The following is a 57671-nucleotide window of genomic DNA, read 5'->3' as shown; positions in this document are numbered from 1 at the left end:
CGGAGGTCACTCGCACGTGGCCCTCGCCGTCAGGTTCCGTCCCGAGCCGTCGCCCCCCGCTCGGTGACAGCCGGAGCACCGACTCGCCGATCCTCAGCAGTGCCCCGGGAGGGAATCGGACCGGGCGGGTGCCCACGCGGGTGCCGTCCAGGGTCGTGCCGTTCGTGGAGTCGAGGTCGGACACCGACACGCGGCCGTCGGCGGCGACCGTGACCGCGCAGTGCAGGCGGGAGACGTCGGGGTCGTCCAAGGGGACGTCGGCGTCGGCGGAGCGGCCGATGTGGATCTGGCCGCCGTGCAGCAGATGGACGCCGCCGGCGTCGGGGCCGGCGACCACGTGGAGCTGGGTGGGGGCGTCGTCGAGCTCGGGGTGGGGCTCTGGGGCCGCCGGGGCGCCCAGGGACAGCACGGCGCCGTCGATCAGCGGTGGCTCACCCAGGGTGGCACGCTGGGTGTCGAGCCGCTCCCCGTCCGCGTACAGCACGACCGGGCCGCCCCCGCGCTCGGCTTCGCCCGCGCGGGAGGTGCCCCCGTCCGCCGGGACCGCCGAGGCGAGTGCCGTCGCCACCGCGGCCAGCGCTGTGCCGACGGGAGCCGTGACCAGCACGTCGCAGCTCGCGGCGCGGCCCCGGGCGCGGTCGGGCGGGCCCAGCGGGTCTACGACGGTCAGCCGGATCTGCATCGCCGTCAGCGGTCCCTTCTGCGCGGACGAGTTCGCGGACAAGCACGCGCCCAAGTTCGTCGGCCTTGACGGTAGGCATCCTCGCACCTGCCACTGACAACACGCCCGCCGCCCGAGGGCAAGTGATCTTGATTGGTCAGCTCTGCCCCCAAAAGTGCCTGACCAGTGCAGCGCCGACGATCACTTGAGATCGGTCACGTCCACGTCCCGCAACCAGCGGACCCGGCCGGAGCGTCTTTCCTTCGAACGCGCTCGGGAACGCTTACGTAGTGCCTTGGGGAGCGGCACTACAGTGGGTCGGAACGACAGCAAGCAGCAGGGAGTGCATGACGTGCGGCCGGTAGGCAGCAAGTACTTCCTCGAGGAGCCGCTCGGACGCGGTGCCACGGGGACCGTGTGGCGAGCCCGCCAGCGGGAGACCGCGGGCGCCGAGGCCGCCGTACCGGGACAGCCCGGCGAGACCGTCGCGATCAAGGTCCTCAAGGAGGAGCTCGCGAGCGATCCGGACATCGTGATGCGGTTTCTGCGCGAGCGCTCCGTCCTGCTGCGGCTGACCCACCCGAACATCGTGCGGGTGCGCGACCTGGTCGTCGAAGGCGATCTGCTCGCCCTGGTCATGGACCTCGTCGAGGGCCCCGACCTGCACCGCTATCTGCGCGAGAACGGCCCGTTCAGTCCCGTCGGCGCCGCCCTGATCACCGCCCAGATCGCCGACGCCCTCGCCGCCAGCCACGCCGACGGGGTGGTCCACCGCGACCTCAAGCCCGCCAACGTGCTGCTGCGGCAGTACGGCGGCCAGATGCACCCCCTCCTGACCGACTTCGGCATCGCGCGTCTCGCGGACTCCCCGGGCCTGACCCGGACGCAGGAATTCGTCGGCACGCCCGCGTACGTCGCTCCCGAGTCCGCCGAGGGCCGCCCGCAGACCTCCGCGGTCGACATCTACGGCGCCGGCATCCTGCTGTACGAGCTGGTCACGGGCCATCCGCCGTTTTCCGGCGGCTCCGCCCTGGAAGTCCTGCACCAGCACCTGAGCGCCGAACCGCGCCGCCCCTCCACGGTCCCCGACCCGTTGTGGACGGTCATAGAGCGCTGCCTGAGCAAGAACCCGGACCGGCGTCCCAGCGCCGAGAACCTCGCGCACGGCCTGCGGGTCGTCGCCGAGGGCATCGGCGTGCACGCGAACTCCGCGCAGATCGCCGCCGCGGACAACGTCGGCGCGCTGCTGCTGCCCGACCCGGCCCCGGCGGCCGTCCCGGACGCGCCCGGCGCCGCCGACCCGACGCAGGTGCTGCCGCGCGGCGCGGGCACCCAGGGCGCCTATGACCCCAATGCAGCGACCAGCTTCCTGCCGCACACCGGCCCCGGGAACCCCGTCGGCGCCGCCGACCCCACCGCCGTACTCCCCAGCCGTGGCGCGGCCGATCCGACCGCCGTCATGCCGCCGGTACCGCCCGGCCGGCCGGGACAGGGGCAGTACGGGCAGCAAGGACCGCAGGGGCAGCAGCCCGGCGGACCCGAGGAGCCGCACCCCTGGCAGAACCAGCTGCGCGCGGCCCGGGACCGCAACGAACAGACGCAGGTCCAGTACCTCGACCCCAGCGAGGACCCGCTGCGCCGCCGTCCGCAGCGGCAGGTCGCCAGGCCGGAGCAACAGCAGCCGCAGCGACAGCAGCGGCCCCCGCAGCGGCCCCCGCAGCGGCCGCCGCAGGACGGCGGTCACGGCCGCCGGCAGCAGCCCCAGCCCCAGCAGTACGCCCCGCAGCAGCAGCCGCAGCGGTACGCGCCCCCGCCGCAGCCCGAGCGCCCCGCGCGCGAACCCCGGCAGCCGCGGCAGCGCAGCGCCAACCCGATGAAGATCCCGGGTCTGGGCTGCCTCAAGGGCTGTCTGTTCACGATCGTCATCCTGTTCGTCGCGAGCTGGCTGATCTGGGAGCTGAGCCCGCTCCAGGACTGGATCGGCACCGGCAAGAGCTACTGGCAGCAGCTCGGCGACATGATCGACACGGTGAGCGGGTGGATCAGCGATCTGGGCGGTAAGTCCTCAGGTCAGTAGCGACTCAGGGGATTTGTCGACACCCAGCGGGTGATTTCCGTCTCCGCGGTGAAGGTTGGCTCTTCCGGCGCGTAGTTTTGGCGACAACACGCGTCTGTAGGAGCAGCCTTGGCACGGAAGATCGGCAGCCGGTACACCGCCAACCAGATCCTGGGGCGGGGCAGCGCCGGCACGGTGTGGCTGGGCGAGGGACCCGAGGGGCCCGTCGCCGTCAAGCTGCTGCGCGAGGATCTCGCCTCCGACCAGGAGCTCGTGGGCCGCTTCGTCCAGGAGCGCACGGCCCTGCTCGGCCTGGAGCACCCTCACGTGGTCTCCGTACGCGACCTCGTGGTCGACGGCAACGACCTCGCGCTCGTCATGGACCTGGTCCGGGGCACGGATCTGCGCACCCGGCTCGACCGGGAGAAGCGGCTCGCGCCCGAGGCGGCGGTGGCGATCGTGGCGGACGTCGCCGACGGGCTGGCCGCGGCGCACGCCAAGGGGGTCGTGCACCGGGACGTGAAGCCGGAGAACATCCTGCTGGACATGCAGGGGCCGCTCGGCCCCGGGGGCTCGCATCCCGCTCTGCTGACCGATTTCGGTGTGGCGAAGCTGATCGACTCGCCGCGGCGGACCCGGGCCACGAAGATCATCGGGACGCCCGACTATCTGGCGCCGGAGATCGTCGAGGGGCTGCCGCCGCGGGCGTCCGTGGACATCTATGCGCTCGCGACCGTCCTGTACGAGCTGCTGGCCGGGTTCACGCCGTTCGGCGGCGGCCATCCCGGGGCGGTGCTGCGGCGGCATGTCACGGAGACGGTGGTTCCGCTTCCGGGTATCCCCGACGAGCTGTGGCAGCTGATCGTGCAGTGCCTGGCCAAGGCGCCGGCCTCTCGGCTGCGGGCGTCCGAACTGGGGGTGCGGCTGCGGGAGCTGTTGCCGTTGCTGGCCGGGATGCCCCCGCTGGACGTGGACGAGCCGGACGCGGAGGAAGAGGCGGAGCCGGACGGGGAGGCCCCGACGGCGCCTTCCGAGGGGGACGCGACGTCCTCCGGGCGGCCGGTGCGGCGGGGAGCCGTGCCCTTGGTCCCGGGCGCGAAGCCCGCCGACTCCAACCGGGACACGCACACGTCGATGAGGGTGCCGGCACCCGACGAGCTGGCCGGGGGCGCGCGGGGGACCGCCCGGGTGCCTCGGGCCGCGGGTGCGCCCCGTCCGGGTTCGGCCCGGCATCGGGCGACCACGCGGCGGCGTCGGCTGGCCGTGGGGGCCGCGGCGATAGTGCTCGTGGCCGCGGCGGGCGTCGGGGTGTGGGCGGCCACGTCGGGCGACGACGCGGGGGCGTCACCGCAGGACACGAAGAACTCGGCGCCCGCCTCCCCGTGAGGGAGCGGGGGCGGCGGCCCCAGCAGCACGGTGGTGCCCTGGGCGACGACCGCGCGCACGATGTCCCGGACCTGGTTGCGGCGGCGCGGATCGAGGCCGGTGGTCGGCTCGTCGAGGAAGGGCAGTTCGGGTGTGCTGAGGATGGACGCGGCGAGGTCGGTTGCCACAGCCGTTAGGCTGGAGGGCGTGGCAGTCGTCGATGTATCCGAAGAGCTCAAGTCCCTCTCCTCGACCATGGAGTCGATCGAGGCCGTTCTGGACCTCGACAAGCTGAGGGCAGACATCGCCGTGCTCGAGGAGCAGGCGGCCGCGCCGTCCCTGTGGGACAACCCGGACGAGGCGCAGAAGATCACCAGCAAGTTGTCCCACCTCCAGGCCGAGGTCAGGAAGGCCGACGCGCTGCGCAGCCGGATCGACGATCTCTCCGTGCTGTTCGAGATGGCCGAGGAGGAAGACGACCCGGACACCCTCGCCGAGGCCGAGGCGGAGCTCACCTCCGTCAAGAAGGCACTCGACGAGATGGAGGTCCGTACGCTGCTCAGCGGTGAGTACGACTCCCGCGAGGCGCTCGTCAACATCCGCGCCGAGGCCGGTGGCGTCGACGCCGCCGACTTCGCCGAGAAGCTCCAGCGGATGTACCTGCGGTGGGCGGAGCAGCACGGCTACAAGACCGAGATCTACGAGACGTCGTACGCGGAAGAGGCCGGCATCAAGTCGACCACCTTCGCCGTGCAGATCCCGTACGCCTACGGCACCCTCTCCGTCGAGCAGGGCACCCACCGCCTCGTGCGCATCTCGCCCTTCGACAACCAGGGGCGCCGCCAGACCTCCTTCGCGGGCGTCGAGATCCTCCCCGTGGTCGAGCAGACCGACCACATCGAGATCGACGAGTCCGAGCTGCGGGTGGACGTCTACCGCTCCTCCGGGCCCGGCGGCCAGGGCGTGAACACCACCGACTCCGCGGTACGCCTCACCCACCTGCCCACCGGCATCGTCGTCTCCTGCCAGAACGAACGCTCGCAGATCCAGAACAAGGCGAGCGCGATGAACGTCCTCCAGGCCAAGCTGCTCGAGCGGCGCCGGCAGGAGGAGCAGGCCGCGATGGACGCCCTCAAGGGCGACGGTGGCAACTCCTGGGGCAACCAGATGCGTTCGTACGTCCTGCACCCGTACCAGATGGTCAAGGACCTGCGCACCGACTTCGAGGTCGGCAACCCCGAGGCGGTGTTCAACGGCGAGATCGACGGCTTCCTGGAGGCCGGGATTCGCTGGCGCAAGCAGCAGGAGAAGTAACTTTGTCGACTTGGTAATCCTTCCGCAACTGCCGCCCACTGGGCGGCAGTTTGCTTTATGTCTGGGTTTTACATCACACTCACAGACCGCTTTCCCCGGCATAGCGCGCTTACCAGGACATCGCGCACTCAACGGCCTTGACGTTGCTTTGAAAAATGGGAAGGGTAAAGCGTGGCATGCGTATCTCTGGGGCGCATGTGAACCGGGGGATTCAAGTACAGCTACCTTCTCCCGTCGATCACGGCCCCGAGCGCCGCCTCATTGACGATGAGCTACTGGGGGTAGCAACCACATGACGAAGAAGACGCGCATCCGGATCGCGCGCATAGCCGCTGGTGCCGTGATCGCGGCCGGCGCCTCGCTGACCGCCGCAGGCGCCGCTTCCGCGCTGGAGATCGGTGTGAGCGTGGACGAGAGCGGAGTCGGCGTGAACGTCGACACCGGCCTCGGCGACGGCGAGCCGGGCGACCCGACCGACCCGGGCATCCCGACCGAGCCCAACGACCCGACCGACCCGGGTACTCCGACCGACCCCGGCATCCCGACCGACCCGGAGACTCCGCCGGTCACCCAGGAGCCGACGGACCCGGAGGAGCCCACTCAGGAGCCGACCGAGCCCACCGAGGACCCGACCGACCCGGGCAACGGGAACGGCAACGGGAACGGGAATGGCAACGGCAACGGCAACGGCAACGGGAATGCCGGGGGTGGCAACAGCAACACCAACCCCGACGGCGGCTCCAACACCTCCGTCCAGGAAGAGGGCTCCTCGGCCCTCACCGACACCGGCGCGGACACCACGTCCAACACGTCGGCCCAGGGCAACGGGCAGGAACTCGCCGAGACCGGTGCCGGGCAGACCGCCTTCCTGCTGATCGGTGCCGCCACGATGATCGCCGGTGGCATCGGCTTCCGCATCCTGCCGCGCCTCGCGAGCGGCCGCGGTGGCGCTGTCGCCTGAAGGTGACTTCCGGTAGTCGCGCATCTGCTTAACGTGCGCATGCCGTACGGCGAAGGGCCCGGAGCGTATTCGCTCCGGGCCCTTCCTGTGTCCTCGGGGTGCCCGCCTACGCGGTCTGGTGTGCCAGCAGAGCCACCGCTGCGATCAGCACCGCGAGCAGGGCGATCAGGGCCATCGGGTTCAGGCCCGCGAAGAGGTTCTCCTGCTGCAGCCGCTCGCGGTTGGCGCGGCACACGGGGCACCGGCCCTCGCTCACGGGCGCCGCGCAGTTTGCGCACACCAGGCGGTCGTACGTCATGCGCGTCACCCTTCTTGCTGTCGGTTCCATACAGGACAACGCCCGCGGGTAGCAGAACGTTCCCTTCCCTACTGTGCCAGGTTCCACCGAGGGTCGCCTGGGCGCTGCCGAAGCGAGGGTTTCCAGGTCGGCACAAAACCGCCCATCCCGTACGCGACCCGAACCGGCGCCTGCGCTCCCGCACCCGGTTCGCGTATGGTCACGCTCATCTACCCCCGGCCTACCGTGGTGCATCCGTGATCCGATTCGACAACGTATCCAAGGTCTACCCCAAGCAGACCCGCCCCGCACTCAGGGATGTCTCCCTGGAAGTGGAGAAGGGCGAGTTCGTGTTCCTCGTCGGGTCCTCCGGCTCCGGAAAGTCCACCTTCCTGCGGCTGGTGCTCCGCGAGGAGCGGACCAGCCAGGGCCAGGTGCACGTCCTGGGCAAGGACCTCGCGCGCCTCTCCAACTGGAAGGTGCCGCAGATGCGCCGCCAGCTGGGGACGGTCTTCCAGGACTTCCGGCTGCTGCCCAACAAGACGGTGGCGGAGAACGTCGCCTTCGCGCAGGAGGTCATCGGCAAGTCGAAGGGCGAGATCCGCAAGTCCGTGCCCCAGGTGCTCGACCTCGTCGGTCTGGGCGGCAAGGAGGACCGGATGCCCGGCGAGCTCTCCGGTGGTGAGCAGCAGCGCGTGGCCATCGCGCGGGCCTTCGTCAACCGGCCCAAGCTGCTGATCGCCGACGAGCCCACCGGCAACCTCGACCCGCAGACCTCCGTCGGCATCATGAAGCTGCTCGACCGGATCAACCGGACGGGCACGACGGTGCTGATGGCGACCCACGACCAGAACATCGTGGACCAGATGCGCAAGCGCGTCATCGAGCTGGAGAAGGGCCGTCTCGTCCGCGACCAGGCACGCGGCGTCTACGGCTACCAGCACTGACCGCCGTTCGAAGAGTCCCCGGAAAGGCCTGAAGAAGACGCCATGCGCGCCCAGTTCGTACTCTCCGAGATCGGTGTCGGTCTCCGTCGCAACCTGACGATGACGTTCGCCGTCATCGTCTCCGTCGCCCTGTCACTCGCCCTGTTCGGCGGTTCGCTCCTGATGAGCGATCAGGTCGGCGCCATGAAGGGCTACTGGTACGACAAGGTCAACGTCTCGATCTTCCTCTGCAACAAGAGCGACGCCGAGTCGGACCCCAACTGCGCCAAGGGCGCGGTGACCGACGACCAGAAGAAGGACATCCTCTCCGACCTGAAGAAGATGTCGGTCGTCGAGACGGTCGCCCACGAGTCCCAGGACGAGGCGTACAAGCACTACAAGGAGCAGTTCGGCGACTCCCCGCTGGCCGCCTCCCTCACGCCGGACCAGATGCAGGAGTCGTACCGGATCAAGCTGAAGGATCCGGAGAAGTACCAGGTCATCGCGACCGCGTTCAACGGGCGCGACGGCGTGCAGTCCGTGCAGGACCAGAAGGGCATCCTGGACAACCTCTTCACGATGCTCAACCTGATGAACCGGGCCGCGCTGGGCGTCATGGCGCTCATGCTGATCGTCGCCCTGCTGCTGATCGTCAACACGGTGCGCGTCTCGGCGTTCAGCCGTCGGCGGGAGACCGGGATCATGCGGCTCGTGGGCGCCTCTGGCTTCTACATCCAGGCGCCGTTCATCATGGAGGCCGCCGTCGCCGGCGCGATCGGCGGTGGGCTCGCCTGTGTCTTCCTGGTCGTCGGCCGGTACTTCACCATCGATCACGGCATGGCGCTGTCCTCGAAGCTCAACCTGATCAACTTCGTGGGCTGGGACGCCGTACTGACGAAGCTGCCGCTGATCCTCGCGGCGAGCGTGCTGATGCCCGCGTTGGCCGCGTTCTTCGCGCTGCGCAAGTACCTGAAGGTGTGACGCATGCCAATCGGGCCGTACGGTCAACCGGCCGTGCGGCCCTCTTGCGTTGTCCTAGACTCACCGGCATGTCAGGCCGAGACCTGTTCTGTCAGCCCCGCCGCATCCGCCGCGGGGCGGCCCTGACATTGGTGTTCGCGAGCGTGCTGGTGGCCGGCGCGGCGACCGGTTCCTTTCCCGAGGCCGACCGCGGCGACGGGAAGTCCTCGTCGGACGCGGCCCGTTCGGCCGCTCCCGCGGGGCATCACCAGGACGTGGCGGAGGCGGCCGAGGAGGCCAAGGCCGACGGCGCGTCCCCCATGGAGGCCGCCGAGCGTGCCGTCAGCCGCAGCGGGGACCGCTGGGGTGCCGTCTACTCCCGGGGTGAGTACGAGGAGTTCGAGGAAGCCCTCGACGGCCAGTACACCGGCGTCGGGCTGTGGGCGCGGCGCGAGCGGGACGGCCGTATCGAAGTGACCAGGGTGAGCTCGGACTCGCCCGCGGCGTTCGCCGGGATCCGCAAGGGCGACCAGCTGCGCAGCGTCGACGGGGAGAAGGTCGACGGGCATCCGGTCACCGAGGTGGTCTCGCTGCTGCGCGGCGACGCCACGGACGCGGCCGCCGGTACGACGGTCCGGCTGGGCCTCGAGCGCGGCACGCGCGCGTGGACGATGACCGTACGGCGTGCCCTTCTGTCCACGGACTCGGTCACCGTTCGAGAGCTCGCCGGCGGGATCACCGTCATCAAGATCGACTCGTTCACGAAGGGCGTCGGGGGCCAGGTCCGGGACGCCGTGCGGGAGGCCCCGGCCGACGGGGGGATCGTTCTCGACCTGCGCGGGAACTCCGGTGGGCTGGTCACCGAGGCCGTGACCACGGCGTCCGTCTTTCTCGACGGGGGGCTGGTCGCGACGTACGACGTCGACGGGTCGCAGCAGGCGCTGCACGCGGAGCCCGGAGGGGATACGACCCGGGCGCTCGTCGCTCTCGTCGACGGCGGGACGATGAGTGCGGCGGAGCTTCTCACCGGGGCGCTGCAGGACCGGGGGCGGGCGGTGGTCGTGGGGTCCCGTACCTTCGGCAAGGGGTCGGTGCAGATGCCCAGCCGGCTGCCGGACGGGGCGGTGGCCGAGCTGACCGTCGGGCACTACCGGACTCCGTCGGGGCGGGGAGTCGACGGGCGGGGGATCACGCCTGACCTCGAGGCCGACGAAGGGGCTCTTCGGCAGGCGGAGACGGTGCTGGGAGGGCTGGGCGACTAGAGATTGCCCACCCGCCGATAAGCACTGGTCTCCATGCCCCCTAGTAGTGCGAAAATGGGCAGCACTATGAGCAAGGGAATGTACGTACCGAAGGAGTCCCAGCCGAAGCAGGGTGGCGGGGGCGGCAAGGCCCAGGACGGGGAGAAGGGCGGCAAGCGCAAGATCGTCGCCCAGAACAAGAAGGCCCGGCACGACTACGCGATCATCGACACGTTCGAGGCCGGGCTGGTCCTCATGGGCACCGAGGTCAAGTCGTTGCGCGAGGGCCGCACCTCGCTGACCGACGGCTTCGTCCAGATCGACGGGGGCGAGGCGTGGCTGCATAACGCCCACATCCCGGAGTATCACCAGGGCAGCTGGACCAACCACTCCGCGCGCCGCAAGCGCAAACTGCTGCTGCACCGCGAGGAGATCGACAAGCTGGAGTCGAAGGCCCAGGAGACGGGTCACACGATCGTGCCCCTCGCCCTGTACTTCAGGGACGGCCGGGCCAAGGCCGAGATCGCGCTCGCGCGAGGCAAGAAGGAGTACGACAAGCGGCAGACCCTGCGCGAGAAGCAGGACCGGCGGGAGTCGGACCGGGCGATCGCGGCGGCGAAGCGGAAGCAGCGGGCCCAGGCCCAGTAGGAATAGGCTGGCACCGTCGTGCGTTGGTCACGTACGATGGGTCCTGCACCTCACCGAGGGTGCGCGCTCCTCTTCGGAGCATTGAAAAAACAACATGGGGATGATCGGTTTCGACAGCGGCTGTTGAAGCAGGGGAAGCGTGTCGAGGAAGCGGCAATGATCTCGTTAACCATATGTCGCAACCAATAATCGCCAATTCCAAGAGCGATTCCCGCGCCTTCGCCCTCGCTGCCTAATAAGCAGTGAGTGAAGGCCCTAACGGGTGTCAGCCCGGGGGTGTTCCCGACCCGGACCCTGGCATAATCTAGGGGACTAAACCATCGAGCCCGGTCACGGGGTTCGATGGGAAATCAAACAGTGACTGGGCCCGTCGGCGACTTGTTCGCGTGATCGCCGGGGCCGAGAAAATCGCAGCGAACTGCACACGGAGAAGCCCTGATTCTGCACCGTTGGACGCGGGTTCGATTCCCGCCATCTCCACTCGCCTCTTCCGGGAGGCAACCCCATGTTTGTCATTGAACACAGTGGCAAAGGCCCCGTCGCTTCGAGCGGCGGGGCCTTCGTCATGTCCTGTCCCGGACTGTCCGGACCGTCCCGAGCTTCACATGTTTCCCACATGTAACACGGAACACTCTTGTCCTGCACCCGACATGTATGTCTAAGGTAAGCGCCGCGCCGGACGGAGCCGACCACTCCGCCGCAGGGCGCGTACACCGGCGACCGGGGGAACACCGTCGCCACGGGGAGGACAACCACCATGCCGAGATATCGGCTCTTCACGCGTGCCCGCACGCGATCCAGGCTCCTGACACCGCTGCTGACGTCCGCGGTCGCCGTGGGCCTGATCGGCTCAGTTGCCGTACAACCCGATCTGATCAGCCGGTACGCGGCCGACGACATGGCTTCCGTGGCCGACGTCGGCGACAGCTACGACGGCTTCGACGCCGAGGCCGCCGAACAGCTCCGGGAGGACCAGTGCCGGATGGGCGAGGTGCTGCGGATGGGCGGCCCGGCCATGTTCGGCGTCGCCCAGGACGGACTGAACCAGACGCCGGACAAACTGCACACCGCGGCGAACCGGGAGTACTGGACCACCACCCCGCTGTCGACGGCGTTCGAGCAGGACAGGGACGCCGCCGACAAAGAGGGCTCGGCGCTCTTCGACCACATCCGTGATTTCGAGATCTCCGGTCTGCCCACACCCGGCGGCTTCAAGTCGGTCGTCGACTTCGAGTGGCCGCCTGGGACGAGCAATGACGGCCGCCCCAACTTCTTCCAGCAGACCGGCATCTCCAAGTGGATCTGGGAGCAGTTCTGGAAGGACGAGGGCGACTTCTACCGCGACCTGACCCCGAAGGCCGACGAGGCCACCGTCAAGGCGGTCAAGGACCTGGGCGACCCGCTGTACGGCGGCGACCCCGACCCGAACGCGCCCGACTGGAATCAGGAGTACGAGGAGCACCGGGCCTACGACCACCTGCTGAACTGGTCCATGGAGCCGATGGCCGCCGACAACGCCCGGCTCTTCCTGTCGTACGGCGGCTTCGCGCGCACCGCGCCCGAGCCGGGCAGCGTCGAGTACCGCATCGCCGTCGAGGACCTGAAGAGCCGGTTCGCCTCCTGCGCCTGGCGCACCCCCGTCGACCCGAACAAGGTGCTCGGCAAGGAGGTCGCCGCCGCGTCCGCCGAGTGGCAGCAGGAGATCGCCGCACAGGCCACCCCGCGCAACCAGCTCCTGACCGCCAACAAGACCGCCACCAAGGCCCTCGCCACCGGCTCCAAGGCGCTCGGTGAACTGCTCGGGCTCTCCTGGCGCGCCGACCACCTGGTCCGCTGGCAGGACTACTGGTCGGCCGGCGGCCCCGGTTGGATCGGCACCAGTCCCTTCGTCGTGCACGCCCACGGGGCCACCGACAAGTGCCTGGACGTGGCGGGCGGCAAGAAGGACAACGGCACGCCCGTGCAGATCTACACCTGCAACGCCGGCGCCGGACAGAAGTGGCAGATCGACGGCGACCGTCTGGTCAACCCCAACTCGGGCAAGTGCCTGACCGTCAAGGGCGGCGCGAGCACCAACGGCACGCCGGTGCAGATCTCCACCTGTGGCACCGGGGCCTCGCAGAAGTGGCAGTACGGCACCCACGGCACCTCGCGGCTGTACAACCCGGGCACCGGCAACTGCCTCGACCTCGCGGACTACACCAACAGCCGCGACGGCCGGATGTGGGACTGCACCGGCAAGGCGTCGCAGCAGTTCGACGTCGTCCCGTCCGGGCACCAGGGCGCCGACGACGACCTCGACTACCCGACCAAGGCCCAGTTCGACAAGGCGAAGAAGGGCGTCACGGACGCCCAGACCGCGGCGAAGGCGCAGCTCGACCTGCTCAAGGCCCAGGCCACGACGGCGAAGACGGCCGCCACCACGTCGGACACCGCGCTGACGGCGGCGTACGGCATCGCCGACAAGGCGGGTGCGCCGCGTGGCCGGGGTCTGCTCGTCGGGCAGCAGAAGGCCCAGGTCACCAAGGCCTCGGCCGCCGCGCTGGACGCCCTGGCCAAGGCCGGTGACACCGCCTACGCGGCCACCCGTGCCGCCGCCGGGGACAGCGCCACCGTCGCCGCGCGAGCCCTGACGCAGGCCGCGCAGTCGAAGGCCGCCTTCCGTACCGCGGCAGCGAACGAGGCCAGGGCCCAGGCGAAGGCCGCCGCCGACGCGGCCGCCGTGCAGGCGCAGACGGCCAAGGCCGCCCGCGACCTCGCGAAGGCCAAGCTCGCCGAGACGCGGAAGGCCGAGGCCGACGCGAAGGCCGCGGCCGCCGACGCGCACGCCAAGCGGCTCGCGGCGGAGGCCGAGGCGGCGACGGCGAAGGCGGAGAAGGAGACCGCCGCGCAGAAGCAGGCCGAGGCCGCGCAGCACAAGCAGAACGCGCAGGGGTACGCGCAGACCGCCCAGGAAGCCAAGGGCCGGGCGGAGAACGCCGAGGGCACGGCCCGCGCCAAGCGCCAGGACGCCGAGGCCGCCCGGGACCGCGCCAAGGGCAAGCGGGACGACGCGTGGGACGCCGAGAGCCAGGCCAACGCCGCCCGCGCCAAGGCCAACGCCAAGGACGCCTACGCCGAGGCCCATGAGTCGGACGCCGACGCCAAGGACTCCCGGGCCGCCGCCGACGAGGCGGACAAGGCCGCCGGTGACGCCGAGTCGGCCGCGAGCTCGGCCCGCTCCGAGGCGGACGCGGCAACCCAGGCCGCGGCCGACGCGGACGCCGCCGCCACGCGCGCGGAGGCCGCCGCCCAGCGGGCCCGTTCCGACGCGGACGCGGCCCAGGCAGCCAAGCTCCGGGCGGACGCGGCAGTGCGTACGGCGACCAGCGCCGCTGCCGACGCCATCAAGGCGTCCGAGGCCTCGGCCTCCGCCGCCCGTACCGCGGTCAAACTGGCCGACGAGGCGGAGAAGCACGCCGTCGACGCCATGAAGCAGGCCGACGCGGCGAAGGCCGAGGCCGCCAAGGCGGTCGCGGGCGCGGCGGACGCGGCCGGGCACGCCTACACCACCGCGCAGGCGGCGGAGGACGCCGGCAACGCGGCCCAGCAGGTGGCGGCTCCGGCGAACGACGCGATCCAGCTGGGCGCGCCGTACGTCACCACCGACTCGGCGGCCGGCCTGGCCGTGCTGTCGGGCCAGTCGTCGAAGACGATCGCCGAGCAGCAGCAGGCGGTTGCCGAGGCACACGCGGCCAACGCGCAGAAGAACGCGGCCCAGGCGGCGAGCCTCGCGGCAGCGGCGACCGGTGACGCCAAGGCGGCGTACACGCTGGCCGCGGAGGCCGCCGGGTTCGCGGCGGACGCCCGCAAGTCGGCGAAGGAGGCGCTGGGTTACGCCGCCGAGGCGGCCCAGTACGCGGCGGACGCGCAGGCCTCACTGGCCCGCGCGAAGGAGTACGACCGCCAGGCCACCGAGGACGCGGCCGCCGCCGACCAGGCGGCCGACCGCGCCGAGACCTACGCGGCCGACGCCCGCTCCTCCGCCGACCAGGCGGCCCTGGACGCGGAGGCCGCCCGCACGGCCGCCGCGGAGGCCGAACAGGCCGCCAAGGACGCCCGCGCGGCGGCCGACCGGGCCGACGCGGAGGCGACGGCGGCGGAGCAGGCGGCGAAGGACGCGCAGAAGTACGCGGAGTCGGCGCAGCAGGCGGCCGACCAGGCCGGACGCAAGGATGCCAACAGCCAGGTGCAGACGGGCGCCGGCACCGGGATCGGCGGGGTGTTCTCCGTCATCGACGACATCAAGCAGCGGGGCGACCCGCAGCGGCTGCCGGACGACTGCTCGCGACTTCCCTGCGACCTGGTGTTCGAGGTGCACTTCGATGCGACCGTCAGCTACTACTTCTGTGACAACCCGGACGTTCCGGCCACCGAGTCGGGCTGCCCGGCCGAGGACACGTTCTTCCTCACCACCAAGCCGTTCAAGGACCTGAAGAAGAAGGTCACCATCTCCTCGTGGGAGGCGACCAAGGATCTGTGGAAGGGCATCTTCGACTCGATCATCGGCGACTTCACCGGCTGCTACCACAAGATGACCAGCGCCGACGACGGCGGCAGCTACGGCGACTGCGCCTGGGCCGCGACCTGGCTGCCGCTCGGCGGGCCGATCGCGAGGGTCACCGAGGCGATCCGCGCGGTGGACGCGGCGATGCGCACCGGTGTCGGGGTCGCCGACGCCCTGAAGGCGCTGCGGACCCTGGACGTGGACGCCCGTACGCTCAACGAGATCGAGCGCAGCGCCCGGGTGTACGAGGATCTGCGCACGGCGTGCCCGGTCAACAGCTTCCCCGGTGGCACCGAAGTGGTTCTCGCGGACGGCGGACGCAAGGCGATCCGTGACGTACGGGACGGCGACCTCCTCCTGGCCACCGACCCGGCCACCGGGTGGACCATGGGCGAGCCGGTCACCCGCACGTTCTCGCACCCCACGCAGGACCTGCTGGACATCACCCTGGCGGGCGGCGGAAGCCTGACAAGCACGCCCGGTCACCGCTTCCACGTCGTCGGCCGCGGTTGGACCCTCGCGTCCGACCTGCGCGCCGGTGACCGTCTGCGCACCACCGACGGGACCTCCCACACGGTGGCCTCGGTGGCCGACCGGGACATGGTGGCACCCCGGACCGTGTACGACCTGACCGTGTCCGGCCTGCACACCTTCTACGCGGTGGCAGGCAACACCCCGGTCCTCGTCCACAACTGCAACAACCTCGTGGCCGACGCGAACGAGTTCAGAGGGGTGGCGCACGTTCTCGACGAGCACACGGCGGGCGTGGGAGCCGGGTTCGTCTCCGAGGAGCGGGCGTTCGAACTGGCCGCCGAAAAGGGGGTCAACGGTGTGTTCAAGGATCTCGCCACGGCGCAGGCGGTCGTGGAGGACTGCCTGAAGAGCAAGGCGGGGGAGATCCAGACCTGGCTCCGCGGCACATCCCGGGAGAAGACGCTGACCGGTAAGTTCGGGGCGGATTCCCTGGGTTACGTGGCCAAGGCGGATCGCAGCACTGCGCCGGCGGGCAACGCGTACACGATCATTATCAAGAGGATGAAGGGACACAAGAACGGGTTCTACGTACACACGGCGTACCCGAGATAGGGCCCTGTGGGAGGTGAAGGACGGTGCGAAGCAGCGATGAGTCCGACTTCGGTGTGACCTGGCTGATGAGCATGTTCCACGCGGACTGGACCCATCACGGGCCCACGGCCGCCGATGCGGTCGGCTACCACCTCTGGGACGAACTGGACCCGGAGAGCGTCGTCGCGGTCCGGCGGGACGCGGCGCTGCTGCTGCGCCTGCCCTCGGCGACGATCGAGGCGCTGTGGCTGGCCGGCACGGAGGCCGGGCCGTCCTTCTTCTCCGGAGGGCGTACCGGTGTCACCTCGGGAACGCGGTGGATGGAGACGCTCACCGGCCTGTGCGACACCTGGCTGTCCCGGCACGCCGGGGGCGATGTGGCCGCCGCCGTCCCCGCCGAGTGGGACGGCGTGGAACTGGCCGACACGGTCCTTGCCGAGATCAAGGCGGCGGACTTCCTGCCGGACGAGGTCGGGCGGGCGCTGACCGAGTGCGCCCGCCGCTGCACACCGGACCTCGCGTTCCGCCTGCTGCTGCGGGCGATGCAACAGATCGGCACCGCGTCCGGCGCGGCGCTCTCGCCGGAGCACTACGCCCGGCTCGCGGCACTGGGCTCGGCGTTGCAGTACGGCGAGTTCGTGGTGTCGGAGGTGCAGCACCTGGTGGCGTGACCGACGGTGCCCCTGGCGCCCGGCCGGTGCCGCCAGGGGCACCGTCTTCTCATGCGCGGATGCGGAAGACGGGATGGTCCGCGGGCGCCGGCAGGGCGTCGAGGACGCCGGAGACCGTGGGCATGCCGCCGTAGCGTTCGCGATAGGCGGCGAGCAGCGGTGGGCGGTCGGGTTCCGGGACCTCCTCCACGGTGATCGTCTCGGTGCGGCCGCCGGTGGTGAGGCGGGCCTCGGGGGTGGCACGCAGGTTGAGGGCCCAGTCGCTGAGACCGCGGTAGGAGACGAGGTAGCGCTCGCCCTCGTGGTCCAGGACGGCCACCGGGACCGTGCGCTCGCGACCGGAGCGGCGGCCTATGACGGTGAGGCGGGAGATCATCGACCGCTGGAACAACGGGACCAGCCGGTTGGCTATGTGGCGCTGCATCCAGGGCGGCTTCAAATAGACGCGGGCGGTCATAATTCCCACGATAGGGTGATCCCGAGATTCTCGTAACCGTCGTGGAAGCGAACCCCGCATGACCTCGATGCGCACACCACGCCATCTGCTCGTCCGTGCGCGGGGCGCCGACTCACCGCTGTATCTCGCGGACGAGGAGGGCGCCGACGGCCTCTCCCGGTTCACCCGTTCCCTGCCGCTCGACGACCCCGGGCTCGGGCTGACCGGGTCCCTGGCCGAGCAGCTGACATCGTGGTCGCGGGCCCGCCCGGGGGGAGGGGCGACGTCCCGTCAGAAACTGCGCGGGTACGCGAAGCGGGGGCTGGAGGTCGCCCAGTCGCTGGCCCGGTACCTCGGGCCAGAGTGGGTCGTGCGGTACTGGGACGACGCGTACGCCACCGACAAGTTCGTCTGCTGGGGGTGCCGGCGACTGCACTGGTCCCTCGACGAGCACGACACGCCTCCGTACCCGCTCCGCGTCACCGTCGAGGGCGAGTACAAGTGGCACCCGCTCCGCGCGGAGGGGTTCGGGGACTTCGCTCCGGACGACCCCGCCGCCGGGCTGGACCTGTCCGACGAACTGGTCGCGGACCTGTACAGGTGGGCGGCCGACTTCGACGCCGGCATGGAGCGGTACCTGAACGACAGGGACGACACGAAGGACGACGCGAGGCGCGGGGAACTGGACCTGCGGGGCCGTGACCTGGCCGAGCGCCTGGCTCGTGAAGCGGGCCCGGCCAGGACCGTCACCTATGGCGGACTCGCCTGGGGGACGCCTCAGGCAACCGTCCGCCGCCCCGTACTCGCCCGTTCCGTCATCCGCGGCGGCAGCAGTGTCGACTCCGGTACGGCCGTCCCGTCCAGCTTCTTCATCAGGAGCTCGACCGCTCGCGCGCCCACCTCCGCCGACGGCAGCGCCACCGAGGTGATCGGGACGCGGACCGACTCGGCCAGTTCGTCGGGGCAGATCGCGGTGACCGACAGGTCGGCCGGGACGCGTAGGCCCAGTTGCTCGAAGGCGTCGACCAAGGGCTGCAGCAGGGGTTCGTTGTGGACGACCACTCCTGTCAGCGCAGGTTGCTCGCGCAGGAGTTGTTCGGCCACCTCGCGGGCGGCATCCGGCTCGCAGGGATGGACCGTCGACGACATCCCGCAGCGGTCCGCGGCGGCCGTGAAGCCCTGGACCACGCTCTGGGCGAAGGCGGTCTGCCGGACGTAGACCTCCGGCGGGGAGCCGACGAGGGCCACCACCCGGTGGCCCAGCCGCGCCAGATGCTCCACGCACGCCTCGCCCGCCGCCCTGAAGTCGAGGTCGACGCAGGTCAGACCCTCCGAGGAGACGGGGAAGCCGATCAGCACCGACGGCAGGTCCAGGGTGCGCAGCAACGGGAGCCGGGGATCGTCCAGTTGGACGTCCATCACGATCAGCGCGTCCACCAGTGCCGTGTCCGCGACCCGCGTCAGTCCGTGCTCGCCCTCGTCCTGGGTCAGCAGCAGCACATCGTGGTCGTACCGCCGGGCCGTCGTCACCACCGACACCGCGAACTGCATCACGGTCGGCACGTGGATCCCGGACCTCAAGGGCACGACCAGCGCCAGCACGTTCGACCGTCGGCCGGCCAGGGCACGGGCGCCCGCGTGCGGGCGGTAGCCCAGCTCGCGGATGGCGTCCTCGACCCGCTGCCGGGTCTCCTCGGAGATCGGGCGCTTGCCGCTGAGGGCGTAGGAGACGGTGCTGGGGGAGACCCCGGCCCGCCGCGCCACATCGGTGATCTTCACCATCAGCCCAGCTCCAGGGAGAGAAAGCCGGTCCCGGCCCGCGCCCGCGCCTCGCGCCCGCCCGCGGCCAGCCCCCAGGGAGCCGACGGGTCACCGCAGGACGCCCGCAGCGTGTCCCCTTCGCGTACGACGGTGAAGGCCACCTCGCCGACCCGCACCGTGACCTGCTCGCCCCGCCCGAGGCCGTACGCCCGCAGGGTCACCCCGTCGGCGTGGTCGTAGTCGGGCCGGTCGTCCACCGCTCCCACCGGGAGCACCGCGCCCGGCCTGACCAGCAGCGGCACGCTCAGGAAGTCATGCTTCTCGCGTATCCAGCGCGGCCCGGTCACCGTCTCGCCGGTCACGAAGTGGGTCCACGTGCCCTCGGGGACGTAGTAGGAGACCTCGCCCTCGTCGTTGAACACCGGCGCCACCATCAGGTCGGGGCCGAGCATGTACTGCCGCTCCAGATGCGCGCACCCGGGATCGTCCGGGAACTCCAGGACCGTCGCCCGCATCACCGGCACGCCCTCGGCGTGGGCGGTGCGCGCGGCCTCGTAGAGATACGGCATGAGCCTCAGCTTGAGGCGGGTGAAGTGCCGCAGCACGTCCACGGATTCCTCGTCGAACAGCCACGGCACCCGGTAGGAGGAGCTGCCGTGCAGGCGGCTGTGGGAGGAGAGAAGTCCGAAGGCCAGCCAGCGCTTGAACAGCGCCGGTGTCGGGGTGCCCTCGAAGCCGCCGATGTCGTGGCTCCAGAAGCCGAAGCCGGACAGGCCCAACGACAGCCCCCCGCGCAGCGACTCGGCCATCGACTCGTAGGTCGCCTCGCAGTCGCCGCCCCAGTGCACCGGGAACTGCTGGCTGCCCGCGGTCGCCGAGCGGGCGAAGACCACCGCCTCCTCCTCGCCGCGGTGCTTGCGCAGCACGTCGAAGACGGTCCGGTTGTAGAGGTAGGTGTAGTAGTTGTGCATCCGCTCCGGGTCCGAGCCGTCGGACCACTCCACGTCCAGCGGCACGCGCTCGCCGAAGTCGGTCTTGAAGCAGTCGACGCCCTGCGCGAGGAGAGCCTCCAGCTTGGCGGCGTACCAGTCGCGGGCGGCCGGGCTCGTGAAGTCGACCAGGGCCATGCCGGGCTGCCACAGGTCCCACTGCCACACGCTGCCGTCGGGGCGCTTCAGGAGATGGCCGAGCGCCTTGCCCTCCGCGAACAGGGGAGATCGCTGGGCGATGTACGGATTGATCCATGCCGAGACCCTGAGGCCACGGGCGTGCAACCGCGCGAGCATGCCCTCCGGGTCGGGGAAGACCCGCGGGTCCCACTGGAAGTCGCACCAGTTGAACTCGCGCATCCAGAAGCAGTCGAAGTGGAAGACGGACAGGGGCAGATCGCGCTCCCGCATGCCCTCGATGAACGACGTCACCGTCTCCTCGTCGTACGACGTCGTGAAGGACGTCGACAGCCACAGACCGAAGGACCAGGCGGGCGGGAGGGCCGGGCGGCCGGTGAGGGCCGTGTACTTGCGGATGATCTCCTTCGGGCTCGGGCCGTAGATGACGTAGTACGTCAACTCCTGGGTCTCGGCGCTGAACTGCACCCGCGAGACCGCTTCCGAGCCCACCTCGAAGGAGACCTTGCCCGGGTGGTCGACGAAGACGCCGTAGCCCGCGTCCGTCAGGTAGAACGGGACGTTCTTGTAGGCCTGTTCGGTGGCCGTGCCGCCGTCGGCGTTCCAGATGTCGACGACCTGGCCGTTCTTCACCAGCGGCCCGAAGCGTTCGCCGAGGCCGTACACCGAGGTGCCCACGCCGAGACCCAGCTGCTCGCGCAGGTAGTGGGCGCCCGACGCGTCCCGCATGATGCCCATGCCCTTGGGGCCGCTGCCGGTCAGCAGCCGGCCGCCCGCGAGGAAGTCGACCTGCCAGGTGTCCGTGCGGGCCACCCGGACCGACAGCGCGCCGGAGGTGAGGGTGGCGTGCTCCTCGTCGTACTCCGTGTGAGCCGTGAAGTCCTCTTTACGGACGTCGAACTGGGGCCCCTGCGGCTGCTCGCCCTCGAAGTGGGTGAAGGTGACGCCGATGACGTCGGGTATCGGGGCATGGGCGCTGATCGTCACGACCGGTCCCTTCAACAGGTCGCCGCGGCGGCGGATGGGCTGGGTCGGCGCGAGGATGTCCAGCCGGCCGTCCGATGCGGCGACCTCGTGGACCTGGGCCGGATGCGCCGCGGTGACGCCCTCGCGCAGCAACCAGTAGCCGTCGGTGAACTTCACGTGGGGGGTCCTTACTTCACGGCACCCACGGCGATACCGCGGGTGAGGGTTCGCTGGAAGACGAGGAAGAACACGATCGCGGGCAGAACGCCCAGCAGGGCGGCCGCGTTGGTCATCGTGGCGTCCATCAGGCGCTGGCCCTGGAGGACGCCGAGGGCCACCGACACCGTCTGGTTGTCGTTGGAGATCAGCATGACCAGGGGGAGCAGGAACTCGTTCCAGGTCCAGATGAAGAAGAAGACCAGCAGCACACCGAGGGTGGGGCGGCTGACGGGGACGACGATCCGCCACAGGACCTGCCACCGGTTGGCGCCGTCGATGCGGGCCGCCTCCAGGATCTCGCGGGGGAACTGGCCGAGGACCGCGGAGAGCAGATACGTGCCGAACGCCGCCTGGATCACCGTGAACACGATGATCACGCTCAACCTCGTGTCGTAGAGGCCGACTTCCTTGCTCAGGTAGTAGACCGGGTAGACCAGCGCCTCCTGCGGCAGCATGTTGGCGAGGACGAAGAAGGCGAGCACCCAGGTCCGGCCCTTGATGCGGCCGATGCCGATCGCGTAGGCGTTCAGGACGGACAGGATCACGGCCAGTACCGCCACCGAGCCGCTGATCAGGACCGAGTTGACCAGCTTCTGCCCGAAGTCGACCCGTTCCCAGAAGTCCTTGATGCCGGTCGTGTACAGGCCGTCGGGGAGGCTGAGGGGGCCGTTCTGGGCGTACTCCGTGGGCGACTTGAAGGCGTTGACCGTGACGATCAGGAACGGCACGATCATGAACAGGGCCGCGATGCACAGGGCGATCAGGACCGGGTAGCGGCGCAGGGCGGTGGTCATGAGTCGGTCCTCTCCTGGAGCCGCAGACCGATCAGGGAGAGCGCGAGGATGAGCACCGTCAGCACGGTGGAGATCGCGGCGCCGTAGCCGACCTGCGTCTTCTCGAAGAACGTGGTGAAGGAGAAGTAGGAGGGCACGTCGGTGGCGCCGCCGGGCCCGCCCTTCGTGAGCACGTACACCGCGCCGAACACCTTGAGCGCGGCGATCGAGCACCAGGTGAGGACGACGTAGATCTCCGGCCGGATCTGGGGCAGCGTGATGTGCCAGAAGCGGCGCCACCAGCCGGCGCCGTCCAGTTCGGCCGCCTCGTACAGCTGGGGGTCGACGCGCTGCAGGCCCGCCATGAAGACGACCAGTGGGAAGCCCAGCTGGACCCAGATCATGACGCCCATGACGCTGTAGAGCGCGAGGTCGGGGTCGCCCAGCCAGTCCTGCTGCCAGGAGCCGAGGCCGATCGCCTTCAGGAGCGCGTTGAGCGAGCCGTTGTCCGGGGCGAGGATCCAGCTCCAGACGATGCCCGCGACCGCGATCGGCAGCACCTGGGGCAGGTAGAAGCAGGCGCGGAGAACGGCGGCTGTTCTGGATCCGAAGTGCTTGCCGACGTAGTCGAACAGGGCGGCGGCGAGGACCAGTCCGAGGGCCGTGGGGATCGCCGCCATCGCCACGACCATGAACAGGCTGTGCCGGAAGGACGCCCAGAACTCGGAATCGTCCATCAGCTCGCGGTAGTTGGCGAGTCCCGACCACTCGGGGGAGCCCACGCCCTGCCAGTCCGTGAAGCTCACGTACGTGTTCATCACGAACGGCAGGACGATGACCGCGAGGAAGGCGAGGGCGCCCGGCAGGAGGAAGAGGGCGTAGGAGTCGCGGGGGCGGCGCGGGGGCCGTACGGCGGCGCCCTTGCCGGCCGCCCGCGCACTGCGCTCGACGGTCACCGTCATTGCTTCGGTGCGCCCTTGTCGTAGGCCTCCTGGAGATCGCTGAGGTAGCCGTCGGGCTTCTCGCTGCCCGTGATCAGCTTCTGGGTCCCGGAGACGAGGACGTCGTAGAAGCCGGGGACCGGCCAGTCGGGGTAGAAGGCCAGGCCGTCGTTCTTGGAGAGGGTGTTGAAGTCGTCGATCAGGGTCTTCGACTGGGGGTCGGTGATGGCGGCGGCGTCGGCCGCGACCGGGACGCCGCCGGAGTTGCCGAGCAGGTTCTGGATCTTCTTCGACATGGTGATGTCGATGAAGTCGTAGGCGAGGTCCTTGTTCTTCGAACCCTTCGGTACGACCCAGAGGTTGCCGCCGGAGCCGAGGGTGAGCTTCGAGTCGGGCCACCGGAAAGTGCCCCAGTCGAACTTGTTGTCCGTCTTGAAGCGGCCGTACCACCAGCTGCCGGAGAACAGGATCGGCGCCTTGCCGGAGGTGAAGGAGACGCCGGCCGCCTCTTCGTTCTGGCCGCTGGAGGACTTGCTGAAGTAGCCCTTCTGCACCCAGCCGGCGAAGGTCTCGGCGCCGTACGTCCAGGCCGTGTCGTGGAAGTCCGTCCTGCCCTTGTAGAGCTGGTAGGCGTCGACCCACGAGCGGTCGGCCTTCGACAGCGCCAGCTGGTAGAGGTACTGCTGGGCCGGGTAGGCGGCGCCGCCGTTGGCGAGGGGGGTGACCTTGTTCTCGACGAACGTGTCCATCGCGGCGGTCAGTTCGTCGAAGGTCTTCGGCTCGGCGATGCCGTACTTCTTGAAGAGGTCCTTGTTGTAGTAGACCAGCGTGTACTCGGCGTAGTTGGGGACGCCGTACCACTTGCCGGAGCCCATCACGCCGTTGGTGTCGTAGAGGCTCGTCGTGCGCACGCTCGGGCTGAGCTTCTTGTCCCAGCCGCGCTTGGCCGCCTCGTCCGTGAGGTCGGTGAGCAGGCCCTGCTTCGAGAGCAGGCCCGCGGTCGCGTTGCCCTTGTTGTACTCCATGAGGTCGGGCGCGTCCGAGGAGTTGAGGACCATCGGGGCGGTCTTCTGGATCTGGTCGAAGCTCTTCTCCTCGAACTCCACCTTCACACCGGGGTGCGTGGCCTCGAACTCCTTGATCGCCTCCTTCCAGGCGATGCCCATCGCGCTGGTCGGACCCTCGTAGTGCCAGAGCCTGAGTGTCTTGCCGTCGGAGGACCCGCTGTCCGATCCCCCGCAGGCTGTCAGCAGCAGTGATCCGCTCAGGATCACCGCCGCACCCACCACACGCCTTCGTGCCGTCAACATCCCGTACCTCCGGGGAGTCGGATGGTGCTTCGGGCCGGGCGCCACGCAGGGGTCGTCGATTCGACTCGATTCGACGACGCCTGTCGAAGCGCTTCGACGAAGGAACGTATGCGGCGCCTTTGAAGGTCGTCAATGGGTTATGCAGGATCAGGTGAAGCGATTCGACGACTTGGTCGGGGTGAGGGTGGGCGTCATGCTGTCGGGGGTGTGGCGTGGGTGTGGGCGGCCGGGCCGACATGAGGGTGGTCGGCGTTGCGGCTGTGGTGATCGTGGCCCGGTGTTGTAGGTGGTTCGGCCGGTGCGAGAGCGGTTACCAGGGCTGCGGTGGCTGTGGTGGTCGGGGTGCCATGGCGGGTCGCGGGCGAGAGGTGGTCGGCTGTCCGGCCGTCGGCCGTGTAGCCACGGGCGGCCGGGCCGACACAGGGGCGGTCGTCAGGGCCGTGCGGCTGTGGTGGTCGGGGTGCTGGAGTGGGGCGTGGGCGTGTCGTGCGCGGTTGTCTGGCCGACGCGAGTGTGGGCGGCAGGTTTGTCGCCGTCGGGGCTGGTCGGGGTGCTGGAGTGGGGCGTGGGCGTGTCGTGCGCGGTTGTCCGGTTTCCGACGCGAGTGTGGGCGGCAGGGTCGTCGCCGTCGGGGCTGGTCGGGGTGCTGGAATGGGCCGTGGGCGGCTCGTGCGCGATCGTCTGGCCGACGCGAGCCTGGGCGGCCGGTTTGTCGGCGTCGCGGTGATCAGGGTGCTGGAGTGGGCCGTGGGCGGCTCGTGCGCGGTCGGCCGGGTGGCACGAGTGCGGTCATCAGGGCCGTCGCCGCCGCGATGATCGGGACGCCGTAGCCCGCCGTCGGTGAGACGTGTTCCACCGTCCAGCCGCCCGCCGCGCTGCCGCAGGCGATTCCGCCGAGCAGGCCGGTCACCGCGAGGGTCATGCCCTCGTTGAGGCGGCCGGGTGGGGTGCGCCGCTGGATCAGGGTCATCCCGGTGACCATCGTCGGGGCGGTCGCCATCCCGGCGATCAGCAGCGCGCCCGCCAGGGCGAGCAGGGAACCGGTGAGGGAGGCGGCCAGCAGGGGGAGCGTCAGCAGGGTCGTCATGGCGACGATGCACCACACGTACCGGTCCTCGGCGGATCCGGTCCGTCGCATCGCCCCGTAGACCAGTCCCGCCGCGCACGAACCGGCCGCCTGGAGCGCGAGCACGATCCCGGCCGCCGAGCGGTGTCCCTGCGCGTCGGCGAAGGCGATGGTGACGACCTCCATCGAGCCGAAGACGGCACCCATGGCAAGGCAGACGGCGAGCAGCGGCGGGATGCCGGGGGAGCGGAAGGGCGCCTGCGAAGGCCCGTGCTTCCGCACCGGCGGTTCCGTCGCACGTTGCGCGGCGAACACCAGCACGCCCGTCACCAGCAGCACCACCCCGGCCAGCGTGCCCGCCTCCGGGAAGAACGCCGTGCACAGGAAGGTCGCGAGGACCGGGCCCAGCATGAAGCCCGCCTCGTCCACGGCCTGCTCGAAGGAGTTCGCGACATGGAGGGCCTTCTCGTCGCCGGCGAGGAGGTGAGCCCAACGGGCACGCGACATGCCGCCGAGGTTGGGCGTGGTGGCGGTGGCGGCGTACGAGACGAAGAGCGTCCACGCCGGTGCGCCGAGGCGGACGCACAGCAGCAGCGCCAGCGAACCCAGTGCGGCGAGCACCGTCGCCGGTACGGCGATCTTGGCCTGTCCATGTCGGTCGACGAGCCGCGCGGTCCACGGGCCGACCACCGCCGTCGCTGCGAGGCCCGCCGCGGTGACGGCGCCGGCGAGGGCGTACGACCCACGCGTCCCCGCGATCATGACGACCGCGCTGACGCTGAACATGCCCATGGGCAGGCGGGCGAGAAGGTTCCCGATGGTGAAGGCGCGGGCTCCGGGGGTGGCGAGAAGACGGCGGTAGGGACCGGGGTCGCGCGGGGCCCGGGAACTCCGTGTGGTTCGTGGGCTGAAGTCGACGACGACGAGGGCGTCGGCGGTCGTGGTGAACATCGTTCGGTCCGGTTGCGGCATGCGCCTACCGTCGCGTGGAGACGATCAAGGGGTCCAACACCTTCTCCGTGCCGATTCACGCACCTGTGTTGTAAGTTCGCCAAATGTCCGTGCCCAACCCGAGTCGCAGCCCGAGTCCCGGCCCCCGCTCCCACCACCTCGACCCACGTCTCCTGCGCGCCTTCCTCGCCGTCGCCGACGAGCTCCACTTCACGCGCGCGGCGGCCCGGCTCTACGTCGCCCAACAGGCGCTCAGCCGTGATGTGCGGCGGCTGGAGCGGGAGCTGGGTGCGGAGCTGTTCGTGCGCACGACCCGGCAGGTGACACTGACCGGCGACGGCGAGCGGCTGGTGCCGTACGCCCGCCGGGCCCTGGAAGCCCAGGACGAGCTGCTCGCCGCCTTCGCGCAGGCCCGCCCGCTGCTCGTGGACCTGAACTTCCCCGACCAGGCCACCGCCCGCGCCGTGCTGCTGCGGGCCCGGGCACTCGCCCCCGAGCAGGAGCTGATGGCCCGCTACGAGAGCGGGCTGACCGGCGCCGCGGGCGAGCTGTTGGCCGGTCGCCTCGACGCGTCCTTCGGCCGGTTCGCCGGTCTCGACCCGGCGCTGCGGGCGGGCCTGGACCACCAGCCCGTGCGCTTCGAGCCCATGGCCGTGGTCCTGCCGGAGGACCACCCGCTGGCCTCCCTGGAGCGGGTGCCGCTCGCCGCCCTGGAGGGCGAGACCGTGTACGCGGGGGCCGGAAATCCGCGTACTCCGGAATGGACCGATCTCGCTCGTCGGCTGTTCGAAGGACGGGGCATCGACATCGCCCCGCCGGCCCCGCTCGCGGTCGGCGACGAGGAGTTCCAGCGGATCATGGCGAAGACCCGGAACCCGATTCTCGCGGTCGTGGATTTTCCGGCCATGCCCGCCACCGTGCTGCGTCCGCTGGTCGACCCGGTACCTCTGTCGCCCGTGTCGCTGGTGTGGCGCAGGGGGCTGACGCATCCAGCGTTCGACGCCCTTCGGCGCGCCGCAATCGAACTCTCCGTCGAACATGACTGGCTTCGTCGACCCGCCGATGGATGGATTCCAGCCACTGATTTGCTCGATATGAACATCCACAAATGACACGTGGCAATCACACTTCCTCCGCGTGCGCTACATTCGTGATCTGAGCACGGTGTGGTAAAGGGGGCGCTCGGATCGGGTGGGGGCCCGGTTCAGCCGACGTGTGCTCAAGGTCGAGAGCGCGCCCAGAACAGTCCGTGGGGGATGTGCGTGCGCGTGAAGAACGTAAAAAAGTGGCGAGAAGACGCCCAACCGGAGTGGCCCGAGGCTGCATCAGGCACCCAGGACATACCGACAGCTGGGGGTACTACCCAGACGTTTTCGGAAACCGGTGAAACCGGTACAACCGGAGTGCGGGACGACGACGGGAACCGGGACTTCCCCGGGGCGCCGAGAGTGGACCGCGGCGAGGGTGCCCCGGAGCCGGCAGGCCGCAGAGCCGTCGTACGCGATCCGTGGGACGAGTCCGGCAGCGGTGCCAGTCACGCACACGATCCGCACGAGGTGACCGTCCAGCTCGACGGGGTCGGCCTGAACGGCGACGACCGCGTCGAGGGCCGCCCCGGAGGCGAGGGCGGGTCCGAGAGCTCCGACGGCCCGGTGTTCGTCGACGAGTCGGGCCGGCGCAGCCGCCGCTTCCGCCGTATCGGCATCGCCGTCGGTCTGGCCTGCGCGGTCTACGCCGTCGTCATCGTCGTCACCCTGCTGTCCGGCAACTCCAACGCGCCCTGGCTCCCCATGACCGGCCCGAAGGACGACGCCCCGGCCGGCAAGGTCGACACCAGTCCGATGCCGGCCGAGTCCACCAAGCCCTCCGTCCCCGCAGGGGTGATCCCGGGGACCACCCCGACGGTCAGCGGCGGGGTGACACCGGCCCCCGGGGCCAGCGGCACCGCGCCCGGAGCCACCGTGAACCCGGGCAAGCCGGGGACGTCCGCCGATCCGTCGGCGACCGCGACCCAGCCCGGCGGCAACCCGTCGGTCAGCGCCGATCCCTCGACGCAGCCGACCCAGTCGGTCACCCCGCCGCCCAGCCCCTCGGTCACCCCGCCCGTCACCACCAGCCCCGACCCCTCGGTCGCCCCGACCGAGACCACGGGCGGCGGCAGCGCAGGACCCGGCACGGTGGCCGACGGACCACCCTCACCCGTGCCCGTGGCGTCGGAGACTCCCGGCACGACGGCTCCCGTGCCCTCCGGCGCTCCGTTAGCCTCCCCGTCTCCGGAGCACATTCTGTGATGCCGCCGCACCAGTCCCGGCACGGCGGCCGACGGCCCGCCGTCGCCCGTCGCGTCGGAGACCTCCGGTACGCCGGCTCGGGTGACTTCCGGCGTCCCGTTGTCTTCCTCGTCCCCGGAGCACCTTCTGTGAGGGCATCCCGCGATCGCCGTGCGGGGGCCGCACCTGGGGCCTCTGCCGGCTCGGCCGCCTCATCGCCCGTCTGCTCGCTCGTCGCGTCGGAGGTCTCCGGCACGACGGCTCCCGAGCCCTCCGGCGCCCCGCTCTCCTCCCCGTTCCCGGAGTACGTCCTCTAATGGCATCCCGAACCCGCCGCCCGGGGGCCGCACCAGGAGCCCCCGACGGCTCCAGGCGCCGTCGCCTGCCCATGCGCCTGCTGCTGCCCGTGCTCATCCTCGTCGCACTGATGGCGATGCTGATGCTGCGCGGCTACGTCCACAGCGAGATCCTCGCCGACCACCGCATCCAGTCCGAGGCCTCCACCGACAAGGTGCCGGAGAAGATCCTCGACGGCGGCCCGGTGATCGACACCCGCAGCGGCCGCACCACCAGCCTGAAGATGCCGGACCACCGGCTCGTCCTCACCTTCGACGACGGTCCCGACCCGACCTGGACCCCCAAGGTCCTGGACGTCCTCAAGGAGCACCACGCCCACGCGGTCTTCTTCGTCACCGGCACCATGGCCTCCCGCTATCCGGACCTGGTCAAGCGCATCGTCGCCGAGGGCCACGAGATCGGGCTGCACACCTTCAACCACCCCGACCTGTCCTTCCAGTCCGAGAAACGCATCGACTGGGAGCTGTCCCAGAACCAGCTCGCCCTCGCCGGCGCCGCCGGCATCCGCACCTCGCTCTTCCGCCCGCCGTACTCCTCCTTCGCCGACGCCATGGACGACAAGTCCTGGCCGGTCACCCAGTACATCGGCACCCGCGGCTACATCACGGTCGTCAACAACACCGACAGCGAGGACTGGCGCAAGCCGGGCGTCCAGCAGATCCTGCGCAACGCCACCCCGAAGAACGGCAAGGGCGCGATCGTGCTGATGCACGACTCCGGCGGCGACCGCCACCAGACGGTCCAGGCGCTCGACCGGCTTCTGCCCGACATGCAGCACAAGGGCTACGAGTTCGACAACCTCACCGAGGCACTCGACGCGCCCACCGCGCACACCGCCGTCGCCGGCCCCGAGCTGTGGAAGGGCAAGGCGTGGATCTTCCTCGTCCAGGCCTCCGAGCACATCACCGACGTCCTCGTCGTCGGTCTCTCGATCATCGGCTCCCTGGTCATCGCCCGCTTCGTCCTCATGCTGCTGCTCTCGGGCATCCACGCCCGCCGGGTGCGCCGCAAGGACTTCCGCTGGGGAGAGCCGGTCACCCAGCCGGTGTCGGTGCTGGTCCCGGCGTACAACGAGGCCAAGTGCATCGAGAGCACCGTCCGTTCACTGATGGCGAGCGAGCACCCCATCGAGGTGCTGGTCATCGACGACGGTTCGAGCGACGGCACCGCCCGGATCGTCGAGGCGATGGGCCTGCCGAACGTCCGGGTCGTACGCCAGCTGAACGCGGGCAAGCCGGCGGCGCTGAACCGCGGTCTGGCGAACGCCCGTCACGACATCATCGTGATGATGGACGGGGACACCGTCTTCGAACCTTCCACGGTCCGCGAGCTCGTGCAGCCCTTCGGTGACCCGCGCGTGGGAGCCGTGGCCGGCAACGCCAAGGTCGGCAACCGGGACTCCATGATCGGCGCCTGGCAGCACATCGAGTACGTGATGGGCTTCAACCTCGACCGCCGGATGTACGACGTCCTGCGCTGCATGCCGACGATCCCCGGCGCGGTCGGGGCGTTCCGCCGCTCCGCCCTGGAACGCGTCGGCGGCATGAGCGACGACACGCTCGCCGAGGACACCGACATCACGATGGCCATGCACCGGGACGGCTGGCGCGTGGTCTACGCGGAGAAGGCGCGCGCCTGGACGGAGGCACCGGAATCGGTGCAACAGCTCTGGTCCCAGCGCTACCGGTGGTCGTACGGCACCATGCAGGCGATCTGGAAGCACCGGAAGGCACTGGTGGAACGGGGCCCGTCGGGCCGCTTCGGCCGCGTAGGCCTGCCCCTGGTCTCTCTGTTCATGGTGGTGGCGCCCCTGCTGGCCCCCCTGATCGACGTATTCCTTCTCTACGGCGTCGTCTTCGGCCCGACCGAGAAGACGATCGTGGCCTGGCTGGGCGTCCTCACGATCCAAGTGGTCTGCGCCGCCTACGCGTTCCGGCTGGACCGGGAACGCATGACACACCTGATCTCGCTGCCGTTGCAGCAGATCCTCTACCGCCAGCTCATGTACGTCGTGCTGCTCCAGTCCTGGATCACGGCCCTCACCGGAGGCCGCCTGCGCTGGCAGAAGCTGCGCCGCACGGGAGTCGTCGAGGCACCGGGCGGACCGGTGCAGAGGCAGCGGACGCCCAAGGGCAGTGACGAACGGAGGCCGGTCGGATGACGCAGGAGTACACGGCGGGTCAGCGGGAACATCGCGGGGTGGTTCCTCCACCCAAGGCGCCCGGCCGTGACCGCTATCTGGACCTTCTCCGCTCCCTGGCGCTGGTCCGCGTGGTCCTCTACCACCTCTTCGGCTGGGCGTGGCTGACCGTACTGTTCCCGTCGATGGGCGTGATGTTCGCGCTGGCGGGCTCGCTGATGGCGCGCTCGCTGAACAGGCCGACCCTGAGCGTGATCAGGGGCAGGATCCGCCGACTCCTGCCTCCGCTGTGGGCGTTCAGCGCGGTGGTGCTGCCGCTGATGTTCGTCGGCGGCTGGAAGCTCTCGGAGGACCCGGACCACAGCGGCACCTGGGGCCTCCTGGAGCTGGTCAACTACGTCATCCCGATCGGGGCACCGCCGTACCCCTGGGAGGTCGGCTTCCCGAAGGACCTGCTGGAAAGCACGTGGGCGGACCAGGCGGTGGGCCCGCTGTGGTACCTCCGCGCGTATCTGTGGTTCGTGCTGGCCTCCCCGCTGCTGCTGTGGGCGTTCCGCAGGGTGCCGTGGGCGACCCTGCTGGCACCGCTGGCCCTGACGGCCGTGGTGGGCACGGGGCTGGTGACGATCCCCGGCGAACTGGGCAACGCGGTCACCGACTTCGCGGTCTACGGCAGCTGCTGGGTCCTCGGTTTCGCGCACCACGAGGGGGTGCTGGCGAAGGTCCCGCGCTACCTCGCCGTCTCCGGTGCGGTCATGGTGATGGCCTTCGCCCTGTGGTGGGCGTCCGGTCATCTGGGCCCCGAGGGCTGGGACCTGAACGACATCCCGCTGGCCCAGGCGGCCTGGTCCTTCGGTTTCGTGGTGATCCTGCTCCAGTACTCGCCTTCGTGGCAGGAGCTGCCGGGCCGGCTGGCCCGCTGGGACAAACTGGTGACCCTCTCCAACAACCGGGCCGTCACCATCTACCTCTGGCACAACCTGCTGATCATGGCCACGGTCCCGATCATCGACCTGGCGTACCGCCTCCCCTTCATGCAGAGCGACCGCGCGGTCGCGGCGCTCGACGCGACGGACATGCTCTGGATGTTCTTCCTGGTCTGGCCACTGATCGGACTCGCGATCCTGGCATTCGGGTGGATCGAGGACCTGGCGGCGAAGCGCAGGCCGAGGCTGTGGCCGAACGGTTCACGGCGGGGTCGAGCCCGCTCCGCGGTGACCACGACCCACGGATCCTGACGACTTCGGGCTCCGCCTCCCTGCGCGGGAGGCGGAGCCCAGCCGTGTCATCCGATGGAGAGGCGTGTCGGCCAGTACGTGTTCGGGTTGATGACCTGCGTGCCGGAGCCTGACAGGGTGGTTCTGCCACCCGGGTGGAACTTCACGGCCCCGTTGGCCGCGACGGCCCAGATGTCGGGGATGCCGTCGCTGTTGGCGTCAGTTGTGCCCATCAGCAGCGGAACGTCGGTGGTGTACCAGCCGGAGGCGCCGTACACGGTGTCGATCTTGTCCGCGGAATTCGCTGCGGAGGCCAGGGAGTTGATGTCGGTCCCTCCACCGCTCGCGGCGATTCCCTTGCGGAACAGCAGCCGCCCGGACGTGTCGGTGCGGTAGACCATGTCGGCGACACCGTCACCGCTGACGTCCATGACGATCGCCAGATCACGGCTGGTCCACCCGCCGGACAGGCGGAAGGCCTGGTCGATCGTCGCTCCGTGGTATCCGGTGAAGGCCCACAACTCGTCGCCGGCAGTGGCGAAGAAGTCGGTGCGTCCGTCGCCGGTGATGTCCCCGGTGGCCACGATCTGCGTCAGGGCCGAAGGGCTCGGGGCGCCCGACGGCAGCAGGATCTCCTGCCGCCTGTCGATGTTCACCGCACCGTAGCCGTCGCCCGGATAGACCCAGAGCCTGCCGCCCACCCGGACGACGAGATCCTGAAGGCCGTCCCCGCCGTAGATGTCACCGTTGTGGGTGATCAGGGCGCCCTTGAAGTGGCCTTTCGGGGCGGCGACGTACGGGGGCAGATTGTCGTTGCCGTTGGGATCCTTGTCGGGGTTCGGCCAGTAGGCCCCGGGCATCGAGTAGTTCAGGTCGCCCGAGCCCTTGTCCGTATCGGTCGTTGTCGCCTCTGAGGGGTACAGCGCGAGATACCCCTCGTCGGTGACGGCCATCATGTCGGGGAACTGGTCACCGGTGAAGTCGCCGGGCTTGTCGGCCTGGTCGCGCGGAGTGACGTAGAAGAAGTACCTGGTCGGCTCAGAGACGTTGCCGGCGGCGTCAACGGTCCGGACGTAGAGCACGTTGGGCCCGGCGGCGGGTGGCTTGGCGTTGCCGAGGGGGGAGACGAGGAGGGTGGACGCGCCGTCGGTGCGCGGCAGATTGCCGCTGTAACTGGCTGAGTTGTAGCCGTACTCGTAACGCACGACATCCTTGTTCAGGGCGCGCATGAAGAAGGTGCCGGCGGTACCGAACTTCTTGACGGACCACTTGCTGTCCTCGCCACCGCTGCCGAAGCCGTTCTGACTGGCGTCCGCGTTCGGGAAGTCGGTGGAGCTCACCACGGGGGGGCGTGGCGCGGTGGTGTCGAGGACGAAGCGGCAGGGCGTCTTCGGGTACCAGCCGGAGCTAGCGTCCGCGTCGTCGCCAGCCCGGACTCGCCAGGAGTATGTGCTGCCGCTCTTGAGCTTGCTGGTGGCGAACCCGTCGGTAGTGCGCAGTGCCGTGCTGGTGTCGCCGCTTGCGGACACTCTGCCAGTCGACTTCAGTAGGTCGCCGGTCTCATTCCACTTTGTCATCTCCCACAGGTCGAAGTCGAAGTAGTCGAGGTTCTTGTCCTTGTCCGTGGCCTTGGCCGTGAAGGTCAGATCGCCGGAGCCCATACGGACGTAGGGCTTCGTGGTGGTGCATTTGCCGTCCGGGCCGAGGTCCAGGGAGTCGGAGACGATCGATGGTTTGCGGTTGTAGACGAGTTCGAGCACAGGCGGGTGGTCGTTGCCGTCGGCCACGAACTTCTTCCACGCGTACTGGGAGTCCTCATCCCGGGCACGCATCCCGAAGGTGATCGTGTCCGCCCCTTTGTCGGCTCTCTTCTGCGCGCCCTTCTTCACATCGAAGGTCTCGAAGGCGTCGCGGCAGCCGGACTTGTAGCCGTGCGCGAAGCTCTTGGTGGCCAGTTTGTTTCCGTCATGCAGTTCGGGCGCGTTGTCCCAGTTTGTGTGTGAGTTGATCTCGCTCGTCAGGTGCACGCTCATCGAGCGTGCCTGGCAGGACCACGAGTAGGTCTCCAGCATCCGCAGCTTGGCGGTGGTGATCTGCGTGCCCTTGAGGTCCTTGTCGAACTGGATGTTGAAGAACGACCGCGAGGTTCCCCAAGTGTCGGACTCGAAGCCGACGCGTGCCTCGTGCGTGCCGCCCTTGTTGAAGCCCTTGCCGTTGTAGAACGTGGCCTTGGGATGACGGTCGTAGGCGGTGGTCCAGCTCTGGGTGTGCTTCTTCACCGAGGGGTCGATGAAAACCGGGTAGGCCGTGGCCGGATCGCTGAGGAAGTCCTGATCAGGCGTGAGGGTCCACTGGCCTGTGGACAGATCGGCTTTCACCAGGTCGCCACGCGAATTGGGCGAGGGTCCATCCAGGGAGGGCAGGCTCAGTGACGCGGCGGACCCGGTCTGGGACGGCGCTGGGGTCGGCTCGGCGGGGACTGACGGCAGCGGGGACTCCGAAACGTCCGGTGCCGGGCCGTCGCTGGCCGAGGGGAGAACCTCGACGTCGGTGTCCCTCTGCTCGTCGGACTCGACTTCCTCCTCCTCCGGCGGGCTGGGAGTGTCCGAGGGCGTCTCGATCGGGGAGTCCGTCGGATCCGGGGACTCCGCCTCGGTCGGCTGGGCCGTGGCCCCCACCTGTCCGTCCGTGACCGCGGGGGATCCGCTGCTGTCCCACATCAGCGGAGTCGGGGACACGGCGACCTCGTCATTGGACAGGTTCACCGCGCTGACCATTCCTGACAGCGGATCCAGGCGGAAGGAGAGATCGCTGGAGTGCAGGCCGTAGGTCATCTGCCGGACGTGCGGGTCGGACGCGGCCTGCCGGTTCTTCACCACGAGTGTCTGGCCGAAGCCGTCGTCGTCCGCCGTCAGCACCAGGTCGCCGCCCGGGAAAATCTCCGGGTACAGGATGCGACTGCCGTCGACGATCGGCGTCGGTATGGAGCCCGGCCAGGTCAGCTGGATGGTGTGGTCACCACTGTCGCCGACATACAGAGTGGCCAGGGGAGTTCCGGTGTCGGCGGCGGCGGACTTCACCAGGGAGACGCGCTGCACGGTCGAGCGGGAGGAGCGCTCCTCGCCGCGTTCCTCCGACCCTGCGAAGAACACCATCCGGGTGTTGGTGGCCTTCGGCTCCCAACCCTGCGCGGTGCGGTGCAGGTTCGGGTCGATCCTCTTCCACTCGCCGTCCACTTTGGCCCGGATCGGGGAGGAGTACAGCTGCTTCGCCATCCGGCCGTCGGGCCGGGCCCATGTCGTGGAACGTGCGGTGCGAGCCGCGGTCACCTCGATAGACTTTCCCGTCTTCGCGGCCCGGGTGAGCGCGACGGATTCGGTGACCATCGGAGTGCTTCGGCCGCGGGCACTGTCGTTGTGGGCGTCGTCGGACAGCCGGAAGCCGGCGTAGACGATGCCGGTCGTGGTGACCGCGGCGGCGAGCAGTGCCGCTCCGGCCCGACGGCCGGGCAGGCGGCGCCGGTTGTGCGTCATCGGGCGGGTTCCCCTTCCCCCTCGTGTGGCCAGCAGATGATGACCTATGGGGGAACTGTCGTCATCCTGTGGAGATCCTCGGGGCTGCCTCCGTAGCGCGAGCGCGCTGCGCCGGAGAGAGTGTCGAGCGCCTCATGGCGCGCGCTCGTAAATGAATAGGAAGTGGGGCAACTTGACCCCGTCGACATGTCTTATGTCGCAAGGGGCCCGAGTTTTCCCCAATGGGCAATAAAGGGGAAGTCAATCCCACGTAAAGCGAATTCCTGCTTTCGGGAGTATTCACAGCGTAATGGCGCGTTACGCACGGTGACGATCATCACATCGGTCCGTCGCGTCTGGTGTTTCTTCACAGAGTGATCACAGAATCTGTGCTCTCTGATAAGTCGTCACGCGTGGTCCTTCACCGGCCCGCTTCAAGTGGTCCGGGGGGACCTGGTCGTGTTCGATCGACTTTCGCATGCTCGCAGGCGCCGTTTGGCGCACGCAGTCGTCCCGGTAACGGCCGCGGTGCTGCTGGTTGGGCTGCTTCCCGCACAGGCGATGGCGCTCCCTCCGGACCCGGCGCAGGCGGAGGTCGGCCGCGAGACACTGACCTTGGAGCAACTCAAGAAGGAAGAGCCGATCCCAGGCGAAGAATTCAGCCTGGACCGCCCAACACTGCGGGCCAAGGTGCCCAAGGACCAGCTCGAAGCGCCGGCCGGCACGACGACCACTCCCGCCGGGACGCAGCCAGTTTTTTTCGGTTCGTCCACCACAACGGCCTCGGCCCGAACCGCCGGACGGGAAGTGGAACAGGCGGCGCTGACACCTGCCGGCAGTCTGCCGGTGAGCCTCGGTCAGGCGACCGACCAGCCGGCGCCGACGGGCACGTGGCAGGTCACGATCCCGCAGCGCACCACTCCGACGGGCCAGGGCGTCGACGGCGCCGTCATCGTCGTGGAAGCCCCCGCCGGAGGGGCAGTCCCGATCTCCGTGAAGCTGGACTACGCCAAGTTCGAGAATCTCTACGGCGCCGACTGGGCATCCCGGCTTCGCTTCGTGCAGTTCCCCGACTGCTATCTGACGACGCCTGACGACGAGGCGTGCCAGGCCTACGAGGAACTGGAGACCACGAACGACACTGCGTCGGCATCGCTCACGGCCACGGTCGACCCGGCAGCCGACGGCACGGTGACGCCTGCCTCGGCGAAGTCCGTAAAGCCCTCGAACTCAGGTGTTGTCCAAGCGGCTTACCGAAAGGCAATACCGGTCGCCACCGCAGGCAGTGGCACGGCAGTCATGGGTGCGGTCGACTCCGGCACCGGTGGCGGCGGCTCCTTCAAGGCGACCCCCCTTGCATCGGACGGCAAGTGGGCGGCGGGTGGATCATCGGGCGCGTTCAGCTGGTCCTATCCGCTCACCGTGCCGAACCCGCCCGCGGGGCCGACTCCCTCGATCTCCTTCAACTACAGCTCGCAGAGCGTGGATGGCCGTACTTCTGTTTCCTCGCCCCAGGCCTCCTGGATCGGCGAGGGCTGGTCGTACGACCCCGGCTACATCGAGCGCCGCTACCGCGCCTGCGAGGACGATCGCAAGACCCTCAAGGCCGGAACTCCCAACAACACGGCCAAGAAGGACAAGACCTCCGACCTGTGCTGGGTGTCGTACAACGCGGTGATGTCGCTGGGCGGTAAGACCACAGAGCTGGTCCGGGACGCGGCATCCGGCAGTGACCCCGAAAAGGATGCCGAGATCTACCGTCCCCAGCAGGACGACGGTACCCGGGTCGAACACCGCGTGGGCGGCACCAACGACGACAACAACGGTGAGTACTGGGTCGTCACCACCACAGACGGCACCCAGTACTACTACGGCCAGAACGCGGTGGGTGGAGGCCACGGGACCACCAACTCCGTCTCCACCGTCCCGGTCTTCGGTAACCACTCGGGCGAGCCGTGCCACGCGACGGCCTTTGGCGACTCCCGCTGCGGCGCCGGCAAACAGCAGGGATGGCGCTGGGGCCTGGACAAGGTCGTCGATGTCAACGGCAACACGATGATCGTCAACTGGAAGCAGGAAACCAACTACTACGCCGTCCGTGAGAAGTTCAAGTCGCCCGAGCAGTACGACCGTTACGCCTATCCAGCGTCCATCGAGTACGGCATGCGACCCGACGGCCTGACCAAGCCGTCGGCGACCGTGGACTTCGGAGTCAAGCAGCGCTGCCTCAAGTCGGACACGGCCTGCGCCGCGGCCAACTTCGACAAGACCGACGACCCGGGCGCCTATCGTCCCTGGTGGGACACTCCCGGCAACCTCAACTGCAAGTCCACGTCCAAGCTGTGCCCGGCGTTCCCGTCGTTCTGGACCCAGTGGCGTCTCGAGACGGTCACGACGAAGGCGGCTCGCGCGGGTAAGACCGGCTTGGGCCCGGTCGACAAATACACGCTTCGCCAGTCCTTCCCGGAGGACTGGTACGACACCGCCCCCGGTCTGTGGCTCAACTCCATCACCCGCACCGGCTACGCGCCGGGAGACACGACCGGCACTGTGCAGTCCGACTACGGTGTGAGTTTCGCGCGGTACACGGTCGGTTCCTCCTCGCCCCTTCGTGGCCGCCTCCGGGACCGCCAACTGCCCAACCTGGTGCTGAAAAACAAGAGCGACCAGCGTCCCGGCTTCACCCGCCCTCGCATCGGAACCGTCTCCACGGAGAACGGCGGGGACATCGAGGTCGAGTACACAGGAGGCTGTGCCACCGAGCCCGCGGAGGACAAGGGCAAGAGCAACGGCACCTGCTATCCGGTGCGCTGGTCTCCCGACGGTGACGAGAAAGCCCCTGCCAAGGCGTGGTTCAACAAGTACGTCGTCGACTCGGTGACAGAGACGGACAAGGTCACCTCCCGGGGCAAGCCGGTCACGATGAAGTACGAGTACTCCGGCGCTGCCTGGGCCAAGAACGACGACGAGTTCACCCGCCCCGCACTGCGGACCTACAGCGACTGGCGCGGCTACCGGCAGGTGAAGGTCAACAAGGGCGAGAAGGTCACCTCCGAGGTGGGAGAGGTGCAGTCCCAGTCCCTCTCCGTGACCCGCTACCTCCAGGGCGTCGGTGGTGAGGTGAAGGACTCCACCAGTACCTACACGCTTGTGGCGGACGACGCCCCGCAGTACGCCGGCATGACCGCGGAGACCATCACCTACCGAGACTCCGACGGCAGGATCCTCAGCCGCACGCTCAACTACCCGTGGTCGACGCAGACGGCTTCCAGAGACCGCGAGAACGAGGACGGCACCGCCGCGGACCCGTTGCTCGCCCACCGCACCGGCGTCAAACGCACGGACGAGATACAAACGCAGGACTCGGGATGGCGTGCCGTGCGCACGCTCACCACGGTCGACGACACGTACGGCCTGCCCACCCAGGTCGAGACGGCCGTCGTCAAGCCCGACGGCAACACCGAGAACCTCTCCGATCAGACGTGCACGAAGACGTCGTACCTCCACAACACCACGGCCTGGCTGATCGGTCTGCCGAAGGAGCAGCGCAGCACAGGAACTTCATGTGCAGCGCACGACACCGCGGACCCGGCCACCAAACTCAAGTCGGCCGTACGGTTCACCTACGACGGCCTCTCCTACGGCGCGACACCGACCAGAGGCATGGTTACCTCAAAGGCCGAGATCGACGGTGCCGGCACGGCGTACTCCTCCGTCGTCACGACCACCTACGACCCGCTGGGCAGGGTCCGTACCGTCACGTCTCCCGGCAAGGGCACGACGGAGACCAGGTACACCCCGGCCGACGAGGGCGGTCCGGTCACCGAGGTGAGGTCCTTCGACGCCAAGGACTACGAGACCATCACCACCTATGACCCCGGGCGCGGTCTCCCCCTGTCGGTCACCGATCCCAACGGCCGCGTCACACGCACCGAGTACGACGCTCTCGGCCGTCTGGTGAAGGGCTGGTCCCCGTCCCGTTCGGGCGCTGGACAGTCGCCGAGCGTGCAGATCGCGTACCAGGCGGCAATCGCCACGAGCACGGAGAACCGTCCGGCGGCGGTGACTGTCAAGACGCTGAAGGACGACGGTTCCTACGGCACGAACGTCACCCTCTACGACGGCCTGGGGCGTGAAGTCCAGCAGCAGACGAAGGCCCATGGCCCCGGCCGAATCATCGTGGACACCAAGTACGACGACCACGGCCTCGTCCACGAGAAGACGGGGGGCTATCTGGCGAAGGGAGAACCCGACACGGTTCTGTTCGCCCCGAAGTCGAAGTGGCTGTTCCCCTCATGGACCGAATACCGCTACGACGGCCTGGAACGCCAGGTACGGGCGACCGCTTACCAGGGCGACGACTACAAGGACGCGACCTACACGTCATACGGCCTGTCCACCACGTTCGTGGACCCGGCAGGCTCGACCCTGCCGAAGACCTGGACGTCCTACGACGCGCTCGGCCGGGCCACCACGCTGAAGCACTACACCCAGAAGGATTCCGACGCGGGTCGCCTGACCACCTACGCGTACGACGCAAGGGGCAACCGCTCCAAGGTCACCGATCCGGCGGGCAACGCCTGGACGTACACCTACGACGCCCGAGGCAGGGTGACGTCCGCGACCGACCCCGACACCGGCACCACGGACACCTGGTACGACGAGGCCGACCGCCCCAACCACGTCCGGAGTGAGCTCGGTCAGCACACGTACACCGAGTACGACATTCTCGGGCGCGTGCTGAAGGTGCGGCAGGGATCCACCACCGCCACTCCGGTCAAGGAGTACACCTACGACGAGGCACCTGGCGGCATCGGACAGCCGCTCTCCTCCAAGCGGCACACAGACACGGGTGACTACGTCAGTCGCGTCACCGGCTACGACGCCGAGTATCACGTCACCGGCAGCGAGACGGTCATCCCGGCGAACTCGATGACGACGGGACTGTCGGGCACATACGCGTACTCGTACACGTACACGCCGACGGGCAAGCCGCTGTCCGTCACCCTGCCCGCCGCAGGCGGACTGGCGCGGGAGAAGGTCGTCACCCGTTACAACGGCGACGGTCTGCCGGAGTCGACCTCGGGCCAGACCTGGTACACCTCCGACGCCACCTACTCGCCGTACGGCGAGGTGCTGCGCTCTGTCTCCGGGGCCCAGCCCTACCGCGTCTGGACGACGAACTTCGTCAACCCCTTCAACGGCCAACTCCAGCGCACAGTCACCGATCGCGAGACGGCCGACCCGCACCGCATCGCGGACAACTACTACTCCTACGATGCCTCCGGGACGATCACGTCCAACTCCCGCCAGCTCGGTGACCCGGCGGACAAGGTCTGGGACACCCAGTGCTTCAGCTACGACGTGCTGGGCGAACTGGTGCATGCCTGGACTTCCAAGGTCGCGCCGGGCGGCGATGGAACGGGCTGCAAGGCTGCGAGCGGCGCCACATGGGGCCACCGCACCGATTACGCGGCGTCCTCCGGCCCGGTCGCCGATGCTCCTGACCAGTCGACGGATGTCGCCACCCCGGACGCGGCGCTGACCTCGACACTCTCAGCCGCCGCCCCGGACTCGACGACCGTCTCCACGGGTGCCACCGCCTACCGCCAGTCGTTCACCTTCGACTGGCTCGGCAACCGCGCCGCCATGACCGAGCACAACACGGCGGACGCGACGAAGAACGTCACGTTCAATTACGGCTACGGCAAGACGATCGCCGCATCCCCGACGACGCCGGCCTACAAGACGCAGCCGCACACGATGACGTCGATCAGTTCGAACCCGTCAGGCGGAGGCAGCTCGTACACGTACGACGCGACGGGCAACACAACTGTCCGGGGCCTGACCGGTACCACGCAGAACCTGGTCTGGTCGCAGGAGAACAAGCTCGACTCGATCACCGCCGACGGCAAGAAGACGACGTACGTCTACGACGCCGCCGGCAACCGCCTGCTCGAGAACTCGTCGTCGGGCTCGACCCTGTACCTGGGCGAGACGGACCTGACGACGGACACGACGGGCACCATCACCAAGGCCTCGCGTTCCTACGCCCAGGCGGGCGCACCCACGGTCGTCCGCGCTACTACCAACGGTTCGACGACGGGCCACAAACTCAGCGTCCTGATCTCCGACCACCTCGGCACGGCGAACACCTCGGTCGACCTGTCCAGCGGACAGCCGGTCACCCGCCGCGATTTCAAGCCCTACGGGGATATCCGTGGCGCGAAGCCGTCGAGTTGGCCAAACAAGCGCAGCTACCTGGGCGTCGGGGTCGACGACGCGGCTACGGGCCTGACGCACCTGGGGGCCCGCGAGTACGACCAGTCTTCGGGCCGTTTCCTCTCGGCGGACCCGATCATCGACATCGCGGACCCGCTGCAGATGAACGGATACGCGTACTCGAACAACAGCCCTGTCAGCAAGAGCGACCCGACCGGTTTGATGCTGGATGCCGAAAGCGGAGGAACTGCGCCTTGCACCAAACCCGGCGGCTGCGTGCGGGACGACCCCGGTAAGCCTCCGAAGAGTACTTGGAAAAGCGAGGGAAGCAGCCAGCTCGACTACGACGGTGACGGGTACATCTCGATCTTCCCCACGGTCAAGGTGCCGGCCAAGTGGAGCAAGGCTCACCAGTACATAGACGCCTTCTATCGGCAACTCGACGATCTGTGCTCATTGTATGGGCGTAACGAATGCACGGACCTCTCTGCTCCCGTCAACGCCTCGAATGTGAACAACTCGAAGGGCGCTGCCTGCCTGGCAGTGGGCAGGGCGTGCCCGGGCGGGCTGAGCTGGGGCATGGCTGCCTCCATGAGTTCGGGGGTCTGGGCGGCTGCGGACGGCGGCGAGGGGCCCGGACTCGGCAGTATCGCGTTCGGTGGTAAACGAGGGCCGAAGAGCAAGTGCAACCAGTGCTTCCTCGCTGGCACCAAGGTGCTGCTGTCCGACAAATCCTCGAAGAACATCGAGGGGATACGGGTCGGCGACGAGGTGCTGGCCACCGATCCCGAGACCGGCGAATCCGGTCCGCGCAAGGTGACCCGGCTGATCATCACCGAGGACGACAAACACTTCAACGAACTCACGATCAAGACCCCGGAGGGCGAACGCAAGCTCACCGCCACCTACGAGCATCCGTTCTGGGTCCCCGAGGCCGGCCAGTGGCTTGAAGCGCGCGACCTCACACCCGGCACGACCCTGCGCAGCCCTGACGGTTCAACCGCCACGGTCACAGCAAACCGCCCGTTCTCCAAGCACGCTCGTACCTACAACCTGACCGTTGAGGACCTGCACACGTACTATGTGCTGGCAGGGGAGACTCCGGTACTCGTTCACAACAGCAACTGCCTTGGTGATCCGAATGCCCGGGGTGGGATCTACACACTCCGTGACGTGGACGGCAATGTTGTCAGAACTGGGCGAACAAACGATCTGCAGCGGCGGGAACGTGAGCATGCCCGAGGGGAAGACACCGCCGACTACAGCTTCCAAGTCGAATATCGCACCGACGTCTACCGAGAGCAGCGCGGTTTGGAGCAAATCGTGTGGATTCAGAATGGGCGTCCTGCGTTGCCCGGCGTGAGAAGGACAGCCGGAGTTAATGTGAGGAATCGGAACTACAACAAGTACATGGATGCCGCTGGCGAATTCTTTGCCAAATGGTATCCAGGGCAAGGTGGTTAGGTGTGACTCGAAAGTTGCCATACTCCCTGGGGGATATCTTCGCAGTGCCTCTTCGTGATGACGGGTATGCGTTGGGTGTGGTGGCCAGGGCAGATGGCAAGGGTATCGCGCTCGGTTACTTCTTTGGCCCGCGCTTGGGGGCTCCTGAAGTTCCGCCGCAAGGGTCGCTTGAGCCGAATGCCGCGATCAAAATCTGCAGGTTCGGTGACCTTGGGCTTATTCGCGGAAAGTGGTCGATCGTAGGGAGGGTGGAATCATGGGACCCTGCCCTGTGGGGCGTTCCTGACTTCTGCAGAAACGGAGAAGTCCGTGTCGTTTACGACGACGATTCGCTCACCATGTCCCGTGAAGAGCGGCTAGATCCGGAGGAATGCAGACTTCTTCCACAGGACGGGCTTGAAGGAGCGGGCTTCGTAGAGATTAAGCTCACTCGCCTCCTTGGGGCGTGACGCCGCCGCCTGGACTGCGCGTTCAAAATGCTTCTCGGAGTCCGCCCGCATAGCTGTCCCGAACGGCGCGCATGCAAATATGAAGCCCCGTCAGGTGCGTCCTGGCGGGGCTTCTGCGTGGGGTGACGGCAGTAGTTGACGGCAACGTCAGCGGACGCGGGTGGTGCAAGGTGGCGGTTCGTCGCCGTCGGAGCGTGCCGTCTTGGGGTCTTCCGAGCTGCCGAGTGCGGTGCTGAGGGTGTCGATGGCGTCGCGCTGGAGGCGGAGTCGGACGTGGGTGTAGACGGTTGCGGTGACGCCGATGTGGGCGTGGCCGAGGAGTTCCTTGATCACGACGAGTTCGATGCCCTGCTCCAGGAGCAAGGTCGCGGTCGAGTGCCGGAGGTCGTGGAAGCGGATGCGGCGGAGGCCGGCCTTGCGGAGGAGCGTGGTGAAGGCGCGTGTGAGGTTGGTTGGGTCGATCGGTCGGCCCTGCGCAGTGGTGAACACGTGCCCGTCGTGCAGCCACGTCGTGCCCGCGGCCTCGCGCTCGCGCTGCTGTGGTGACGACGAGTTCGATGTCTTGTTCCGGGAGCAGGCGGCCGAGTGCCTGGGGCCGTGGAAGCGGGTGCGGGGGAGTGTGGTGAAACACGGGAGAGAGATTGGCCGGTCGATCGCTCTGCCCTGCGCAGACGGTGACCCGCGCAAACCGCGTATCAGCTGTCCAGGCTCGGCCACCCTTCCGCGGACTGGCGCGAGCGCCTCTTTGATGTCGCATGCGAGATGAAAGGGACCCAGGCGGATGACTGGAAGACAAGGTGAGGGCTTCCCGTCGTCTTTGAGTCGCGCACGTGGAAGGCGCCGGGTGTGGCGGCTATCTCAAGGCAGTTCGAGCTGTCGCCGCTATAGGTGGACTTCTGCCACTGGAGGGTCTGCATGGTGCGGCCCTTTCACGTGTCCTGGATGAGGTGGTGGATGAAGTCCCGCGACTTGGTGGTGTCGAGGGCGCAGGTCTCCATGTGATCAAGTACGGCACGGTACTTGCTCAACCATGCCTCCGTGTCGAGGAAGCCGCAGCCCCCGTGGTGGGTGTCCAGCTGAACTGTGTCGAGCTGTGGGACGGCGCCCTCGACGTAGTCGAAGGACTGGCCTGTGCTCGGGAAGAACTCCGTGCCGAAGAGGATCACGCGGACGGTGACGTGTGCCAGTTCGCTCATGTCCAATAGATGCTTGAGCTGGTCGTGTACGACACCAGGGCCGCCGAAGCCCATGCGCAGGGCCGTCTCGTGGATGAATGCCGAGTACGCGGGCGGATCTTCCCGGTGCAGGATGCCCTGCCGCTTCATGCGGTGCGTGAGGCGGTGTTCGATCTCGTACTGCCGCATGGGCGGTACGACTGCCCGGAAGAGGGATCGGGCGTGGTCGGTGGTCTGAAGCAGAGCAGGGATGTGAATCACGAGGGCCACCCGCAACCCCTTTGCATGGTGCTCCAGTTCGGCCAGGTCGACCAGCGCCGCCGGTAGGTGGTCGCGATACGTCTCCCACCAGTCAAAGGTCCGCTTCCCCGTCATGTCGGCCAGGGCGTCGATCAGAGCCTCGTCAGAGCAGGCGTAGGTGGACGCCATGGCGCGGACGCGGTCGGCGCTGAGGGCGCTGCGGCCGGTCTCGATCATGCTGATGCGCCCTTGGTTGACGCCGAACAGGGAGGCGGCGCCGGTCGTGGTGAAGCCGGCCTGCTCGCGGAGTTTGCGCAGTTCGGCCCCGAGTCGGCGCTGGCGCAGCGTGGGGTTGCTGGTGGGCGGCAAAGCGCCTCCTCTCGGGCGGCGACGCGGTGGTCGGGTAACCCACATGAAGTAATCCGAGGAGTATCTCCTGGATTCGGGAGATGTATCTCCCGTCGGCCTCTACTGTACTTCTTGTCGCCCAACTCCCCCCGCCCGTAAGCCGGAAGCGCACCCATCCAGGCACAGCCACCGCCCGGCGCGGCCGTTGAGCGAGAAGTCGTCGCAGCTCCCTTCCCTTCCGCCGGAGGTATCCGATGGTCACCGTAGCCCTGCCCGACATCTGGGTGTACGCCCTTCGCCTGCCGCATGACCCCAGAGCCGCACGTGTCGCACGTACGACCGTGCGGGCCGCGCTGAACGGGCACGGCATGTCCGAAGTCCTCGACTCCGTCGAGCTGTTGACGTCCGAACTCGTCACCAACGCCTACCTGCACGCCAAGGGGCCCGCGTCGCTGCGGCTGACGGCTCTGGGGGAGGGGCGGCTTCGGGTCGCGGTCTGGGACAGCCACCCCTACATCCCGGCGCCCTTCGCCAAACCGCCCGGTGACAGTGTTCCGCCCGGCTCGGTGGGTGCTGTCGGCGGGCGGGGGTTGTTCCTCGTCCAGGAGCTCGCCGACTCCTGGGGCGGCTGGTCCCTCGGGAGCGGTCTGCTCGATCGGGCGGCGGGGAAGTTGCTGTGGTTCGAGGTGGGTGGCCGCGCCGCGGTGTGATCGTGCACAGCAGGGTCGCCGTAACGCCATCAGGCTTGCAGCGGTGACGCACGGAGACGCCGGCCAGGATGGTGCCGTGTCATGAACCCGGATCATTGCACGCAGCGCGGACATTCACCGGAGCAGGAGGCGGGCTTGAGAGAGCAGAGGCCGATGACGGACGACGCCCCGCTCCTTACGGACGGAAGCCAGAGCACGTTCTCCATGGCGATGCGCGCCCTCGTCGACCGCGGCCTCCCCCAGGACGTGATCGACGTCCACGCGGGCTGCCGGTACTACTCCGTGATCGAGCTGGAGCAACTGGGCGACTTCGATCTCCTCGAGCTGCGCGACCGGCTGGAGAGCGTCGTATGGGTCAGTGACGAGGAGTTCGCGGCGTATGGGCTCAGCCCCGAGGGCATCGCTGAGCTGCGGCGATGGGCCCTGGAGTGGGAGTCCGACCTCGGGCTGCGGATCCTCGAGGACTACGACGAACCCGAGGACGCCGACGACTGAAGGGGTAGCCTGCGGCGTGGACCGGCTCTCACACCGCGGTCCCCCGGAGCGGAGCTGTTCGTAACACAAAGACCCCAGGACCTCTCATCCCGCCCCCCGCCGGGGTGAGAGCAACGTTCCTTTCCGGTCACCCTGTGCCACAGGCAGGAAACGCGTCCTCCCTACCTTCGGGATCAGCCACTCGTAGCAGGACCTGAGCCCCGTCGCACCGTGGAGGCGTCATGACAGCCCCTAGTACAGCCCCCGCACCCCCGAGCAGGGGCAGCCGCTGGATCCAGCAGTGGGATCCCGAGGACGAGACCTTCTGGAAGGAGACCGGCGAGAAGGTCGCCAAGCGGAACCTGCTCTTCTCCGTTCTCTCCGAGCACATCGGGTTCTCGATCTGGACCATGTGGTCCGTGCTGGTGCTCTTCATGGGCCCGGAGTACGGGCTCACGCCGGCGGACAAGTTCCTGCTGACGTCGATGGTCACCCTGGTCGGAGCCGTCGTCCGCGTCCCCTACACCTTCGCCGTCGCGATCTTCGGCGGACGGAACTGGACGATCATCTCGGCCGGCCTCCTCCTCGTCCCCACCGTCGCCGCCTTCGCGGTGATCAAGCCGGGGACCTCGTTCAACACCTTCCTGTTGGTCGGCCTGCTGGCCGGCATCGGCGGCGGCAACTTCGCCTCGTCCATGACCAACATCAACGCGTTCTTCCCCCTCCGTAAGAAGGGGTGGGCCCTCGGGCTCAACGCCGGCGGCGGCAACATCGGCGTCCCGGTCATCCAGCTGGTCGCCCTCGCGATCATCGGCGCCAGCGGTGGTCCCCGGGTACTGCTCGGGATCTACATCCCGCTGATCCTCGTCGCCGCCGTCCTCGCCGCGCTCTTCATGAACAACATCGAGAACGTGAAGAACGACACCGGCGCCGCCAAGGACGCCGTGAAGGACGGCCACACCTGGATCATGTCCTTCCTCTACATCGGCACGTTCGGCTCGTTCATCGGCTACAGCTTCGCCTTCGGGCAGGTGCTGACCAACCAGTTCGGCCGGACCCCGCTCGAGGCCGCGTACGTCACCTTCATCGGCCCGCTGCTCGGCTCCCTGATCCGTCCCGTCGGCGGCGCGCTGGCCGACAAGTACGGCGGCGCGAAGATCACGCTGTACAACTACGTCGGCATGGGCGTGGCGACGGCGGTCCTGATCGTCGCCAGCATGCAGAAGTCGCTCGGACTGTTCACCGTCGCGTTCGTGGTGCTCTTCGTCCTCAGCGGTCTCGGCAACGGCTCGACGTTCAAGATGATCCCCGGCATCTTCCAGACCAAGGCGCTGGCCAAGGGCCTGGAGGGTGAAGCGGCCGCCGCCTACGGCCGCCGTCTCTCCGGTGCCTCCATGGGCCTGATCGGCGCGGTCGGCGCGCTCGGCGGCGTCGGCATCAACCTCGCCTTCCGGCAGTCCTTCCTCTCCTACGGCTCCGGAACCGGCGCGTTCGTCGCCTTCCTCGCCTTCTACGCGGCCTGCTTCGTGGTCACCTGGGCCGTATACCTTCGCCGCTCGGCCGCCCAGGGCCAGGCAGCGACCGCCTCCGAGGCGAAGCCGCAGCTCAGCTACGCCGAGGTGTGACGTAACACTGGCGACATAAAGCGGAACCGAGCCTGTCACGAGCCGTTGACAGGCTCGGTCGGCATGTAGGTCAGACGACAGACTGCGGGACGACACCCATGTACGACGAACAGCAGGCAACAGAGCAACACGGCCCCCTCGCGGGGTTCACCGTGGGAGTCACGGCCGCGCGCCGGGCAGACGAGCTCGGTGCGCTGCTCCAGCGCCGTGGGGCCGCCGTACTGCACGCGCCCGCCCTGCGGATCGTGCCCCTCTCCGACGACAGTGAACTGCTGGCGGCCACGAAGGATCTGATCGACCAGGCACCCGATGTCGTGATCGCCACGACCGCCATCGGTTTCCGGGGGTGGGTCGAGGCCGCCGACGGGTGGGGGCTCGGTGAGGCGCTCCTCGACCGGCTGCGCGAGGTGGAGCTGCTCGCGCGCGGCCCGAAGGTCAAGGGATCCATAAGGGCCGCCGGGCTGACGGAGGACTGGTCGCCGTCGTCCGAGTCCATGGCCGAGGTGCTGGACCGGCTGCTGGAGGAGGGTGTCGAGGGGCGCCGGGTCGCCATTCAGCTGCACGGGGAGCCGTTGCCCGGGTTCGTGGAGGCTTTGCGGGCCGCGGGAGCGGAGGTCGTGGGGGTGCCGGTGTACCGGTGGATGCCGCCGGAGGACCTCGCGCCGATGGACCGGCTGTTGGATGCGGCTGTCTCGCGGGGGCTGGACGCGGTGACCTTCACGAGCGCGCCCGCCGCGGCTTCCCTTCTCTCCCGGGCCGAGGACCGCAGTCTGCTTCCCGAGCTGCTCGCCGCTCTCCATCACGATGTGCTGCCGGCGTGTGTCGGGCCGGTGACCGCGTTGCCGTTGCAGGCGCGGGGGGTGGACACGGTGTCGCCCGAGCGCTTCCGGCTCGGGCCGCTCGTGCAGTTGCTGTGCCAGGAGCTTCCCGGGCGGGCCCGGTCGTTGCCCATCGCCGGCCACCGGGTGGAGATCCGGGGGCACGCGGTGCTGGTCGACGGGGTGCTGCGACCGGTGCCGCCGGCGGGGATGTCCTTGCTGCGGGCGCTGTCCCGGCGGCCGGGCTGGGTGGTGTCGCGGGCGGAGCTGCTGCGGGCGCTGCCGGGCGCAGGGCGCGACGAGCACGCGGTGGAGACGGCGATGGCCCGTCTCCGTACGGCGCTGGGGGCGCCGAAGCTGATCCAGACGGTGGTCAAGCGGGGGTACCGGCTGGCGCTGGACCCGGCCGCCGACACCAAGTACGCGGACGTCTAGCCGGCGCCTCGGCAGGCAACGTTCGCCCGGTGAGGAGCGGCGTCGTGGGGGCCCGCGCGAGGGCAGCCGAGCCGTGGGGGAGCCTGCTCCCGGTGCGGCGAGAGGGAGTACCGGGCGCCGCCAGAGGGCATGCCGGGCCTCGCGAGAGGGGCGAACGCCGCCTGCCGAGGACTGGGCCGGCTAGTCGACCCGCGCGGCACGGCTGCCCGTGGCCTTCACCAGAAGGCCCAGCGCCACCGTCAGCAGCACCGCCCGCACCACGTTCCACGCCACCCAGGGATCTTCGAACTCCTCGCGCAGCGCGCCGGGGTCGCCGCCCCGCGCGAGGCCGTCGTTGAGGGGGATGTTGAAGACGACGGTGACCAGGAACGCCAGGGCGGAGGCCGCCAGGGCCGCCCACACCCACCGCCGGTGTCGGCTGCCCCGGGCCTGCCAGGCCGCCACCGCCGTGAGGGCCGGCGCGCCCAGGAAGCTCAGGAAGAACACCGGGTTCTGGATGACCTCGTTGATGTCGCGCATCACGGTGACGTAGACGCGGTCGTCGCTGCGCGCCAGGCCCGGCATGACGGCGCACGCGAAGACGTAGAAGGCTCCGGCGATCAGGCCCGTGGCGACCGTGGCCGCGCCCAGGACGAATCGGCTGAGGACGAATCGGCCGCTCCTGCTGCTCTGTGTCATGGCTCCAGTCAAGGGCCCCGCCCGGCGCGCCGACATGGCCGAGACGCGCCGCCGCATACGTGCGCGTCCAGGCACCGCTCCCGGTACGAGGGGTTCCGGCGGCGGGAGCGGGAGGGCACTGTAAGAGGGAGCCCCGGAACAGCCGCGAAGCACCTCACCGACCCCTTACGACCGGGGCACCCTAGGCGGTGACTGGCACATGGCACTGGGTATGGCCACGGTCGCGTACGAGCTGCGGTTCGACGCCGGACGGATCAGCCTCGACCTCCTCGCGACCACCCACCCCGAGGAACGCCTCGACTCGACGGAGGTGCTGTGCGCCTGGATCGTCGGTTCGGGGCTGGTGCCGGACGGGACCGACCTGACGCACGCGGACCCGTCCTGGCTCGTCGGCTTCCGGGAACTGCGCGGCCGGATCGGGCAGTTGGTGCGAGGAGCGCCCGGACAAGGGCCCGGACACGGCTACGACCTCGCGCTCGCCCACGTCAACGACGTCGCCCGTGCCGCACCTCCGGCCCCGCGCGCGGTACGGGACGAGGGCGGCTCGCTGGTGCGCGAGTTGGACGGTCCGCCCGGCTGTGCGGCACTGCTCGGGGCCATCGCCAGGGACGCCGTAGGGCTGCTGACGGACCCGGTCGCACGGGCGGCGATCAGAGAGTGCGAAGGGGACAACTGCCCCATCGTGTATCTGGATACGTCACGGGGACGCAGGAGGCGCTGGTGCTCCAGTGAGGTCTGTGGGAACCGCGAAAGAGTGGCCCGGCATCGGAGGCGCGCGGCTCTCTCGCGGACCTGACTGGTCGTTATGTCCCTTCTGTGGAGGGCCTGTCGAAGTGATTTCGATTACATGTCGTTTACTCGCTCAACCTCACGGGCCGTAGTGGTGATCTTGCCTGTGTGGTGGAAATGTAAAGATCGCGCGGCGGGAATGTGCGCGCATGTCCTGTCTCGTCACGTCACTCAGGAGAAAACTGTCGTCGCACTTTGAACACCCAACACCTCACGTCCGTACCCGTAGTCGAGCGACCGACTGGGGGAACCCGGGACATCGGAGGTGGGCGTGCGCAAGGATTCCGTCGTGGCCAATGAACGTGGATCGAGGGCCCGACATCGCATGTCCCAGCCCTCGGAACCTGATGAGGAGCTGATGCGTGCCCTGTACAGAGAGCACGCCGGGCCTCTCCTTGCATATGTCCTTCGGTTGGTTGCGGGTGACCGCCAGAGAGCTGAGGACGTGGTGCAGGAGACGCTCATCCGTGCCTGGAAGAACGCCGGACAGCTCAATCGAGCGACCGGATCGGTACGCCCCTGGCTGGTGACGGTCGCCCGGCGCATCGTCATCGACGGCCACCGCAGCCGGCAGGCCCGGCCGCAGGAGGTCGATCCGTCGCCGCTGGAGGTCATCCCCGCGGAGGACGAGATCGACAAGGCGCTGTGGTTGATGACGCTGTCGGATGCGTTGGACGACCTGACCCCGGCCCACCGGGAGGTACTCGTCGAGACGTATTTCAAGGGGCGTACCGTCAACGAGGCGGCCGAGACCCTGGGCATTCCCAGCGGAACCGTCCGCTCGCGGGTGTTCTACGCCCTGCGGTCGATGAAGCTCGCACTGGAGGAGCGGGGGGTGACGGCGTGATGAGTGTGTACGGGGGTAACCAGGGATTCGGCACAGGTGGTTCGGGTATGTCAGGTTCCATGATGGGATCTCCGGTGCCGAACGAGCATGAGACCGTCGGCGCCTACGCCCTCGGGATCCTCGACGACGCCGAGGCAACCGCTTTCGAGGCCCATCTCGCGACCTGCGAATGGTGCGCCCAGCAGCTCGACGAGCTCGCCGGCATGGAGCCGATGCTCGCCGCACTCGCGGACCTGCCGGGCTCCGGCACCCCCGCGATCGGTGAGTCGCTCTCCGCCAAGCCCAGCCCGCGGATCGTGAACAAGCTGGTGGACGAGGTCGCGGAGCGCCGTGCGCAGAAGCGGCGCCGCAGCTTCTACATGGTCGCGGCCGCGGCCGCGCTGATCATCGGCGGTCCGTTCGCCGCGATGGCGGCGGGCGGCGGCGACTCCGGCGGCGACAAGGAGCAGCCGAGAGTCCTCGCGAGCACCGCGAAGGAACTCTTCGAGTCCATGAACGACAAGGTGTCGGGGACCGACCCCTCGACCGGCGTCAGCGCGACCGTCGCCATGCAGACGAAGGACTGGGGCACCTCGCTCGGTCTGGAACTCAAGGGCGTCAAGGGAGAGCTCAAGTGCTCCCTCATCGCCGTCACCGACAACGGCGAGCGCTGGACGGCCTCCACCTGGTCCGTCGGCAAGTGGGGCTACGGCCTCCCGGACGGCAAGACCCCGGAGTCCAAGAAGCCTCTCTACATCGGTGGCGCGGTCGCACCGGCTCAGAACACGATCGACCACTTCGAGGTCGTCACCTCCGACGGCAAGAAGCTCGTCGAGGTCGACGCGTAACTTCCCGCCGGGGCCCCCTTCGCGTACGGTTGACGGCTGCCCAGCACGTCAGAAGGGGGCCCGGTGGCCGCTCAGGCTCAACAATCCGCGGTCGGCTCGGTTCAGGACTCGGTTCGGGACCACGAGATCGGCGTCGAACAGGAACATCTGGACCGGGTCTACCGGCGTCTCGAGGAGAAGATCCACGAGGCGGAGTTCCTCATGAACGACGCGGCCAAGCGCGGCCAGGTCGGCACACCGGGCGCTCTCGCCGAGCGGGACGCCCAGGTTTTCCGGGCCGGTGTGCACCTCAACCGGCTCAACAACGAGTTCGAGGACTTCCTGTTCGGCAGGATCGACCTGCTTCTCGGCAAGGACGGCAAGAAGGGGCCCGACGGCGCCTACACCGCCGTGGAACCCGCCGAAGGCGCTGTCCGGGAGGGCGGCACCGCGGACATCGCGGAGACCCTGCACATCGGCCGGATCGGAGTCCTGGACTCCGAGTACGCGCCGCTGGTCATCGACTGGCGGGCGCCGGCCGCCGCCCCCTTCTACAGGTCCACTCCAGTGGATCCCGGGCGTGTCGTACGGCGCCGGGTGATCCGCTCCAAGGGCCGCAAGGTCCTCGGGGTCGAGGACGACCTGATGCGCCCCGAGCTCAGGGCCTTCCTCGACGGCCACGAGCTGCCCGTCATCGGCGACGGCGCCCTGATGGCCGCGCTGGGACAGGCCCGCAGCCACACCATGCGGGACATCGTCGCCTCCATCCAGGCCGAGCAGGACCTGGTCATCCGCGCCCCCGCCGCGTCCGTGACCTACGTCGAGGGCGGCCCCGGCACCGGCAAGACCGCCGTGGCCCTGCACCGGGCCGCGTATCTGCTCTACCAGGACCGGCGCCGCTACGCGGGCGGCATTCTCATCGTCTCGCCCACCCCGCTGCTCGTGGCGTACACCGAGGGCGTTCTGCCGTCCCTCGGCGAGGAGGGCCAGGTCGCCATCCGCGCGATCGGCTCCCTGGTCGACGGCGTCGAGGCCACCCTGTACGACTCCCCGGCGGTGGCCCGCGCCAAGGGGTCGTACCGGATGCTGAAGGTGCTGCGGAAGGCGGCGCGGGGGGCGCTGGAGCTGGGAAGCCACAGCGGGGGGAGCGGTTCCGGGCAGCTCGCCTTCGGCGAGGACGACACCTCCACCGCATCCTCCACCGCACCCCCCACCCGCCTTCGCGTCGTCGCCTTCGGGCGCCGGCTCGAACTGGAGGGGGACGAGCTGGAACACGTCCGCCGGAACGCCCTCAGCGGCACCGCACCCGTCAACCTGCTGCGGCCCCGGGCCCGCAAGCTGCTCCTGGACGCCCTGTGGGCGCGGTCCGGGGCGGGCACCCGGCACACCGATCCCGAACTGGCGGCCGAGCTGCGGTCGTCGTTCGACGAGGACATCACCTCCGAGGACAGCTTCATCGAGTTCCTCGACGCCTGGTGGCCGGAGCTCACCCCTAAGGCCGTCCTCGCCGCCATGGCCGACGAGCGGCGCCTCGGCCGCTGGGCCCGCCGCATCCTCAACCCCGGCGAGGTCCGCAGGGTCGCCCGCTCACTCAGACGTGACGGCCTCTCCGTGCACGACATCGCCATGCTCGACGAGCTCCAGGCGGTCCTCGGCACCCCGGCCCGCCCGAAGAAGCGGCGCGAACTGGACCCGCTCGACCACCTCACCGGCCTGGAGGAGCTGATGCCGGTCCGCGAGGAGTCGCAGCGCGAGCGGGCCGAGCGGCTCGCCCAGGAACGCGTCGAGTACGCCCACGTCATCGTCGACGAGGCCCAGGACCTCACGCCGATGCAGTGGCGCATGGTCGGCCGCCGCGGCCGGCACGCCACCTGGACGGTCGTAGGAGACCCGGCGCAGTCCTCCTGGTCCGACCCCGACGAGGCCGCCGAGGCCCGCGACGAGGCCCTCGGCGCGCGTCCCCGCCGCCGCTTCCAGCTCACCGTGAACTACCGCAACCCCTCCGAGATCGCCGACCTCGCGGCGAAGGTGCTGGCGCTGGCCATGCCGGGTTCGACGGCCCCTTCGGCCGTACGATCGACCGGCGTGGAGCCCCGCTTCACCGTCGTACGGAAATCTCTGGGCGAGACCGTCCGTGAGGAGGCCGCCCGGCTCCTCGGCCTCGTCGACGGCACCGTCGGCGTCGTCGTCGCCATGAACCGCAGGGAAGAGGCCGCTCGCTGGTTGACCGGACTCGGCGACCGGGTGGTGGCGCTCGGCAGCCTGGAGGCCAAGGGCCTGGAGTACGACGCGACGGTCGTGGTCTCCCCGGCCGAGATCGCCGACGAGTCGCCGGCCGGACTGCGGGTGCTCTACGTCGCCCTCACCCGGGCCACCCAGCAGCTGACGGTCGTCTCGGCGGAGCGCGACCAGCCGGACCGGGACGGGGTGCCCGATCTGCTGAGAGATTGAACTCTCGGTACGGGAATGGTCTTTCGGGATCCGTTTGTTAGCCTGGGTGTGACACCGGCCCGATCCAAGCCCCCGGGCCCAACCTTCGTCGCTACGAGCGACCACTTGCCGCGAGGCGAGCATGGCGGGTCGGTGTCATTGACCTGCTGAGAGGCCCACGTCCATGTGACGTGGGCCTCTCTCGTCATGAACAAAAAGTCCGCAATCCAACGTGGCTAACGCCTACTCATCAGTAGGTGCGACCATCGGACGGCATCAGCGTCACAGGTGAAAGCAGAGGAAGTCGGCCATGGCAACGGCGCCCAGCGTCTCCTACTCGATTACGGTCCGGCTGGAGGTGCCCGCGGGTGGTACCGCGGTCTCCCAGATCACCACGGCCGTAGAGTCCCACGGAGGCTCGGTGACCGGCCTCGACGTGACCGCCTCGGGCCACGAGAAGCTCCGGATGGACGTCACCATCGCGGCGAGCTCCACGGCCCACGCCGACGAGATCGTCCAGCAGTTGCGCGGCATCGAGGGCGTCACGCTCGGCAAGGTGTCCGACCGTACGTTCCTCATGCACCTCGGCGGCAAGATCGAGATGCAGTCCAAGCACCCCATCCGCAACCGTGACGATCTCTCGATGATCTACACGCCGGGTGTGGCGCGCGTCTGCATGGCGATCGCCGAGAACCCCGAGGACGCCCGCCGCCTCACCATCAAGCGCAACTCCGTTGCGGTCGTGACGGACGGCTCGGCCGTGCTGGGTCTGGGCAACATCGGTCCCAAGGCCGCCCTCCCGGTCATGGAGGGCAAGGCGGCCCTCTTCAAGCGGTTCGCCGGCATCGACGCCTGGCCGCTGTGCCTGGACACCCAGGACACCGACGCGATCGTCGAGATCGTCAAGGCGATCGCCCCCGGGTTCGCCGGCATCAACCTCGAGGACATCTCCGCCCCCCGCTGCTTCGAGATCGAGGCCCGGCTGCGCGAGGCCCTCGACATCCCCGTCTTCCACGACGACCAGCACGGCACCGCGATCGTCGTCCTCGCCGCCCTGACGAACGCACTTCGCGTCGCCGGCAAGGCAATTGAGAACATCCGGGTCGTCATGTCCGGCGCCGGTGCGGCCGGTACGGCCATCCTCAAGCTGCTGATCGCGGCGGGCGTGAAGAACGCCGTCGTCGCCGACATCCACGGCGTCGTGCACGCCGGCCGCGAGGACCTCGTCGACGCCGCTCCCGGCTCGGCGCTGCGCTGGATCGCCGACAACACCAACCCCGAGGGCCTGACCGGGACGTTGAAGGAGGCCGTGCGCGACGCGGACGTCTTCATCGGCGTCTCCGCCCCGAACGTCCTGGACGGCGCCGACGTCGCCGCCATGGCCGAGGGTGCGATTGTGTTCGCGCTCGCGAACCCCGACCCCGAGGTCGACCCGGCGGTCGCCCGTCAGACGGCGGCCGTCGTGGCCACCGGCCGCTCCGACTTCCCGAACCAGATCAACAACGTGCTGGTCTTCCCGGGCGTCTTCCGCGGTCTGCTGGACGCCCAGTCCCGCACGGTCAACACGGAGATGATGCTCGCGGCCGCGAAGGCCCTCGCGGACGTCGTCACCGAGGACGAGCTGAACCCGAACTACATCATCCCGAGCGTCTTCAACGACAAGGTCGCGGGCGCGGTCGCGGGTGCAGTGCGGGACGCGGCGAAGGCCGCCGGGGCGACGGCGTAGGGCCTGCGTCTACAGTGGGCGTCGGCTGTTCGGCTGTGAGGATCGCCACGGCGGTCCTTCGGCCCGGCGCGTCGCGGAACCGGGCGCTTCACGGCACCCTCTAGGGTGGCGCCACGCCCAGGCCTCTGTTCGTGTGACCCCCTAGGGTGTTCATACGAGTCCTACGGGTGCCGGATTGGCTTTCCCGCAGCAGGTAGGGGCAGGATGCGTCCCTGGGCGCGAGCGCATCGGCTTCGCTGTGCCTCGTGTGCGGCCCCGCCGCGTGGCACACCCCAACGGCAAGAAGAACACGGGAGTAACAACATGAACCGCAGTGAGCTGGTGGCCGCGCTGGCCGACCGCGCCGAGGTGACCCGCAAGGACGCCGACGCCGTTCTGGCCGCGTTCGCCGAGACCGTCGGCGAGATCGTCGCCAAGGGTGACGAGAAGGTCACCATCCCCGGCTTCCTGACCTTCGAGCGCACCCACCGTGCCGCTCGTACCGCGCGCAACCCGCAGACCGGTGACCCGATCCAGATCCCGGCCGGCTACAGCGTCAAGGTTTCGGCGGGCTCCAAGCTCAAGGAAGCCGCCAAGGGCAAGTAGGTCCGACGGTGCGTCTCGGGACGACGTACCCGTCTCAGTAACGCCAATGGGGCGGCCACCCGGAACCGGGCGGCCGCCCCATCGCCGTACCGGAAGAGGGCGTCAGCCGAGCG

Annotated in this window: 39 protein-coding genes, 1 other RNA gene and 2 pseudogenes (1 of these 42 only partly in view); 27 read left to right on the top strand and 15 right to left on the bottom strand. The window is 69.0% G+C overall.

The genetic code is table 11. The features are described from left to right. Nucleotides 1-682: the 5' portion of an FHA domain-containing protein gene (locus AQJ46_RS39350; protein WP_059210160.1), read on the bottom strand. The gene continues 3209 nt to the left of window position 1, outside the view; only the first 682 of its 3891 coding nucleotides appear in the window; it begins with the start codon at nt 680-682; its stop codon lies beyond the left edge, outside the window. Nucleotides 683-1013: 331 nt separating this feature from the next. On the opposite strand from AQJ46_RS39350, the gene AQJ46_RS39345 reads away from it, so the two are divergent. After that, nucleotides 1014-2738 carry a serine/threonine-protein kinase gene (locus AQJ46_RS39345; protein ID WP_059210159.1) on the top strand — a complete coding sequence of 575 codons (1725 nt, stop codon included), beginning with the start codon at nt 1014-1016 and terminating at the stop codon, nt 2736-2738. Nucleotides 2739-2846: 108 nt separating this feature from the next. Beyond that, nucleotides 2847-4103 carry a serine/threonine-protein kinase gene (locus tag AQJ46_RS39340; protein WP_059210122.1) on the top strand — a complete coding sequence of 419 codons (1257 nt, stop codon included), beginning with the start codon at nt 2847-2849 and terminating at the stop codon, nt 4101-4103. 20 nt (nt 4104-4123) lie between these two features. Here AQJ46_RS39340 and AQJ46_RS54645 read toward each other — a convergent pair. Next, a pseudogene (locus AQJ46_RS54645) lies at nt 4124-4261 on the bottom strand (daunorubicin/doxorubicin resistance ABC transporter ATP-binding protein DrrA); the annotation flags it as partial. A 28-nt stretch (nt 4262-4289) separates the two neighbouring features. On the opposite strand from AQJ46_RS54645, the gene prfB reads away from it, so the two are divergent. Beyond that, nucleotides 4290-5396, top strand: coding sequence for a peptide chain release factor 2 (prfB, locus tag AQJ46_RS39335; protein ID WP_057610795.1), 1107 nt, complete (start codon nt 4290-4292; stop codon nt 5394-5396). A gap of 292 nt (nt 5397-5688) precedes the next feature. Continuing rightward, a complete protein-coding gene (locus tag AQJ46_RS54640; protein ID WP_059210121.1) occupies nt 5689-6357 on the top strand; it encodes a hypothetical protein in 669 nt (222 codons plus the stop codon). Between the two features lie 106 nt (nt 6358-6463). Here the strand turns inward: AQJ46_RS54640 and AQJ46_RS39325 are convergent, their stop codons facing one another. Further along, on the bottom strand, nt 6464-6655 hold the full coding sequence (locus tag AQJ46_RS39325) for a hypothetical protein (RefSeq protein ID WP_053851796.1): 192 nt from the start codon (nt 6653-6655) through the stop codon (nt 6464-6466). A 236-nt stretch (nt 6656-6891) separates the two neighbouring features. Between AQJ46_RS39325 and ftsE the strand changes: the two genes are divergently transcribed. The 7 genes from ftsE (at nt 6892) to AQJ46_RS39290 (ending at nt 16691) form a co-directional block, all read left to right on the top strand. After that, a complete protein-coding gene (gene ftsE / locus AQJ46_RS39320) occupies nt 6892-7581 on the top strand; it encodes a cell division ATP-binding protein FtsE (protein WP_057610798.1) in 690 nt (229 codons plus the stop codon). A gap of 42 nt (nt 7582-7623) precedes the next feature. After that, the gene (gene ftsX / locus AQJ46_RS39315) at nt 7624-8541 is read left to right on the top strand and encodes a permease-like cell division protein FtsX (protein WP_057610799.1); all 918 of its coding nucleotides are present in this window, start codon (nt 7624-7626) and stop codon (nt 8539-8541) included. A gap of 68 nt (nt 8542-8609) precedes the next feature. Then, nucleotides 8610-9782: a S41 family peptidase gene (locus tag AQJ46_RS39310; protein ID WP_208617055.1), complete on the top strand. Its 1173-nt coding sequence runs from the start codon at nt 8610-8612 to the stop codon at nt 9780-9782. Between the two features lie 78 nt (nt 9783-9860). After that, nucleotides 9861-10409 (top strand): SsrA-binding protein SmpB, encoded by a 549-nt coding sequence (gene smpB, locus AQJ46_RS39305; RefSeq protein WP_057610801.1) that lies wholly within the window; start codon nt 9861-9863, stop codon nt 10407-10409. Between the two features lie 96 nt (nt 10410-10505). Beyond that, nucleotides 10506-10892: a transfer-messenger RNA gene (gene ssrA / locus AQJ46_RS39300) on the top strand. Between the two features lie 274 nt (nt 10893-11166). Next, nucleotides 11167-16041, top strand: a complete 4875-nt coding sequence (locus AQJ46_RS39295) for a ricin-type beta-trefoil lectin domain protein (RefSeq protein ID WP_059210119.1) — start codon at nt 11167-11169, stop codon at nt 16039-16041. 23 nt (nt 16042-16064) lie between these two features. Further along, nucleotides 16065-16691 carry a hypothetical protein gene (locus AQJ46_RS39290; RefSeq protein WP_225887505.1) on the top strand — a complete coding sequence of 209 codons (627 nt, stop codon included), beginning with the start codon at nt 16065-16067 and terminating at the stop codon, nt 16689-16691. A 49-nt stretch (nt 16692-16740) separates the two neighbouring features. On the opposite strand, the gene AQJ46_RS39285 is transcribed toward AQJ46_RS39290, so the two are convergent. From AQJ46_RS39285 to AQJ46_RS39250, 7 genes are all read right to left on the bottom strand, one after another. After that, the gene (locus AQJ46_RS39285; RefSeq protein WP_059210118.1) at nt 16741-17148 is read right to left on the bottom strand and encodes a nitroreductase family deazaflavin-dependent oxidoreductase; all 408 of its coding nucleotides are present in this window, start codon (nt 17146-17148) and stop codon (nt 16741-16743) included. A 756-nt stretch (nt 17149-17904) separates the two neighbouring features. Continuing rightward, entirely contained in the window at nt 17905-18909 is a 1005-nt protein-coding gene (locus AQJ46_RS39275; protein ID WP_059210116.1) for a LacI family DNA-binding transcriptional regulator, read from the bottom strand. Continuing rightward, complete coding sequence (yicI, locus tag AQJ46_RS39270) at nt 18909-21158, bottom strand: alpha-xylosidase (protein ID WP_059210115.1); 2250 nt, start codon at nt 21156-21158, stop codon at nt 18909-18911. Before yicI ends, AQJ46_RS39275 begins: the two co-directional genes overlap by 1 nt. Before the next feature lie 11 nt (nt 21159-21169). Then, nucleotides 21170-21994: a carbohydrate ABC transporter permease gene (locus AQJ46_RS39265; RefSeq protein WP_059210114.1), complete on the bottom strand. Its 825-nt coding sequence runs from the start codon at nt 21992-21994 to the stop codon at nt 21170-21172. Next, nucleotides 21991-22935 carry a carbohydrate ABC transporter permease gene (locus AQJ46_RS39260; protein ID WP_059210113.1) on the bottom strand — a complete coding sequence of 315 codons (945 nt, stop codon included), beginning with the start codon at nt 22933-22935 and terminating at the stop codon, nt 21991-21993. The genes AQJ46_RS39265 and AQJ46_RS39260 overlap by 4 nt, the downstream gene beginning before the upstream one ends. Continuing rightward, nucleotides 22932-24224, bottom strand: a complete 1293-nt coding sequence (locus AQJ46_RS39255) for an ABC transporter substrate-binding protein (RefSeq protein ID WP_208617054.1) — start codon at nt 24222-24224, stop codon at nt 22932-22934. The genes AQJ46_RS39260 and AQJ46_RS39255 overlap by 4 nt, the downstream gene beginning before the upstream one ends. Before the next feature lie 727 nt (nt 24225-24951). Then, a complete protein-coding gene (locus AQJ46_RS39250; RefSeq protein ID WP_059210112.1) occupies nt 24952-26262 on the bottom strand; it encodes an MFS transporter in 1311 nt (436 codons plus the stop codon). A gap of 83 nt (nt 26263-26345) precedes the next feature. Here AQJ46_RS39250 and AQJ46_RS39245 point away from each other — a divergent pair, with 83 nt between their 5' ends. The 4 genes from AQJ46_RS39245 (at nt 26346) to AQJ46_RS39230 (ending at nt 32246) form a co-directional block, all read left to right on the top strand. Further along, the gene (locus AQJ46_RS39245) at nt 26346-27353 is read left to right on the top strand and encodes a LysR family transcriptional regulator (RefSeq protein WP_059210111.1); all 1008 of its coding nucleotides are present in this window, start codon (nt 26346-26348) and stop codon (nt 27351-27353) included. 291 nt (nt 27354-27644) lie between these two features. Continuing rightward, complete coding sequence (locus AQJ46_RS39240) at nt 27645-28532, top strand: hypothetical protein (protein ID WP_225887504.1); 888 nt, start codon at nt 27645-27647, stop codon at nt 28530-28532. Nucleotides 28533-28827: 295 nt separating this feature from the next. Next, entirely contained in the window at nt 28828-31029 is a 2202-nt protein-coding gene (locus AQJ46_RS39235; protein ID WP_059210110.1) for a glycosyltransferase, read from the top strand. Further along, nucleotides 31026-32246 (top strand): acyltransferase family protein, encoded by a 1221-nt coding sequence (locus AQJ46_RS39230; protein WP_059210109.1) that lies wholly within the window; start codon nt 31026-31028, stop codon nt 32244-32246. The genes AQJ46_RS39235 and AQJ46_RS39230 overlap by 4 nt, the downstream gene beginning before the upstream one ends. 47 nt (nt 32247-32293) lie before the next feature. Here AQJ46_RS39230 and AQJ46_RS39225 read toward each other — a convergent pair whose 3' ends face one another. Beyond that, nucleotides 32294-35758: a DNRLRE domain-containing protein gene (locus AQJ46_RS39225; protein ID WP_059210108.1), complete on the bottom strand. Its 3465-nt coding sequence runs from the start codon at nt 35756-35758 to the stop codon at nt 32294-32296. A 540-nt stretch (nt 35759-36298) separates the two neighbouring features. Here AQJ46_RS39225 and AQJ46_RS39220 point away from each other — a divergent pair. Then, nucleotides 36299-43423 carry a polymorphic toxin-type HINT domain-containing protein gene (locus AQJ46_RS39220; RefSeq protein ID WP_225887506.1) on the top strand — a complete coding sequence of 2375 codons (7125 nt, stop codon included), beginning with the start codon at nt 36299-36301 and terminating at the stop codon, nt 43421-43423. 2 nt (nt 43424-43425) lie between these two features. After that, nucleotides 43426-43872 carry an immunity 26/phosphotriesterase HocA family protein gene (locus AQJ46_RS52945; protein WP_159064108.1) on the top strand — a complete coding sequence of 149 codons (447 nt, stop codon included), beginning with the start codon at nt 43426-43428 and terminating at the stop codon, nt 43870-43872. Between the two features lie 147 nt (nt 43873-44019). Here AQJ46_RS52945 and AQJ46_RS39215 read toward each other — a convergent pair. The 3 genes and pseudogenes from AQJ46_RS39215 to AQJ46_RS39210 all read right to left on the bottom strand — a co-directional run. Then, nucleotides 44020-44412, bottom strand: a pseudogene (locus AQJ46_RS39215) (tyrosine-type recombinase/integrase); the annotation flags it as partial. A gap of 155 nt (nt 44413-44567) precedes the next feature. Beyond that, nucleotides 44568-44789, bottom strand: a complete 222-nt coding sequence (locus AQJ46_RS52940; protein ID WP_079072612.1) for a DUF397 domain-containing protein — start codon at nt 44787-44789, stop codon at nt 44568-44570. Between the two features lie 12 nt (nt 44790-44801). Further along, complete coding sequence (locus AQJ46_RS39210; protein ID WP_059210106.1) at nt 44802-45656, bottom strand: helix-turn-helix domain-containing protein; 855 nt, start codon at nt 45654-45656, stop codon at nt 44802-44804. A 233-nt stretch (nt 45657-45889) separates the two neighbouring features. Here AQJ46_RS39210 and AQJ46_RS39205 point away from each other — a divergent pair, with 233 nt between their 5' ends. The 4 genes from AQJ46_RS39205 (at nt 45890) to AQJ46_RS39190 (ending at nt 49697) form a co-directional block, all read left to right on the top strand. Next, nucleotides 45890-46345, top strand: a complete 456-nt coding sequence (locus AQJ46_RS39205) for an ATP-binding protein (protein ID WP_059210105.1) — start codon at nt 45890-45892, stop codon at nt 46343-46345. Between the two features lie 135 nt (nt 46346-46480). Next, the gene (locus tag AQJ46_RS39200; protein ID WP_225887503.1) at nt 46481-46840 is read left to right on the top strand and encodes a hypothetical protein; all 360 of its coding nucleotides are present in this window, start codon (nt 46481-46483) and stop codon (nt 46838-46840) included. 221 nt (nt 46841-47061) lie between these two features. Further along, on the top strand, nt 47062-48444 hold the full coding sequence (locus AQJ46_RS39195) for a nitrate/nitrite transporter (RefSeq protein WP_059210104.1): 1383 nt from the start codon (nt 47062-47064) through the stop codon (nt 48442-48444). 98 nt (nt 48445-48542) lie between these two features. Then, nucleotides 48543-49697: a uroporphyrinogen-III synthase gene (locus AQJ46_RS39190; RefSeq protein WP_057610815.1), complete on the top strand. Its 1155-nt coding sequence runs from the start codon at nt 48543-48545 to the stop codon at nt 49695-49697. A 180-nt stretch (nt 49698-49877) separates the two neighbouring features. Here the strand turns inward: AQJ46_RS39190 and AQJ46_RS39185 are convergent, their stop codons facing one another. Further along, the gene (locus tag AQJ46_RS39185; protein WP_059210103.1) at nt 49878-50375 is read right to left on the bottom strand and encodes an anthrone oxygenase family protein; all 498 of its coding nucleotides are present in this window, start codon (nt 50373-50375) and stop codon (nt 49878-49880) included. 199 nt (nt 50376-50574) lie between these two features. Here AQJ46_RS39185 and AQJ46_RS39180 point away from each other — a divergent pair, with 199 nt between their 5' ends. From AQJ46_RS39180 to AQJ46_RS39155, 6 genes are all read left to right on the top strand, one after another. Beyond that, nucleotides 50575-51171, top strand: coding sequence for a CGNR zinc finger domain-containing protein (locus tag AQJ46_RS39180; RefSeq protein ID WP_059210102.1), 597 nt, complete (start codon nt 50575-50577; stop codon nt 51169-51171). Between the two features lie 318 nt (nt 51172-51489). Further along, entirely contained in the window at nt 51490-52011 is a 522-nt protein-coding gene (locus AQJ46_RS39175) for a sigma-70 family RNA polymerase sigma factor (RefSeq protein WP_010039908.1), read from the top strand. After that, nucleotides 52011-52838: an anti-sigma factor family protein gene (locus tag AQJ46_RS39170; protein ID WP_079072610.1), complete on the top strand. Its 828-nt coding sequence runs from the start codon at nt 52011-52013 to the stop codon at nt 52836-52838. Before AQJ46_RS39175 ends, AQJ46_RS39170 begins: the two co-directional genes overlap by 1 nt. A 63-nt stretch (nt 52839-52901) precedes the next feature. After that, nucleotides 52902-55268 (top strand): HelD family protein, encoded by a 2367-nt coding sequence (locus AQJ46_RS39165; protein WP_059210100.1) that lies wholly within the window; start codon nt 52902-52904, stop codon nt 55266-55268. A 289-nt stretch (nt 55269-55557) separates the two neighbouring features. Then, nucleotides 55558-56973, top strand: coding sequence for an NAD-dependent malic enzyme (locus AQJ46_RS39160; protein WP_059210099.1), 1416 nt, complete (start codon nt 55558-55560; stop codon nt 56971-56973). A 303-nt stretch (nt 56974-57276) separates the two neighbouring features. Next, nucleotides 57277-57558 (top strand): HU family DNA-binding protein, encoded by a 282-nt coding sequence (locus AQJ46_RS39155; RefSeq protein ID WP_007382399.1) that lies wholly within the window; start codon nt 57277-57279, stop codon nt 57556-57558. The last annotated feature ends 113 nt before the right edge of the window (nt 57559-57671 follow it).

Origin of the sequence: Streptomyces canus, assembly GCF_001514145.1 — a bacterium.
Classification (GTDB): domain Bacteria; phylum Actinomycetota; class Actinomycetes; order Streptomycetales; family Streptomycetaceae; genus Streptomyces; species Streptomyces canus.
This window is presented reverse-complemented; position numbering and strand designations above follow the sequence as displayed.

Excerpts from the sequence above, each read along its gene's own strand:
- AQJ46_RS54640 (WP_059210121.1), top strand. The coding sequence starts at position 5,689 with ATGACGAAGAAGACGCGCATCCGGATCGCGCGCATAGCCGCTGGTGCC.
- AQJ46_RS39325 (WP_053851796.1), bottom strand. The coding sequence starts at position 6,655 with ATGACGTACGACCGCCTGGTGTGCGCAAACTGCGCGGCGCCCGTGAGC.
- ftsX (WP_057610799.1), top strand. The coding sequence starts at position 7,624 with ATGCGCGCCCAGTTCGTACTCTCCGAGATCGGTGTCGGTCTCCGTCGC.
- AQJ46_RS39310 (WP_208617055.1), top strand. The coding sequence starts at position 8,610 with ATGTCAGGCCGAGACCTGTTCTGTCAGCCCCGCCGCATCCGCCGCGGG.
- smpB (WP_057610801.1), top strand. The coding sequence starts at position 9,861 with ATGTACGTACCGAAGGAGTCCCAGCCGAAGCAGGGTGGCGGGGGCGGC.
- AQJ46_RS39295 (WP_059210119.1), top strand. The coding sequence starts at position 11,167 with ATGCCGAGATATCGGCTCTTCACGCGTGCCCGCACGCGATCCAGGCTC.
- AQJ46_RS39285 (WP_059210118.1), bottom strand. The coding sequence starts at position 17,148 with ATGACCGCCCGCGTCTATTTGAAGCCGCCCTGGATGCAGCGCCACATA.
- AQJ46_RS39275 (WP_059210116.1), bottom strand. The coding sequence starts at position 18,909 with ATGGTGAAGATCACCGATGTGGCGCGGCGGGCCGGGGTCTCCCCCAGC.
- AQJ46_RS39265 (WP_059210114.1), bottom strand. The coding sequence starts at position 21,994 with ATGACCACCGCCCTGCGCCGCTACCCGGTCCTGATCGCCCTGTGCATC.
- AQJ46_RS39260 (WP_059210113.1), bottom strand. The coding sequence starts at position 22,935 with ATGACGGTGACCGTCGAGCGCAGTGCGCGGGCGGCCGGCAAGGGCGCC.
- AQJ46_RS39255 (WP_208617054.1), bottom strand. The coding sequence starts at position 24,224 with ATGTTGACGGCACGAAGGCGTGTGGTGGGTGCGGCGGTGATCCTGAGC.
- AQJ46_RS39250 (WP_059210112.1), bottom strand. The coding sequence starts at position 26,262 with ATGCCGCAACCGGACCGAACGATGTTCACCACGACCGCCGACGCCCTC.
- AQJ46_RS39245 (WP_059210111.1), top strand. The coding sequence starts at position 26,346 with ATGTCCGTGCCCAACCCGAGTCGCAGCCCGAGTCCCGGCCCCCGCTCC.
- AQJ46_RS39235 (WP_059210110.1), top strand. The coding sequence starts at position 28,828 with ATGGCATCCCGAACCCGCCGCCCGGGGGCCGCACCAGGAGCCCCCGAC.
- AQJ46_RS39230 (WP_059210109.1), top strand. The coding sequence starts at position 31,026 with ATGACGCAGGAGTACACGGCGGGTCAGCGGGAACATCGCGGGGTGGTT.
- AQJ46_RS39225 (WP_059210108.1), bottom strand. The coding sequence starts at position 35,758 with ATGACGCACAACCGGCGCCGCCTGCCCGGCCGTCGGGCCGGAGCGGCA.
- AQJ46_RS39220 (WP_225887506.1), top strand. The coding sequence starts at position 36,299 with ATGGCGCTCCCTCCGGACCCGGCGCAGGCGGAGGTCGGCCGCGAGACA.
- AQJ46_RS52940 (WP_079072612.1), bottom strand. The coding sequence starts at position 44,789 with ATGCAGACCCTCCAGTGGCAGAAGTCCACCTATAGCGGCGACAGCTCG.
- AQJ46_RS39205 (WP_059210105.1), top strand. The coding sequence starts at position 45,890 with ATGGTCACCGTAGCCCTGCCCGACATCTGGGTGTACGCCCTTCGCCTG.
- AQJ46_RS39195 (WP_059210104.1), top strand. The coding sequence starts at position 47,062 with ATGACAGCCCCTAGTACAGCCCCCGCACCCCCGAGCAGGGGCAGCCGC.
- AQJ46_RS39190 (WP_057610815.1), top strand. The coding sequence starts at position 48,543 with ATGTACGACGAACAGCAGGCAACAGAGCAACACGGCCCCCTCGCGGGG.
- AQJ46_RS39185 (WP_059210103.1), bottom strand. The coding sequence starts at position 50,375 with ATGACACAGAGCAGCAGGAGCGGCCGATTCGTCCTCAGCCGATTCGTC.
- AQJ46_RS39180 (WP_059210102.1), top strand. The coding sequence starts at position 50,575 with ATGGCACTGGGTATGGCCACGGTCGCGTACGAGCTGCGGTTCGACGCC.
- AQJ46_RS39175 (WP_010039908.1), top strand. The coding sequence starts at position 51,490 with ATGTCCCAGCCCTCGGAACCTGATGAGGAGCTGATGCGTGCCCTGTAC.
- AQJ46_RS39170 (WP_079072610.1), top strand. The coding sequence starts at position 52,011 with ATGAGTGTGTACGGGGGTAACCAGGGATTCGGCACAGGTGGTTCGGGT.
- AQJ46_RS39160 (WP_059210099.1), top strand. The coding sequence starts at position 55,558 with ATGGCAACGGCGCCCAGCGTCTCCTACTCGATTACGGTCCGGCTGGAG.
- AQJ46_RS39155 (WP_007382399.1), top strand. The coding sequence starts at position 57,277 with ATGAACCGCAGTGAGCTGGTGGCCGCGCTGGCCGACCGCGCCGAGGTG.